We start from the raw sequence: 57,671 nt of genomic DNA, 5'->3' as shown, positions 1-57,671 counted from the left end.
AGATCAGCACCTACACCTGGCCGACACGGAAGACTCCCATCGGCGTCGTACAGATCGCGCACGGACTCGCCGAGCACGGCAGCCGCTACGCGCGATTCGCCGAAGCTCTGAACGATGCGGGATTTCACGTCGTCGCCTCAGATCATCGCGGCCACGGTTCGTCGATCACCGACACACCTGGAGACCTGGGGTCGATGGGGTTCCCCGCACTGTGGGCGGACATCGAGCAGCTCGGCGAACACCTGCTGGAGATCTACCCGGACCTGCCACTGTTCTTGTTCGGGCATTCGATGGGTTCGTTTGCGGCGCAGCACGTTCTGGTCGAGCGATCCGACCTGTATGCGGGCGTGGTCCTGTCGGGATCGTCGGCGATCGATGTACTCGCAGCAGGCATGGCGGACGCCCCCGCCGGTGATCTGAGTGTGTTCAACAGCGCCTTCGAGCACCGCACCGGGTACGAGTGGCTGTCGCGCGACGAGGCGGAGGTGGACGCCTATGTCGCCGACGCGTTGTGCGGGTTCGACCTTCCCGCCGCCACCGTCCCGGCATTGTTCACCGAGGCCGACAAACTCGCCGACCCACACAAACTCGAAGAGGTTCGCTCCGAGCTGCCGCTGCTGATCGCGTCGGGTTCGGACGATCCGCTCGCCGGTGGTGGACAGCTCGTCGAGTTACTCGGGTCGCGCTACCGCGAAGCAGGCTCGAGCGACGTCACCGTCACGATCTACGACGGCGCCCGCCACGAGATCCTGAACGAGACGAACCGCGACGACGTCACCGCCGACATCGTCCGCTGGCTGACCGACAGGGCGACCGGCTAACGGCGTCGTAGATTCACGGGCTGCCCGTCCTCGGGGAAGGGCAGCGACGTGAAATTCAGTGGCGCAGTGTAACTCGGGTCCACGCTCCACTCGAACCGCCTCAACAGGTGGAACATGATGGTCTTGATCTCCGCACCCGCGAAGTACATGCCGATGCACTTGTGGACCCCGCCGCCGAACGGTTCCCACGCGTAGCGGTGCACCTTGTCCTCGCGCCGCTCCGTGGAGAACCGTTCCGGGTCGAACTTCTCCGGATCCGGCCAGTACTGCGCCATGTGGTGCGTGAAATGCGGCGCCACGGACGCGTACGTGCCAGCGGGGATGTACTTGCCCTGCACCACGGTGTCTTTCACTGCGCGGCGCGCGACGACGGGCGTCGGCGACACGAGCCGCAGACACTCCTTCATGACCAGATCGATGTCGACCAGTTCATCCAACTGCTGCAACGTCGGCGAATTCGTTTGAAGCGCAAGCGCCTCCGCGCGACAGCGTTCGCGCCACTCCGGATGCTGGCCGAGATACTGCATCATCGTCGACAGCGTGATGGTCGACGTGTCGTGTGCGGCCATGAGCAGGAAGATCATGTGGTCGATGACTTCGTCGTCGGTGAAGCGTTGCCCGGTATCGGATTCGATGTGGCACAACACCGAGAAGAGGTCGTCGGTCTCGTTGTCGCGTCGCGCCGGAAGGTAGCGCCGGAAGAACTGTTCGAGCACCTTGCGCCCGTCGAGACCTCGCTTCCACCTGGTGCCGGGAACCCGATATCGGACGATCGACGTCGCAGCCTGAACGCAGGCGACGAAACTCGCGTTGATCGTGGCGATTTCGGCTTCCGTGCTACCTTCGGCACCGCCCATGAAGATGCTCGTCGCGACATCCAGTGTCAACGCCTTGAGCGCAGGATAGACACGGAAGTCGGTGCCCGGCTCCCAGTGGTCCAACCCTTCGGCGACGACCGGGTTCAACGCGTCGACCGACTTCGCAATACGCTGCCGGGTGAACGCCTGTTGCATGATGCGCCGATGGCGCAGATGTTCGTCATCGTCGAGCAACATGAGCCCGCCGTGAAAGAACGGCCCGATCAGCAACGACCACCCGTCGCTGTTGACGAATGCCTTGTCCTTGTTCTGAAGAACTTCCTGGCACGCGTCGGGCCCGAGAACCGTGATCCACCGCTGGCCCGCCATGGTCAACCACGACACGTCGCCGTATTTCTCCCAGCGACTTCCGAACAACTTGAGTGGATCCCTCATGTATTCGAGGGTGTGTCCGACGATGGGCATCCCGCCGTCGCCGCGCACGGCGTCGAGCAGCGAGTCGGCGGGTGGGGCAGCGAGCATTCGAGCCATGGCGAACCTCCCGTAATCTGACAGGACGTCATGTCAGATGGATGTAGTCTGCGTCACATCTGCTGCATCTGTCAACATCGACACATGACCCCGACGACGCGTCGCTACGCCGGAATGAGCGCCGACGACCGCGCAACCGAACGTAGGTCCCGACTGCTCGACGCCGGGTTGGACGTCTTCGCCGACGCAGGCGCGAAGGGTGCGACGATGACCGCGATCTGCGCGCGGGCCAAACTCACCGAGCGATACTTCTACGAAAGCTTCAGCAGCAAGGACGAATTGCTGCGCCAGGTGGTCGACATGGTGTCCGACGAGATCCGAGTCGCCGCACTTGCCGCGCTCCATTCGTCCGACGGCACCGTCGAAGCCCGAGTGCGGCAGGCAATCACCGCATTCGTGACCGTGTTGACCGACGACCCGCGCAAGGGACGAGTCGCCATGATCGAGTCTCTCGCCGTCGACTCGTTGCGCCGATATCGTCGAGAATCGTTGCGCGACTTCGCCCGCCTGGTAGCAGACCAAGCTCACGAACTGTACGGCAGCGACGCATGGCCCGAGCCACGGTCGGAGATCAACGGCCTGCTGTTCACCGGCGGTCTCGCCGAACTGATCATCGCGTGGTTGAACGACGAGATCGACGTGACGCCGCAGCAGATCGTCGAGTCCGCGACCTACCAGTTCATCTCCACATCACACCGACCACGGTAGCTACAGTGGATTCGGTGGCCCACGCACACCGCTCCAGGCAATCGACACCCCCGGACAAGACATGTGCGTCGTGCGGCCGCCGAATCGAATGGCGCAAGAAGTGGGAGCGACACTGGGATGACATCAAGTACTGCAGCGACGCGTGCAGGCGGCGCAAGGTGACGTCCTCGGATCACGACCTCGAGAACAAGATCAGAGAGTTGCTCGACGCCCGGTCCCGCGATGCGACCATCTGTCCGTCCGAGGTCGCCCGGGCGATGTCCGACGACAACTGGCGCGACCTGATGGAGCCGGTACGTCGCGCCGCCCGCCGGATGGTCGACGCAGGCGAGGTCGAGATCACGCAGAAAGGTTCGGTCGTCGACCCGTCGACAGCCAAGGGTCCCATCAGAATTCGCTGGGCGGCTACGCCGCCCGTGCGCGAATAGTTGGCCCAGGTTGCAACTATCCGCGCACGGGTGCGGAGCGCAATCAGCGCACGAGCCCCGCAGCGGTCCCGGCGTCGATGATCAGCGACGACACCAGTCCGGATTTCAGCACGGCTCGGACGGCCGCGACCTTCGCTTCACCCGCCGCAATGGCAATGACGTGCTCGATGCCGCGCAGGCCGTCCTCCGACACGCCCATCCGCCGGTCGTCCAACCCGTGCACGCGGTTTCCTTCCGCGTCGAGCAGTAGCGCACAGGACTCGGCCACCACGCCTTTCGCCGTCCAGTCCCTCGCCTCCGACGGCGTCAGCAAGTCGTACACCTGCGACAAACCCGGCCCCCACGCGCCGATGGAGACAACGGCTTTCGTCACCGAGGCATGGTGGCGCAGCGTCTCCTGAATTCCCCGACTGCTGCTCAGCGCAGCGCACGTGCGTGCGTCGGACACGACGAGCGGCGCGTACATCGACCACGCCTGCCCTCCCCCGAGTTCGGTGATTCGACGCACCAGTTCGGCGGATGTCGCACCGACGGCACCCGCCATGCCCGTCAACTGCACGACGTCGCATTCGGCGATGGCGTCGAGATGCGTCGTCATCCGGGACAACGTTCGACCACAGTCGACGCCGAGTACGTCTGCGGGCGTGACGATTTCGCTCAGCAGCTCAGCGGTGACGCGACCCACCGCGTCCCACAGCTCGTCCTGACCGTCACTGGCGGTGCGGACCGCGAACGCCATCCGCAATCCGAACTCGTCCTTCAGTGCGCGCGAAAGTTCTATGTCGATCGATTCCGGGGCGTGCACGGTGATCTCGACCATTCCCGACGCGACGGCGTCCTCGAGAATGCGAGCCACCTTGAAGCGGGAAAGACCGAACTCGTCCGCAATCTGAACCCGTGTGCGCCCGTCGACGTAGTACCGACGCGCAATCAATCCTCGCTGGACGAGTTCCTCCGGCCCCACTCTGCGGACCTCGGACTCCTGCGGCATCCCCCCACCTTTCGCTGTCACTGACACCATCATCATCACATGCGCTCATCTGAGCAAGCTGATTGACACATGAGCACGGACAAAGCATGATCCTGTTCACTATGCATGTGAGCAGTGAGGTACGACATATGAGCAAGCTCGACGACGCCGAACTTCGGCGTCTCGCGCACACCGTGTTGGTCCGGGAGGCCGTCGGCCTGGCCAACCTCGCGGATACCGTCGAGCCCAGCGTCGTTCGCGTCGCCCGCGCCGTGGTCGAGACGTCCGGCAAGGTCATCACCACCGGTTCGGGAACGTCGGGAATCATGGCCGAGCGCCTGGCCCATTTGCTGTCCGTCTGCGGCGCACCCGCCCTCTACCTCCCCGCCATGGATGCACTGCACGGCGGAATGGGCGCGATCGAGACGTCCGATCTCGTGCTCGCCATCTCCAAGACAGGGCGCTCGTCCGAGCTCACTCGGCTGGTGACCCGCCTCGTCGAGCGCGGGGTTCGTGTCGTCGCCGTCACCGAGTCCGTCGAATCCCCCTTCGCGTCCGCGGCCACCGACATCGCGGAACTCCCTGCAACCCAGCCCGATTCCGACCCGGGAAACATGATCGCCATGGCGAGCACGCTCGCAGTCGGCGCATGGGGAGACGCGGTCGGCGTCGTCGCCATGTCGTTGAGCGGCCACACGATGCACGACGTCGTGAACTCGCACCCGGCAGGCGGCGTCGGAACTCGCGACGACGTCATGTCCGCGTCGAACGAACCGGTGGTCGGACTGTGACGCGACAGGTCGTCGTCGGTGTCGACTCGTCGACACAATCGTGCAAGGCCGAGGTACGCGACGCCGAGTCGGGCGAATTGCTCGCCTCCGGGTCGGCGCCTCATACTCCCGCGTTCCCACCGTGCAGCGAGCAGGATCCGCGTTCGTGGTGGGAGGCGCTGGTGGTCGCCGTCCGGGCTGCGCTCGCCGCTGCCGGCGACGTGCAGGTGACCGCGCTGTCCGTCGCGGCACAGTGCCACGGCCTGGTGATGCTCGACGCCGAAGGTGAGCCGCTGCGTCCCGCGAAACTGTGGAACGACACCACCGGCGCGGAGCAGCTCGCAAAGCTCGTCGAGGCAATCGGTGGCCCGAAGTGGGTGCGCCGCATCGGTTCCCTTCCGACCGCTGCATTCACCATCGCGAAACTCGCGTGGGTCGCCGAACACGAACCCGCGACGCTGGACGCCACGCGTCGAATCCTGTTGCCGCACGACTACTTGACCTTCCGGCTCACCGGTCGCGCCGTCACCGATCGATCCGACGCGTCCGGCACCGGCTACTTCGACGCGACGACGTCGACCTGGCTGCCCGAATTCCTCGATGCGGCCGCGGGTCCACGCGACTGGCTGCCGATGCTCCCGACCGTCCTCGGAGGCGCCGAGCCCGCCGGGGCACTGACCGATTCCGCGGCCACCGAGCTCGGTCTCACCCGTTCCGTGCTCGTCGGAGCAGGTGCGGGCGATCAGCATGCCGCATACCTCGGACTCGGTCTGAGCGACGGCGACCAGTACATCGGTCTCGGTACGTCCGGCGTGTTCGCCACGTCGACGCGCACACCGGTGTTCGACGAGGCAGGCATCGTCAACGGCGTCGCTGACACCACCGGCGGGTACTTGCCGCTCGTCTGCACGCTCAATGCAGCCCGAGTGGGTGATACCGCCGCCCGGATCCTGGGAACCGACCACGCCGGGCTCGCCGCTCTCGCCCTCGCCGCCGAACCCACCGTCGGCCCGACGCTCGTGCCGTTCCTCGACGGCGAGCGGACGCCGAACCGTCCCTACGCACGGGGCCTGCTCTCGGACCTCACGTCGGCGACGACGCGGGAGGAAATGGCGCGCTCATTCCTCGAAGGTCCGCTGCTGTCTCTTCTGGCCGGTCGAGATGCGTTGCGCTCGTTCGGGATCGACTGCGACGGCCCGCTCACGGTCGTCGGCGGTGGCGCCCGGTCACCGGCCACGCTGCAGCTGCTCGCCGACCTCTCCGGCGACACCGTCACCGTTCCCGACGCCGACGAGGCGACGGCACGTGGTGCATGCGTGCAGGCAGCAGCCGTAGCAGCGGGCGTCGACGAGGCGGGGATGGTCGAACTCGCACGGCGATGGACCCCACCCGCACGGACGACCGTCTCGCCGCGGGAGACCACCCGGAACATCGCCGAAGTCCGCGCACGCTGGGCGGCAGCAACTGCCGTCGACGCACTGGACCGGCCGGACAACGCATGACGATCACGCTGGCCCCCTGGCACGTCGGATACGAAAAGCACCTGGTCGGTAGCGTGTACGCCGCAGCGCCAGGACTCCGGACGCAGGCCGCCGAGGCACTCGTGGCGGCAGGGATCGCGGTGCACGTCGACGTCATGGCGCCCGACGAAGGTCTCCCCGTCGGCGTCACGCTGGACGAACTGGACGAGCTCGCTGCCATCGTGCCGCGCGACATGCTCGGAGTTCACCTCGTCGGAAGCGTAGACGGAGTCCGCGCCATGCTCCCTCGTATCCCCGACGTGGGCGATCTGTACGTGCCGCTGGGCACCCCCGGTATCGGCTCGTCGCGAGTGTGGGCGGCGGTCTGGGACGAGGTCGATGAGGCGAGCGCATCGACGGTCGATCTGACCGGGTACGACGGTGTGCTGCTCATGCTTCTCGAACCCGGAACATCGGGAGTTGCCGACCCCGATCGCCTCTCGATCGCCACAGCCCTCGCACGTCGGATCGACGTCACGCTCGACGGCGGAGTGACCGAACATCTGATGCCTGCATGCCTGAGTACCGGTGCGTCGACCGCCGTCGTCGGCCGCGCCCTCATCCTCGATTCCCCTCTGCCGGAAGGACACTCATGACCACCGCAACACCGACACCGCCCGCATCGTCGATGCGCGCGAGTGTGATGACGGGCGTGCGGACGCTCGAGATCGAAGATCGCCCCGTTCCGACGCCCGCACCGAACGAGGTGCTCGTCGAGGTCGCGGCAGTGGGCGTCTGTGGTTCGGACGTTCACTACTATCGCGAAGGTCGCATCGGCGACTTCGTGGTTCACGACCCGATGGTTCTCGGTCACGAGCTGTCCGGACGGATCGCTGCCGTCGGCGAGGGTGTCGACGAGAGCCGCATCGGTCAGCGCGTCGCCGTCGAACCGCAACACCCGTGCCGTCGCTGCGCGCAGTGCATGGCCGGGCGTTACAACCTGTGCCCCGACATGAAGTTCTACGCGACGCCTCCTGTCGACGGCGCCTTCTGCCGCTACGTCACGATCGACGCGGACTTCGCTCACCCGGTTCCGGATTCGCTGTCCGACGAGGCGGCAGCACTGCTCGAGCCACTGTCGGTCGCCGTCACCACGATGCGCAAGGCCGGGATCGCTCCCGGATCGTCCATCCTGATCGCAGGGGCCGGCCCCATCGGCATCATCACCGCACAGGCCGCACGCGCCTTCGGTGCTGCACGAATCGTCGTCTCCGACCCTGTCGCCTCGCGGCGCGAGCGCGCCCTGACCTTCGGCGCCACCGAAGTGATCGATCCGACGGTCGACGACGTCGCCGCGCTCGATCCCCAGGTCGACGCATTCGTCGACGCCAGCGGTGCCGTCCCGGCCGTGCAGAGCGGCATCCGTGCCGTCGGACCTGCCGGGCGCGTCGTTCTGGTCGGAATGGGCGCCGACGACTACCCCCTTCCCGTCAGTCACATCCAGAACCTCGAGATCACGGTCACCGGCGTGTTTCGCTACACCGACACCTGGCCCGCTGCAATCCATCTCGCGTCGTCCGGACTGGTCGATCTCGACCGGCTCGTCACCGGACGCTACGACCTCGAGCACGTCGCCGACGCGCTCGAAAGCGACACCGACCCTGCCAGCCTCAAGTCGATAGTGGTGCCTGCATGAGCAACAATCCCTTTGATCTGACCGGACGTACCGCGATCGTCACCGGCGGCAACCAAGGACTCGGACGCGCGTTCGCGTTCGGTCTCGCCGCGGCGGGCGCCAAGGTCGCCATCGCCGGACGCAGCGCGGAACGCAACGAGAAGGTCGTCGCCGAGGCCGCAGCCGAAGGCCACGAGTTCGCGGCCATCACAGCCGACATCACCCGGCACGCCGACGTCGAGCGGATGACCGCCGAGGCGATCGACACGCTCGGTCACGTCGACATCCTCGTCAACAACGCCGGAACCTGCTACCACAACGACTCGTGGGACGTCACCGAAACCGAATGGGACAACGTCTTCGACCTCAACGTCAAAGCGTTGTGGGAGTGCAGCATTGCCGTCGGCGCCCACATGCGCGAGCGGAAGAGCGGGTCGATCGTCAACATCGGTTCCATGTCGGGCATCATCGTCAACCGCCCGCAGATGCAGCCGGCGTACAACGCGTCGAAGGCCGCCGTACACCATCTCACCAAATCCCTTGCCGCCGAATGGGGCCCGCTCGGTATCCGCGTCAACGCCGTGGCCCCCGGCTACTGCAAGACCGAGATGGCTCCGGTGGACCGTCCCGATCTCAAGCGCTACTGGATCGACGACGCACCCATGCAGCGATACGCGATGCCCGAGGAAATCGCCCCGAGTGTCGTGTTCTTGGCGAGTGACGCAGCGAGTTTCATCACCGGTTCGGTTCTCGTCGCGGACGGAGGATACACAGCATGGTGAGCACCGAGGTGTCCACCGTCCGGCGCATCCTCGTCGAAGGCATCGACAGCGTCAGCGTCGAGACGGTCGCGACTCCGGAAGCGGCGACCGGAGAAGTCCGCGTGCGCAGCACCGTCGTCGGCATCTGCGGATCCGATGTCCACGCCGCACACGGTCGGCATCCGTTCATCGACCTTCCGTTTCGGCCCGGCCATGAGGTCGTCGGCGTCGTCGACGCAATCGGCGACGGTGTCGACGCATCCCTCGTGGGCACACGCGTCGTCGTCGAACCCAATCTCGCGTGCGGGCACTGCACTCAGTGCCTCGCCGGGCGTTACAACATCTGCGCCGAACTCGCGGTGTTCGGGTGCCAGACACCCGGCGGCCTGACCGACGCGTTCACGATCGCTGCCGACCGCGTGATCCCTCTCGACGACGCACTCGACGACCGTCACGCGGCCCTCATCGAGCCCCTCGCCACCCCCGTTCACGCTGTACGACGGGCCGCGACACTCGTCGACGGACTCGACGGCAAACGCGTCGCAGTGTTGGGCGCGGGGCCCATCGGATTGTTCGTGCTGCTCGCAGCACGTCGTGCAGGTGCGACCGTCGTCGTCGCAGATCTTCTGGAGTCGAAACGCGCTCGGGCGCAACGGCTCGGCGCCGTCGGCAGTTTCGATCCGACCGCTTCGGACGCCGTCGCCACCGCGAAAGAAGCCCTCGGCGGGCCTGCCGACGTCGTCATCGACTGCGTCTCGCGGGAATCGTCGGTCGCTCAGGCAGTCGACCTCGTGGACAAGGGCGGCGTCGTCCTGATCGTCGGCGTTGCTGCCGGCGCGACGGCGGTACCCCTCGACCTCGTTCAGGACCGCGAGATCATCGTCGCCGGGTGTCTGATGTACGTCCGCGAGGACGTGCGGGAGGCCATCGACATGCTGACCGAAGGCCTCGTCCCGATCGACGAGTTCGTGACCGGCGAGTTCCCGCTCGATCGCGCCGCCGACGCGTTCACGGCGTCGACCGATCCCGAACACGTGAAGGTACTCATCACCGTCGGAGGACGACCGTGACACGGCTGCTCGAATGTCGAGAGGTGACGAAGAGTTTCGGTGGAGTGCCTGTCCTGAAGGGTATTTCACTCGAGCTGGAGCCCGGCACCGTCACCGCTCTGGCGGGTGAGAACGGCGCAGGCAAGTCCACTCTGATGAAGATCGCGACCGGTCAGATCCGCGCCGACACGGGGACCGTCATGATCGGTGAGCACACCTTGTCCGCCGGCGACCCGAGGGATGCCGTGCGGCACGGTGTCGCCATCGTGCCGCAGGAACTGGCGTCGATCGACGACATGACGGTGTACGAGAACATGTTCGTCGGCCGCGAGAAGCGCCGCGGCTTCTTCTTGGACCGCCGTGCGATGATCGACGAGGCAGCGAAAGCGCTTGCGGTGTTCGACGTCTCGATCTCGCCGAACGCACGGATGGGTAGTCTGCCCGTCGGCCTGCGCCAGATCATCGAGATCGTCAAGGCCGCGCGGACCGGCGCCCAGGTCGTCATGCTCGACGAGCCGACTTCTGCGATCTCCGAGCGCGAGGTCGAGGGTCTCTACAAGGTCATGAAGCAACTGCGTGATCGCGGTGTCGCCATGGTCTACACGACGCACAAGATGGCCGAGATCCGTGCCATCGCAGACCGAGTCGTCGTGCTGCGCGACGGAAAGCTCATCACCGACGAGAAGCTCACCGACATCACCGACGACGAGATCGTCACCGCGATGATCGGACGTGAACTCGAAACCCTGTTTCCCGACGTCGTGTCCGGCACGGGTGACGTCGTCCTCGAGGTCGAGAACCTGCACGTGTCAGGCGCTTCGGCTCCGGTGAACTTGACGGTGCGGCGCGGCGAGATCGTCGGTCTGGCCGGGCTCGTCGGCGCCGGTCGCACTGAACTGCTCGAAGCACTGTTCGGTATGCGCGCGGTGACGTCGGGAACGGTCAAGGTGGACGGTCGCACGGTCCCGAAAGGCAAGCCCGCTGCGGCCATCACCGCAGGCATGGCGATGGTTCCCGAGGATCGCAAGATCAACGGCGTCGTCCTGTCGATGAGTGTGTTGGACAACGGATCACTGCCCAGACTGTCGAGCTTCAGCATCGCCGGCTGGCTGCGAAACAGGACTCGCACCAAGACGGTCTCCGACGCCATGGAGTCGGTGCGGCTGCGCAGTCGAGGAATGGGACAGTCCGTCGGTACACTTTCCGGTGGAAATCAGCAGAAAGTCGTGCTGGCGCGGTGGTTGACCGGTACCGTCAACGTGCTGCTACTCGACGAGCCCACTCGTGGCGTCGATGTCGGGGCCCGCTCCGAGATCTACCGCATCATCACCGAATTCGCCAGCCGCGGAATGGCTGTCGTGATGGCGTCGTCGGACATGCCGGAGATCGTGGGACTGTCGCACCGCGCGTTCGTCATGCGTGACGGTGCGTTCGTCGGCGAACTCGATCGGGACGCACTCGATCACCCCGAAGTTCAAGACTCGGTCTTCCGCATGGCGACCGCCCTGGACACACGTAGCGAAAACCCTGCGGCCCTTGACCGGTCGCCACTCGAGGAGGCACAACAGTGACAACACCCGTCGCTGAACCGGACGCCAAGACGTCCGTCTCGGCAACGACCGGAGAACCGGTGCGCCGATTCTCCGGCGCGTGGGCCGGAGCTCTGGCATTGCGTTATTCCATGGTCATCGTCATGCTGCTGGTGATCGGCTACTTCTCCTACCGCAGTGCTCGTTTCGGCACCGTCGACAACCTGCAGACCATCCTCGTGGCGGCCGCACCGTTCGCGTTGATCGCTCTCGGGCAGACACTCGTCATTCTCACCGGTGGCATCGACCTGTCGGTCGGCAGCGTCATCGCAGTCTCGGCCATGGCGTCCGCGGCCGTGGCCAAGGCCAACCCGGGCCAGATCTGGATGACGGTACTCGTGGCCGTGGCCGTCGGACTCGTCGCCGGTTCGATCAACGGTTATCTCGTTTCTCGCATCAATGTGCCCCCGTTCATCGCAACACTCGGTATGCTCACGGCCGGTTCGGGTTTCGCGTACGTGATCGGCGGTGGCGCTCCGATCAACGGCCTTCCGTCCGAGTTCGGACAGATCGCCAACACCAAGATCTTCGGAATTCAGATTCCGGTGCTCGTGATGATCATCGGAATCCTCGTGCTGGCCGTCGTCATGAAGAGAACTGCGTACGGCATGCGGGTCTACGCCGTCGGTGGCAACCGCACGGCGGCCGAGATCGCCGGCATCAACGCCAAGAACGTCCTGTTCAGCGTCTACGCGCTGTCAGGCGTGCTCGCGGGATTGTCGGGTGTCATGCTTGCCTCTCGCGTCATCTCGGGCCCGCCGAATCTCGGCCAGGGATACGAACTCGACGCGATCGCCGCGGTCGTCATCGGCGGCGCGAGCCTCATGGGCGGACGCGGAACCATCTGGGGCACCGCGCTCGGCCTGTTCATGATCCAAACGCTCAACAACGGTCTCGACCTTCTCGTCGTCCCCGCCTACTGGCAGGACGTCATCAAGGGCGTGCTCATCGTCGCCGCGGTGTCGGTCGACGTCTGGTCGTCGAAACGAAGAACCTGACCGATCTTTTCCGAACCCTCGCACAACCCTTCACCGATCTGGAGATGACAATGAAGTTTGCTTCCAAAGTGCTGACCGTGGCCGCCGCCGGCGCGCTCACTGTCGGCCTCACCGCCTGCGGCGCAGGTGATACCAGCGCTCAGGACGGCAAGACTCGTATCGGCGTCACCGTCTACGACATGAGCTCGTTCATCACCGCGGGCAAGGAAGGTATGGACACCTACGCCGCGGCGAACGACATCGAGTTGCTGTGGAACTCCGCCAACAACGACGTCTCGACGCAGGCAAGTCAGGTGGACTCGCTCATCAACCAGGGCGTCGACGCGATCATCGTCGTGCCTGCCCAGGCTGATTCGCTTGCCCCGCAGGTCCAGTCCGCCAAGGACAAGGGAATTCCGGTCATCGCAGTCAACGCAGCACTCGAGACCGATCAGATCTCCGGCAACGTCCAACCCGACGACGTCGCCGCAGGTGCACAGGAAATGCAGATGATGGCCGACAGGCTCGGCGGACGCGGCAACATCGTCATCCTGCAGGGGCCACTCGGCGGGTCCGGTGAGATCAACCGCGGCGCAGGCATCGACCAGGTTCTCGCGAAGTACCCGGACATCAAGGTTCTGGCCAAGGACACCGCGAACTGGAAGCGTGACGAAGCCGTCAACAAGACGAAGAACTGGCTCTCCAGCTTCGGTGACCAGATCGACGGCGTCGTCTCGCAGAACGACGACATGGGCCTCGGCGCGCTGCAGGCACTGAAGGAAGCCGGACGCACCGACGTTCCGATCGTCGGCATCGACGGCATCGAGGACGGTCTGAACGCCGTCAAGAGCGGCGAGTTCATCGGCACGTCCCTCCAGAACGGCACCGTCGAACTGTCCGCCGGTCTCGCCGTCGCGAACCGCATCGCCAAGGGCGAAGAGGGCGACACCGCGCCGGTGTACGTCATGCCTGCCATCACCCAGGACAACGTCGACGTGGCCATCGAGCACGTCGTCACCGAGCGTCAGGCCTTCCTCGACGGTCTGGTCGAACTGACGAACAAGAACCTCGAGACCGGCGACATCGCCTACGAGGGAATTCCCGGTCAGTAGCTCGACCGAAGTCGATTTCACTTCGAGGCGGGGCGGTGCCCCTCCATGCCCGCCCCGCCTCGAACACCACTGCTCGAACGAAAGGTGTGCCCTGACATGACGTCCCTCCCCGCGCCCGTCGACTTCTCGTTCGACGGCATGGTGGCCGTGGTATCCGGAGGTGCGTCGGGTATCGGCGCTGCCATCGGTGCAGCCTATGTGGCACAGGGCGCCACCGTGGTACTGCTCGATCGCGACGGCGACGCGGCCGCCAGGGCTGCGTCGGACATCGGCGCCCGCAGTGTTTCCTGCGACGTGGCCGACCGCGAATCGGTCCGTTCCGCAGTCGACTCGGTGATCGCCGATTTCGGACACGTCGACGTTCTGGTCAATTCGGCAGGCGTGGCGCGTCTGGCACCTGCCGAAGACCTGTCCGACGACTTCTGGAACCTCACCATCGACGTCAATCTCACCGGCACGTTCCTGATGTGCCAGGAGTTCGGGCGCGCCATGCTCGAACGCGGCTCGGGCCGCATCGTCAACATCGCCTCGCAGGCGGCCACCGTCGCCATCGAGGAACACGCCGCCTACTGCGCCTCGAAGTTCGGTGTACTGGGATTGACGAAAGTCCTTGCCGCAGAATGGGCGGGCCGCGGCGTCACCGTCAACACCATCTCCCCCACCGTCGTCATGACGCCCCTGGGTCGTGAAGCCTGGTCCAACCCCAAGGGCGACGCTCTGCGCGCCCGCATACCGGTGGGCCGCTTCGCGGAAACCCACGACGTCACGTCGGTTGCCGTCTTCCTCGTCTCCCCCGGCGCAGCCATGATCAACGGCGCCGACATCCTCGTCGACGGCGGTTACACGATCTTGTAGTGCGGCTGCGCCACCCGTGCGTGGATGGTTGGCCCAGGTTGCAACTATCCCCGCACGGGTGCGGAGCGCAACTCCCGTTTCAGAAGTTTGCCGCTCTGGTTACGCGGGAGCTCGTCGACGAACGTGACGGTCTTGGGCACCTTGAACGGTGCGATCAAGCCCTTCACGTGGTCGACGATCTCCTGCGCGGTCACGCCGTCCGCGCCGTCCTTCAGCACCACCACCGCGGTGACGGCCTCGATCCATCTCTCGTCGGGCGTACCGATGACGGCGACCTCCGCGACAGCGGGATGCGTGTAGACGGCGTCCTCCACCTCACGTGAGGCGACCAGAATGCCGCCGGTGTTGATCACGTCCTTGATCCGGTCGACGACGGTGATGAACCCTTCGGCATCCCGCGTCACGAGATCACCGGAGTGAAACCACCCGTCCTGGAACGCTTCTGCCGTCGCCTCGGGCTTGTCCCAGTAGCCGTCGCACAGTTGCGGTGAGCGGTAGAGAATCTCACCGGGCTCGCCGTCGGGAACGTCGTCGCCGCTCGCGTCGACGACACGTGTCTCGACGAAGAACACCGCACGACCGCACGAGGCAGGACGCTCCTCGTGCTCCTCGGGTTGCAATACCGTTGCGAGCGGACCGATTTCGGACTGTCCGAAGCAGTTGTAGAATCCCAGGTCCGGATACCGCTCCCGTAGACGGTTCAGTACGGTCACCGGCATGATCGACGCGCCGTACTGGGCCTTGGTCAGCGACGACAGGTCACGCGTCTGCAGATCCGGATGATTCGCGAGCGGCACCCACACCGTCGGCGCGAGGAACAGCGAACCGATTCTGTCCTCCTCGATGCGCCGCAGGATCTCCGGCACATCGGGACGCCTCATCAGATGCACTGTCGCACCGACCGACAGGTACGGCATCGTGAACACGTGCATGCCGGCCGAGTGGTACATCGGCATCGCGATCAGCGGATTGTCTTCCTTGGTGAAACCGAGCGCGATCACCGACGAGACGTACTCCGCGATCAATGCGCCGTGAGACATCATGGCGCCCTTCGGTTTCGACGTCGTTCCCGACGTGTAGAGCAGCTGCGCCAGGTCACTCGACTCAGCGGCGGACTCGAGTTCGTCGATGCTCTCGGAACCGTCGAGCAGGTCCGGAAGAGCCAGCACGTGATCGACCGGCAAGTCGGCGCGGACGGAGTCGAGCGTGGCCGCGAGTTCCGGGTCGACCAGTACCGCGCGCGAACCGGACTGCCCGACAAGATATTTCAGCTCGTCCCCGACGAGTGCGTAGTTGACCGGAACGTGCACCAGCCCTGCCCGCGCGCACGCGAGGAACCCGACGACGTACGCATCGGAATTCACACCGTACGCGGCGACGCGGTCGCCCGTGACCAACCCCAGCGCAAGCAGGCGTCGCGCGGCCCGGCTGACCGCGTCGTCGAGCTCGCGATACGTGTGGCTGCGGCCCTCGAACGTGATGGCGGTGCGCTCGGGGGATCGGGCGGCCGACCGGCGCAGTACGCCGTCGATGGTGTTGGTTCGGGTGCTCATGAGCGGAGATTATCGTGCGGCTGTGCCACCCGTGCGCGAACAGTCGGTCCAGGATGCAACTATCCGCGCACGGTTGGCGAAGCCGCCCGAACGAACGTCCGCATTGGTTACCATCGCGGGATGCGCTCCTCCGTGCCCGAAGCCGCCTCGTCGTGGCAGGACACACTGTCCCCCGAGCATCTGCGTCGCATACTCGGGGTCCTCGACGTGTGCCGCACTTCCCCGGGTGGCACGCAGTTCAAGGAAAGTCTGGTCGACGCCATCGCGACGATCTTCGACGTCCGCGACGTCACGTTCTTCTTCGGATCGACCTATCCGACGCTGTTCGCCGACCCCGCGCCCCTGCTCACCGGTGCCGCCGAGCCGCTGCTCGTCGAATACCAGGAGCGATGGCGCGACAAGGACGTCTTCGCGCTCCCGCAAGCCCGACGCACGCTGACCGACGACGGGTTCGCGACGCTGGACGATCTCGCTCGTCTCCCGGTTCCGCAGCGGTCCTACGTCGAGGACTATCTGGCACCGCACGGGATGGGCACGGCGTCGGCGATCCACCTTCGCTTCGCCGACGGCGAGGCCCTCGTCGGAATGTTCGACCGCGAGCGCTACTGGGATCTCGGCGATCTCACCGCGATCCGATTGCTCGCCGCCCACCTGCGCGTGGCCAGTCGATCCATCGTCATCGGTGACGACGTCGACGCAGAGGACCCGCTCGCGGGGTTGACTCCCCGACAGGTCGAGGTGGCCGAACTGATCAGTGACGGCTTGACCAACGCGCAGATCGCCGCCGAACTGACACTGACCGAAATGACTGTCAAGAAATACGTCAGCCGCATCTTCGAGACCACCGGACTACGCAACCGCGCAGCTCTCACGGCCTCGCTGGTGCGCAGAAACGGGTCGGCTGCCCGTTAGGTTGTCCACTTTCGAGGACTGTCAGCGAGTGTGGCGTGGGTCATACAGTCGCTGGGACCCCATCCCCTCGTCACAGTTGGAGAACCGATGACGCGCCTGAAGTTCGGTACGTTCCTCGCCCCGATCCACACGCCCGGACAGAACCCGACGCTTCTGCTCCAGCGCGATCTCGAGCTCGTCGAATACATCGAGAAGCTCGGCTACGAGGAAGCGTGGTTCGGCGAGCATCACTCTGCGGGCGCCGAGATCTACGCATCCCCCGAGATCATGATCGCCGCCGCAGGCGAACGCACGAGTCGTATCAAGTTGGGCACCGGTGTCACGTCGGTCAGCTACCACAATCCACTCTGGGCGGCCGAGCGCATGGTGATGCTCGACCACCTCACCCACGGCCGCGTCCTGTTCGGCCTCGGTCCAGGATCGCTGCCGACCGACGCCGCGATGCTCGGCCTGTCGCAGATCGACACCCGCGAGCTGTTGGCGGAGAACGCCGACATCATCATGCGACTGCTGCGCGGCGAAACCGTCAGCGCGAAGACCCGCACGCACGAGTTGTTCGACGCGAAGATCCAGATGGCCCCGTACTCGGATCCGCTGTTCGACGTCGTCGTCGCCGCCATCGCGTCGCCGACCGGCGCTCGCCTCGCCGGCAAGCTCGGCATCGGCCTGCTGTCCATCGCCGCCACCCTGACCGCCGACGGCTTCAGTGCACTGCAACACCATTGGGGCATGCTCGAGGAATTCGCCGAGCAGGCGGGACGGTCCGACGAAGTGGATCGTTCGACGTGGCGCCTCGTCGGCCCGTTCCACATCGCCGAGACCGTCGAGCAGGCATACGAGGATGTCGAGCACGGGATCGAGTACTGGTTCAACTACCTGCAGCACGTCGCCGCGTTCCCGCAGATGGACGTCCGCGGTGAGAACAAGAAAGAGATGATCGACTTCATCAACACGTCGGGCATCGGCGTCATCGGTACCGCGGAGCAGGCACGCGCACAGGTGCAACGACTCGTCGACCAGTCCGGCGGCTTCGGCACGCTGCTGCTGCAGGGCCACGACTGGGCGAACCCGCAGGCCACCAAGCGTTCTTACGAACTGTTCGCACAGGACGTCATGCCGTACTTCCAGGGCCAGGCGCAGCCGATGCTCGATGCGGCAGCCCATGCCGAATCGGTCCGCGAGGGCCAGGCCGACGAGCATCGCAAGGCCGTCGACCACATGACGAAGAAGTACAACGCCGAGTTGGGGAGGGCCTGATCATGGCAACCGTCTCGGTACGACAGGAGTTCGCCCAGAGCCCGTCCGCGCTGTGGGCCGTCGTCGGCGATCCGGCGGCTGCCGCGTCGTGGATCCCGTCGGTCGGCTCGGCCACGATGGAGGGCGACGTCCGGCACGGTGTGTTCACCGACGGAAACCCGGTGCGGGAACGCATCGTGGCCCACGACGACGAGAACCGCACGTACACGTACGAATACGTCGACGGGCCGCTGCCGCTGGCCGAGTGCGTGTCGACGATTCGCGTCGACGCCGCGGGCTCCGGATCGGTCGTCTCGTGGGACGCGGAATTCACCGCGTCGGGTGACGACCCGGCCGCGTTGGAGAAAGATCTCGAGATCGGCATCGGCGACATCTACCGCGCCGCACTCGACGAAGCCGGGCGGCTGGCCCAGTCGTGACGGCCGGTCTTGCTTCACTGTTCGACAAGGTCACCGTCATGCACTCGACCAGCGAATGGGCCGACGTGCATCGTGACCTCGTCGACGTTCTGGGTCCGGCCGTCTTCTCCGACGGCCGGGCCTGGGCCAGTTTCGGCGCGATCAGCCTGTCCGACGAATCCGGGCCTGCGTGGTCCCTTCTCGCGAAGACGACCGATCTCGAGGCCGTCGCCCGGGCCGCGCAAGACCTCGGGTGGGACGTCGGCACACCGGTTCGAGGTAGCCACGAATCGCGCCTCCCTCTGCGCTCCCCCGCCGGGCTGACCGTCGTCGCCTACGCACCGGAAGGAAAGACCTCATGACCGCACCAGCGCACGACCCCACGCACTTTCGCACGGTGTTGGGCCAGTTCTGCACCGGGGTCGTCGTCGTGACCTCGGTCGACGACGCCGGAAGCCCGCTCGGCATGGCCGTCGGGTCGTTCACCTCCGTCTCGCTGGACCCGCCGCTGGTGGCGTTCTTCGTCGCGCACACATCGACGACGTTCCCGAAAATCGCTGCCAGCGGACGGTTCTGCGCGAACATCCTGTCCCACGATCAGCTCGACCTCTGCCGGGCGTTCTCCAAGTCCGGCGGGGACAAGTTCGCGGGAATCGGTTGGCATCCGACCGATTCCGGCGCCCCGGTGTTGGACGGAGCTCACGGCTGGATCGACTGCGCCATCGACAGCGTGCAGCGGCTCGGCGACCACGACCTGGTCGTCGGGCGAGTCGAGCAGCTCGACACCGACGGCGCCGACGAGTCTCCTCTCGTGTTCTACCGCGCCGGGTTCCACGCACTGCAGCGCTAGAGCTTCAGCCCTTCGCCCGCCGGTCGGTGCGCAACGAGGTCGAGAGCGAACCGGACGTACGCAGCCGCGATCTCCTCTGGCTGCTCGTCGCCCTGCGGGTTGTACCACTGCGCGACGGACACGCACATCGTGACGACGGCACGCGCGGCCTCGTGCGGGCGGTTCGTTCCGAACAGGCCGAGGTCGACGCCGGACTGCACCTCGACGTCGACCATTCGCTGCAGCGCAACGCGTTTCGTGGCGATGGCGGCGTAGCTGTCGTCTTCGAGGCTGCGCATCTCACTCGATCCGACGAACCCCATCTCCTTGCGGTAGCTGTGGTAGAGCGTCAAGCTCTCGACGAGGCGTGAGAACCGCTCGACGTGATCGTCGGGATCGCACTCGTCGCGGGCGGCGGTCGCGCGTCGCAGCAGATCGGTCATCGTGAGCTCGAACAGGGCGACCAGCATGGCCTGTTTGCTCGGGTAGTAGTGGTAGAGCGCGGACACGCTCGATTCCGCTTCCTCGGCGATGTCGCGAATCGAGCACCCGTGGTAGCCCTTGCGAACGATGCAGGCCAGCGCGGCCCGCAGGACGAGATCCATCGGGACGTCGTCGAACTCGCGCCAGTTGCCGGTGGTCGATTCGTCCTCGTCGGGTCGCCTCGACGAGACGCTCGCCGAACCCGTCGCGAACAGGTCGGCGGGCGAGACACCGAGCGCGGTGGCGATCTCGTGCAATCGATCGACACTCATCGTGGTCCTGCCCTTCTCGAGGGCGGTGATGGTCGCCGGGCTCAGTTCGAGACGTCGCGCCAGTTCGCGAAGGGACACACCCGTCGCCATCCGGGTCTCGCGTACGCGCGCCCCGATGTGTACCCCGGGACTGTCTGCCATGGACACCATCTGTTCAGCGTAACGGAACGTGATTGTTCGGCACGGTCGAACGACTCGGACAGGCGTCAGGGCATCAGGGCTTCAGTGCATCGAGATTCGTCCGTAGCAACAGCACGTTGTAGTCCGACCACCGAGATGCCGTGAAGTACAGGTCTTTTCCGTTGGTCGTCGGGTGAATGTAGGGCGCGTAGATGCCACCAGAGGTGTTACGGGCGTCGAGCAGCGTGGTCGGCGCGGTCCACGGACCCTCGGGCTTCTCAGCGGTCCGGGCGACGATCGTGCGGTTCGCCTCGTTGCCGTACAGCATGATGTACCGCTGCAGGTAGTCGTTCCAGGCCACCGACAACTCGCTGACGGGTTCTTCGACGACCGAGACCGAATCGGCGACATCCGTCGACCACGGTCGTGCAGGATCCGCCGTCGAATATTCGTACTTGCCGAGATCGAGGATGTCCTGTGGCAGGACCCGAGACAGGAAGGCGGCGCCGAATCGTCCGTTGGGCGTACCGAATTGGTAGATGTAGCCGTCCTGCCCGCGTGTGTACGCGTTCATCTGGAACTTGCCGTTGCTCTCCTCGACCTGATCGACGCCGGGGATCGTGACACCTGCATTCACACGGATCGTCGACGGCGCCGTCGCCCAGGTCTGGCCGTTGTCGTTCGAGACGGCGATGGCAGAGAAGTTCGTGACCCACCGCCCGGGCGCTCCCCATTCACGCACCGACATGTAGTTCATGTACTGGACGCCGTCGATCGAGATGGCCGCGGTCGGGATCGTCGTGTCCTCGACCTTCGGCAGTCCGAGGCTCGGAATGACTTGACTGGCGAAGTTCGGGGCGAGTGGCTGCACGACCGCGCCCGAGTCGACGTCACCTGGAACAGCCGGGCCGACGGTGATGCCGTCGGACAGGTTGTCGTCGTTCGACCTCAGCAGAACGTTGCTGCGCCACTGCTGACCGGTGACCGAGCAGTTACCGAAGGTGTCACCGAACGCCATCAGCGTCTGACCTGCACCGTTGTCCCAGCTGATGCCGAGGTCGGTGCCTGAGATGCCGAGGGTCTCGTACGTATTGTTCGGACCCTGCGGTCCGGTGACCCACGCGATCGACTGCGTGGCGCCGGTATCGATGCGTGGCAACGGGCCCTGCGGGCCTCGTGGATCTCTGCCGTCGCCACTTCCCGACGAGCCGAACAGCGGCGACGACCCCGGGCCGCCCAATCCCCCGCACGGATCCGCCGACGCGACAGGGCTGGCGACGACGGCGAGCCCGCTCGTCATCAGAGTGAGGGCCGCACCGAGTGCGATCTGTCGACGTCGTGTGCGCATACGAATCCTCACGGGGTCGTGTTACTCGTGTGACTGATGGGGTGAGTGTTACTGAATTCGACTGTTTGCGCAAGAATTCGACGTCGACAAACCCCGTTGCAGCAGAATGACATTGGTGTAATTCACGCGCGAACGCGGCGGTCCGACGGGCGGTGGGGACGCTACTGCGGCGGTTTCTGCGGAATGGCACCCGTGAAGAACAGGGCGGTCACCGCCAGAAGCGCGGTGAGCGACAGGGCCATGCGCAGAGCTTCGAGACGCGCATCCGCATTCAGCTGCACGATGTCGTTCGCTCTGGCCTCGTCGATCTGTGCATCCTCGGCGGCAGCACGCAGCTGTGTATCGGACAGAAACGGCACACCCGACGACAGTTCAATCGATGCCTGCTCCTTCACCGCGGCGGGGACATCCGAATTGCCCTGTATGCCAGTGACTATCGACGCGCTCAGCGTGGCGATCAAGACCGAACCGATCAGAGCCGTTCCGAGGGATGCCCCGAGATTGGTGGCCGTGTTCTGGAGTCCACCGACCTCTGCGCTCTGCGAATCCGGCACAGCGGACACCGTCACCGCACCGAGTTGCGACGCGAGCGCGCCCAGTCCGACACCCATCAGCAGCATCGGTAGTGCAACGATCCCCGCGTTGGCCCCCGGATCCAATCCAGCGACCAGGATCAGAATTCCGACGATCATCGACGCCCAGCCCGCTCGTACGACACGTCGGGGATTCGCGCGTGGCCACATCCGCGGAATGCCTGCCGCCGAGACGAGGAGCGCCACCGACAGCGGCAGCAGTCGAAGTCCGGTCTGCAGTGCACTGAGTTCGAGGACGACGGACAGAAACAACGGGACGGTGAAGAAGACACCGGCCTGAACGGTGAATTGTGAGAAGAACATGGTCAGCCCGCCGGTGAGCTGGCGGTTTCGCAGCAGTTGCGGGTCGACGAGCGGCTGCGCATCCGTGGCCGCGAGGTGAGTTTGCCAGCGCAGGAAGACGTACAGCAGCACTGTTCCGGCGAGTATCAGCCAGATCACCGGAGACAATCCCAGAATCACCGGACCGCCCGTCTGCGCACGCACCCAACCCCATTCGCCGGAACGCAGGACACCGAACACGATGGACCCGAGACTGACGATCGACAGCAGTGAGCCGACGACGTCGAGCCGGGCAGGCTCGGGTGGGACATCCTTGACCCGGCGCAGAACCGCCAGAATGACCACAACGAGAACGACTTCGCCGAAGAACACGTACCGCCAGGAGGCGAACGTCGTCACGGCACCGCCGATCAGGGGGCCCGCGGCGACCGCCATTGCCCCGGCCGCTGCCACGAGACCGTAGGCGCCTGCACGTCGCTCGGGCGGGAAGTTGGCCGCGACCAGCGCCACGATGGCCGGCATGATCAACGCAGCACCGATGCCTTCGAGCAGTGACCACCCGAGCAAGAGGACGGGAAGATTCGGCGCGAGACCCGTCGTGAACGAGCCCGCACCGTAGACGATCAGTCCGATGCCAAAGGCCCGTCTGCGCCCGATGATCGTGCCGATCTTTCCGCCGGTGATCATCAGCGTCGCCATCACCAGCGTGTACAACGTGATCGCAGTCTGAATACCGGTGATGGAGGTGTCGAGGTCGGACGCGACCGACGCCATCGACACGTTCATCACCGAGCTGTCCAACGTCATCAGAAATTGACCTGCGGCCAGTACCGCAAGCACCAACGACGAACCGGACTTCACCCGCGCGGGCATCCTCCGATGATGCGCCGGGAGCAGCCGCGTACGAATCACCCGGGGAGGGTGACTGTCACCGCTGTACCGCGGCTCCCGACCCGGCGCGGGCCGTGAAGATACTCGGAGCCGGGTAGTCCCGAGCTGCGATGTCCGACGCGATTTTCTCGGCGATCGCATCTTTCTCGGCGGCCTTGACGAGAGCGATGACGCACCCGCCGAATCCGCCGCCGGTCATGCGGGCACCGAGCGCACCGTGCCGGACTGCCGAGTCCGCGATGAGATCGATGTGCGGTGTGGTGATCTCGAAGTCGTCGCGCATCGACGCATGCGACTGATTCATCAGGTCGCCGACGCGTCGGAATCCGCCGGCCGTCAATGCTATTCCGCAGTCGAGGACGCGTTCGTTCTCGGTCAGGACGTGCCGTGCTCGGCGACGGTCGGTCGGGTCTTCTATTCGGTTCAGGACATCCTGACCCTGCACTTCTCGGAGCGAATCCGCCCCGAGAACATGCGCCGCCCGTGTGCAGGAATCCCGACGCGCCGCGTATTCCCCTGTCGAATGCTGATGTGCTGCATGGGAATCGACGACCAACAACGCCAGACCGTGACTGGCCGGGTCGAAGTCGACGGGCGTGACGTCGGCCGCCTCGAAGTCGACGAGGAGCGCGCGGTCGGCTTCGCCGTGGAGCGACGCCAGCTGGTCCATGAGGCCGGTCGGGGCGCCGACGAAGTCGTTCTCGGCACGCTGCGCGATTCGCGCGACATCGAGAAGGTCGAGTTCGACGCCGGTCGCTTCGTTCATGGCCAACAGCACCGCACATTCGAGCGCTGCGGACGACGACAGTCCCGCGCCGATCGGCACAGTGCTGCTGATCGACATCGTTCCACCGACGACGCGGTGGCCTGCCGCGGCCAGAGCCCAGACGACACCCGCCGGGTACGCGGACCAACCGTCGACGTCGCCGGGTTGCACGGTGACGTCGAAGGCGTGCTTCCCTGCCTCCCTGTCTGTTTCGAGCGTGATCGTCGTGGAGTCGTCCGGCTCGAAGCGGACGGTCGTACGCTGCTCGAGCGCAATGGGCATTGCGAAGCCGAGGTTGTAGTCGGTGTGTTCACCGATCAGATTGATGCGGCCGGGTGCCTGCGCGACGATCACTTACGCCAACTCCTTCAGACGATCGGCCATCTGCTCGGGTGTCACGTCGGTGATGAACGCGTCCATCGCCGACTCCGACCCCGCCAGGAACTTCAGTTTCGTGGCGGACCGACGTACCGACATCAATTCGATGTGGAAGTACCCGTCCTGCTGACCGCAATCCGGTCGATACTGATGTAGCGCCGAAATGTACGGCAGCGGTGTGGGATACATTCGGTCGAACCGACCGAGCACGTCGAGGTACACGTCGGTGAGCCCGTCGAGCTCCGCTTCGGTGAGGTCAGTGAGGTTGTGCACGTGGCGATTCGGATAGATGTGCACCTCGACCGGCCAACGCGCCGAGAACGGAACGAACGCCGTGAACTGCTCGTTCGACGCGATCACTCGGACACCGTCCCGAATCTCTCTCGCCAGGATGTTCTCGAAAAGGTTTGCGCCGTGGTTGTTCTCGGCGAAAACGCGAGCCTGACGCAGCATCGACGTGGTCCTCGGCGTCAGATACGGGTAGCCGTAGATCTGCCCGTGCGGGTGGGACAGCGTGACGCCGATTTCCTCTCCCCTGTTCTCGAAGCAGAAGACCTGCTCGATCCCCGGCATCGCCAACAGCGTTTCGGTGCGGTCCCGCCAGACGTCGACGACGAGCCGTGCGTGCTGATGACTCAGTTCGAAGAACGACGTCGTGTGGTTGCTGGAGAAACAGATGACCTCGCAGCGGCCGACGCCGGGACCCGAATCGCGTTCCGGGTCCAGCGGTTCGGCGGCAGGTCCTGCGTGCGACAGGCTGGGGAAACGGTTCTCGAACACGACGACGTCGTAGTCCGCGGCCGGCACCTCACTTGAATCGCCGCGCGGGGACGGACACAGCGGGCACTGATCGGCCGGAGGCTTGTAGGTGCGGTCCTGACGCAACGCGGCGATCGCGATCCAATCACCGGTCTGACGGTCACGACGAACCTCGGACTGCGCGATGGTGGGGCGCGGCGACAGTGGCCTCACATCCGGCACAGGACGAACGTCGTTGCCGGGCAACGAAAAGAAGAGTATGTCGCGGCCGTCCGCCAGCGCCGCCTGTGTGATCTTCATGCATTCTCCGTCTCGGCTACGACAATGGTGTCGACATGTTTCGCGAGTGCCCTGCGGTCGGCGGAAGCGAGTCCGTCGTCCACGACGAGCGTGTGGACGTCCGACATCCGTCCGAACACGTTGGTTCCGACCTCGCGGTACTTGGTGTTGTCGGCGAGTACGAACAGCCGCCGGCCCGTGGCGATGAGACGCCGATTCGTCTCTGCCTCAGCGATATTCGGCGTAGTCAGTCCCGATTCGACGTCGAATCCGTGCACACCGAGGAAGACCGCGTCGACACGGAAGGAATCGAGCGCCGCGTTGGCGACCGGACCCACCAGCGCATCGGACGGCGTACGCGACCCTCCCGTCAGGTAGACGATGGGGTCGGGTTCCGACGGGTGTCCGGTCAGCTCCTGAAAGATCGGGATCGAATTGGTGACGACGGTGATCGAACTGCGTCCGCGCAGTAGCCTGGCCAGCTCGAGCGTCGTGGTTCCTGCGCTGACCGCGATAGTCATGCCGTCCTCGACCGCGCCGAGAGCTGCTCGACCGATCGCCACCTTCTCGGCGTGCTGACGTGCGGCCTTCGCCGTCGACGGTGGTTCGACGCCTCGGTTGTCGCGGGCGATCGCGCCACCGTGCACCTTGCGCAGAACCTCCCGCTCGTCGAGAACGTCGAGGTCACGCCGGATGGTCATCTCGGACACGTCGAGACTGTCCGCGAGGTCGACGACCTTGACGGCACCCTCCGCGCGAAGCGCCGACATGATTCGTTCATGCCGCTCTGCTGCGAGCATCCGCTTCTACCTCCGAGTCCCTGGTGAAATCGAACATTACCAAACATCGAGCCGGCAAATAACGGTCGAATCTGTACGTAAATGTTTGGCTCTGTTACTTTATGTTCACATTGCTCACGACCGTGAGCCAGCTCACTCAACCAGGGAGGTTGACGCGTGACGTCGAACCTTGCGGCAGAAGGCGCGTTGTCGTTCAACACGAACGCGCTGGACTACGTCCTCATCGCCGTATATTTCGTATTCGTCCTCGGAATCGGATACGTAGCCCGCCGACAACTGTCGACGAGCCTCGACTTCTTCCTCTCCGGCCGTCGGCTACCCGCATGGGTCACCGGCATCGCATTCGTGTCCGCGAATCTCGGAGCCGTGGAGATCATGGGCATGTCCGCCAACGGCGCCCAGCTCGGTCTTGCCACGATGCACTACTACTGGATCGGAGCGATCCCGGCGATGCTGTTCCTCGGCATCGTCATGATGCCGTTCTACTACGGCTCGAAGGTGCGCAGCGTTCCTGAGTTCATGCGCAAGCGGTTCGATTCCAAAGCGCACCTGGTCAATGCGATCAGCTTCGCCGTCGCGCAGATCCTCATCGCGGGTGTCAACCTGTTCCTGCTCGCGACCGTCGTGAGAACCCTTCTGGGATGGTCGCTCTGGGTGTCGCTGGTCGTCGCCGCGGCAATCGTGTTGACGTACACCGTCCTCGGCGGCCTGTCCGCCGCCATCTACAACGAAGTGCTGCAGTTCTTCGTCATCCTCGCTGCGCTCGTGCCGCTGACGGTCATCGGGCTCATCAAGGTCGGCGGCTGGTCCGGGCTGAAGGAAAAGGTCGTCCCGACGGTCACCGACGGCAGTGTCACCGCGTCGACGGGTGAACAGCTCTCGTCGTGGCCCGGGCAGGCGTTGAGCGGTTTCGATTCCCCGATCCTGTCCATCGTCGGCATCGTGTTCGGACTCGGATTCGTGCTGTCGTTCGGCTACTGGACGACGAACTTCGTCGAGGTGCAGCGCGCCATGGCGTCCGATTCGATGTCCGCAGCCCGGCGAGCCCCGATCATCGGCGCGATCCCGAAGATGTTGGTGCCGTTCGTCGTCGTGGTCCCCGGCATGATCGCGGCCGCGGCCATCGGCGACATGATCAACCTGAAGCAGAACGGCACCGGCGACATCACCTACAACGACGCCATGCTGTTGATGATGCGCGACATCCTGCCCAACGGTTTGCTGGGCGTCGCCGTCGCCGGTCTGATGGCCGCGTTCATGGCAGGTATGGCCGCGAACATCTCGGCGTTCAACACCGTGTTCAGCTACGACCTCTGGCAGCAGTACATCGTCAAGGATCGCGAGGACGGCTACTACATCACGGTCGGACGCGTCGCGACCGTCGTCGCAACGATTCTCGCGATCTTCACCGCGTTGATCGCGTCGGGATACTCCAACCTGATGGACTATCTGCAGACGTTGTTCGGATTCTTCAACGCACCGCTCTTCGCCACGTTCATCCTCGGTATGTTCTGGAAGAAGATGACGCCCGCGGCCGGGTGGATCGGGCTCGTGTCCGGAACGGCGTCAGCGGTATTCGTGTTCGTCCTGTCCGAGGTCGGGGTGATCAACCTGCCCGGTCAGGGCATGCCGTTCGTGGCCGCATCCGCTGCGTTCGTCGTCGACATCGTCGTCAGTATCGGTGTCAGCATGGTGACCCGACCGAAACCGGCGAAGGAACTGGTCGGCTTCGTGTACTCCGAGACTCCTCGCGAGATGTTCGCCGACCCCGAAGATGCCACCAACCCGTGGTTCAAGCGGCCGGTTCCGTTGGCAGGCTTCGCGTTGGGCCTCGTCGTCGTTCTCAACATCGTCTTCCACTGATAGGGCACTGACATGACCTCACCAGATTCGAAGCCCAGCGCGATCGCGCGATTGTTCGACATCCGTTCCGTCATCGGCGCGCTTCTCGGCATCTACGGAATTCTGCTGACGCTGGCGGGCCTGTTCCCGTCGGTGTTCGGCAACGAGACCCATTCCTCGCCGTCGAACAACGTGGTCGACATGAGCGTCGGAACGAGCGCCAACCTGTGGGTCGGGCTCGTCATGCTCGCTCTCGCGCTGACATTCGGTGGATGGGCACTCGCGCGGCCTGCGGTCGTCGGGGACAAATAGGCGCCTTCGGCGCACGTGCACGAAAATACATACCCCTCTATGTATTTTCGTGCACGTGGGGTTTACAGCCCGATGGTTACACCACCTGAGAACACCGAGTCGTGCAGTTCGATCTCGGCAGGAACTGTGCCCGCAGGAACGTCGAAGACGACCGTCGCCTCGATCGAGTTGCCCGGGTTGATCTGCTCGAACGCGATCCCCTGATCGAGCACGATGGTCGCCATGTCGTCGACGGAGTACTGACGCCCCTGGCCGTCGAGCAGCTTCTGCGCCGACGTCGTGAAACTCTGCGCCTGATCACCGATGTTGCGGACCGACATCGTCACGAGCACGTACTCGCCCTGCGCGGTCTCGGTCAGAAAATCCTGTCCGACGCTGGGTACTCCGGGCTGAGCGCCGGTGACGACGAACTCGAATTTGCCGTCGCGCACCGGGGTTCCGAGGCCGACGACCGGTTCCGTCGCCTCGGGGGCCGGGGCTCCGGGACTCGACGTGCTGGTGTCTCCTGATCCGCTGTTGACCGCGGTGACCACGATGACGAGAACGATCAGCGCGAGAATTCCGGTCAGGATCTTATGCCGGAAGAACCAGTTGCGCTTCGGTTCGGTGGCGACGGGCTGCGGTGTGGTCATGATGTAATCCCTTCGTTCGTGAGCGATGGGACAAGAACACCGCAGCGGGCCTGGTCACCACTTCGGCAGAACGGACGAACCGTCTCATCCTTTCGGTCGGGGTTCGAACCGAACGACCGGTGCGTTCGTGTCGGCGGGCGACCGTATCGTTTCCGGTCATGAGCACGAGCACTCCCAGCAGGTGGCGTCGCCGCGTGTGGACGACCGCAGCCGTGAGCCTGAGCGTGATCTGCTCGATGTTCACGGTCATGTTCGCCTCGACCGCCGAGAACGTCCCGCCGGTGAACTACGTCGTCGGTTTCCTGTTGAACCTGGTTGCCGCAGTCGCCCTGGTGTGGCGGCACGACAAGCCGTTCGTCGTACTGGGTCTCGCCGTTGCCGGCCCGCTGTTCTTCGAGACCGATGCGACCGCCGCGCTCATCGCGTTGTATGCCGTCGCACGATTCGCGACGGGCCGCAGACTGGCGCTGTCCGCGGGCGTCGTGCTCGTCGCCTGTGGCGTCTCCCTGACCTACGACGCGTACCGTCGGCGTGACTATTCGGTGCTGACGGTCGGCACCCAGACAGTCGAGGACGGGCCTGTCCCGGACTGGAACGTCCCGCTGTGGATCGCCTGGCTCGTCGCGCTGGCGCTTGTCGGTGCGGTCACGGGTCTTGCTGTTCTACGCCGCACCCAGTCGGATCTCGATGCTGCCGTTCACACTCGCGACCGGTATGCCAAGCAATCCGACGCGCTGCGTGAGGAAGCAATTCTCGTCGCCGAACGCACTCGAATCGCGCGCGACATGCACGACACGTTGGCGGCCGGCCTCAGTCGAATCTCGTTGTTCGCGGGCGGATTGCAAGTCAACAGCACCGAAGGACCCGAGAAAGTCCCCAACACCGCGTCGTTGATCAGGCAGACCGCCCACGACGCGCTCGACGACCTGAGGCGCATCATCGGCGTGCTCCGCGGCACAGGCGACTACGCGGGCGGACGGCGAAGCATCGAAGGGGTGTCGGATCTCGTGCACAGCGTCCGCGACGCCGGCACCCATGTCACCTACTCGCTCGACCTGTCGCCCGGAGACCTGGGAGCGTCCACCAGTCAGGTGGCCTATCGCGTCGCGCAGGAGTCGCTGACCAACGCCCAGAAGCATGCACAGGGCGCACCGATTCATGTTGGCGTGCGCGGCAACAGCGACGTCGGACTCCGCATCGTAGTCCGTAATCACCTCACCGGTGCACCGGCGTTCGCGCACGGATCGGGCACCGGTCTGACGGGGTTGAGCGAGCAGGTTCGTCAGATCGGCGGCACCTTCGAAGCACAAGTCGTCCCCGGCGAATTCGTCGTCCAGGCCTGGCTTCCCTGGCACACGTGAACTTCTGTCGGTGGCGCGTCGTAAGCTTCGCGCACCATGACAGCACCGGGTATCATCACAGTTCTCGTCGTCGACGACGATCGGTTCGTGCGCGCAGGAGTTCGTGACATCTTCGCTGCCACGGGCGACATCGAGGTGACTGCCGACGTCGACGACGGTGACCGAGTCATGCAGGCCGTGAGTACATTCCGTCCGCACGTGGTGCTGATGGATCTGAAGATGAAGCGCGTCGGCGGACTGGAGGCCACCCGTCGGCTCATGACGCTGCAGAACCCGCCTGCCGTCATCGCGATGACGGCACTGGACGTCGACGACGTCGTCGTGCAGGCGGTCGCGGCAGGCGCGCACAGCTTCGTCAGCAAGGACGAAGCGCCCGAAACCTTTCATCTCGCTGTACGCGGGGTCGCCACGGGCAACACGGTCTTCAGCAAGGACTCGCTGAGACGAATCGTGGCGTCACAGGCCCCGGCGCCGCAGGCGGTACCTACCGCACTGAACTCGCTCACCGAGCGTGAGCGAGAAGTGCTGTGCATCATGGCTTCCGGTGCCACCACGTCGGCCATCTCGAAGAAGTTGTTCCTCAGCGAGACGACGGTGAAGACACACATCAACGGCATCTTCACCAAGTTGGGTGTCTCCAACCGGGTGGAGGCAGCACTCGATGCTTTCCGCGCCGGATGGGTGACGTGAGCAGCCCGTCAGATCGGCAGCAGCGATTCCAGAAGTGCGAACTGTTCCCGGTCCACCCACGACGGGTTGGATTGCTGCGGTGAGCGAAACACCTCGAGACCGTCGAGACCAGGAACGTTCCTGATCGTCGATGCGAGAACGGGCTCGGCGAAGAGTTCGATGTCGGTGGCAATCTTCCACCGAGGCCCGGGAACCGCGCTGCCGGTCACGACGCCCGCGCCCCAGAATCCGCGTCGAGGATGTGCACTCACCCAGAACAGCACTCGCTGACCGGCACTCATCAGCCGCGTCCGATAGTTCGAGGCGACACACCAGTTCTCGTGGGCTCTGCCGGCGGCGACCATCGGCCCGAGGTCCGTCGTGTTCGGGTTGCACTTGATCACCCAGGCGCCCAATGACTCGGGCGTCACCGTTCGTGTCGTCACCGTTGCCAGCGTAGGACGCTACCGTGGGCAGCATGATCTGGTACGTCTCCTACGGCTCGAACCTGCTGGCAGAGCGGTTTCGGACCTATCTGACCGGGTCAGCCGCCGACGGCGAGCTCGGCTTCCATCCTCCTGCTCCCTCACCGACGCCGCCCGCGGACGACCGCTGGCTGTGGATCGACCACGCCCTGTATTTCGCCGGGGTGTCTCAGCGGTGGACGGGTTCGGCCGCATTCGTGTCCACCGAGCGCGGCGACGTGCGGTCTGTTGCCCACGGATACCTCGTCGAGCACGACCAGTTCGCGCACTTACTCGCCGTCGAGAACGTCGTCGACGACATCGACGTGGTCGAGCCCACCGAGGTCGAGGTCGGAACCGTCGGACTTCTCGACATCGACCGGCGCGGCCAGGCTTTTCGAGGTAAATACGACGCCGTCCTCCGCCTTCCCGACATCGACGGCATCCCGGCGGTGACCGTCACCAGTTCGACGGTCCGTGAACGCGGAACACCCGCCGACCGCTACGTGCAGACGATCGGACGAGGGGTCGCCGCGTCCCCGTTCGATGTCGATCCCGACACCTATGTCGCCGACGCGATCGCCCGGTCGTCGACGATCACCCTTCCCGAGAAACCGGACGAAAGCCGTCTTCCCAGGTGATCGAGTTTGAAAGTGCGATCGACCGTCAATCCTCGGTCGGAGCGCGGCAGGCCCGCGCCTGAAAAGAAGGTACGTCGACCGAAAGGCATCCGATGAGCATCAACGACGACGACATCACCACGAGCGGCTCGGGCGGCGAAGGACCTGCCGACGGCGGCTCGAACCCGAACGGCCACGACGGCGGCGCCGACGGCACGGCAGGACCCGGCGAAGGCCCCGCTGACGGCGGCTCGAACCCCAGCGGCCACGACGGCGGCGCCGACGGCACGGCAGGACCCGGCGAAGGCCCCGCTGACGGCGGCTCGAACCCCAGCGGCCACGACGGCGGTGCGGACGGCACGGCTTGAGCCACATAACTGACGACCAGCGCGGATCGGGCAACCGGTCCGCGCTGGGCCGTTTGATCTGCGTCCACGAACGAGTTTTCGCCGACGACTACTGGGGCCGACAGCCCCTTCTGTCGCGCGCCTCCGAGCTTCCCGGATCGTTCGACGACCTGATGACGCCTGCGGCGGTCGACGAGCTCGTCTCGCATCGCGGTGTCCGCACCCCGTTCGCGCGCATGGCCAAGGACGGGTCGCTGCTGGACAAGTCGCAGTTCACGTCGTCCGGCGGATTCGGCGCCGAGATGACCGATCAACTGGACTCTGCCGCCATCCTGTCCGCGTTCGCCGACGGGCACACACTGGTCCTGCAGGGTTTGCACCGCCTGTGGCCGCCGCTGATCGACTTCGTCCGCGATCTGGTCGACGACGTCGGGCACCCGACGCAGGTCAACTCGTACATCACGCCTGCGTCGTCGAAGGGATTCTCTCCGCATTACGACGTGCACGACGTCTTCGTGCTGCAGATCAGCGGCGAGAAGCGCTGGATCCTGCACCCTCCCGTGTACCCGCATCCACTGTCGAATCAGCCGTGGTCGGACCGTACGTCGGCGGTGGAGGAGCGTGCACGCGACACTCCCGCGATGGACACCGTGCTTCGGCCCGGGGACGTCCTGTACCTCCCTCGTGGTTGGATTCACTCCGCGGAAGCATTGGGCGACACGACGATTCACTTGACCATCGGGGTTGCGTCACTCAATCGATACGACGTCGCGCACCAGTTGTTCGGCGCGCTCCAGGACGAGGCCGCTCTGCGTGCGCCACTCCCCGCAGGCATCGATCCGACCGACACCGACGCCGTGCTCCCCCATGTGGATCGAGTCATCGACGACGTCGCACACGTGCTGCAGCAGCTCAGGACCGACGAGTCTGCGCGTCGGCGCATCGCCGAACGACTCGGCCGGCGCTTCTCCGACATCACACGACCCGAGCCGGTGAATCCGCTGCGCACCGTCGACTTCATGAACGACCTGCGCGCGGAGAGCGTCGTGGTGTGGAGGCAGGGACTCGACCCGTCGATCACGCAGGGCGGCGGCAAGATTCACCTTGGACTTCGCGGTAAGACCGTGTCCCTTCCCGATGAATGCGCCGACGCGATATACCAGCTGCGGTCTCGAAAGCCCTGCCGCGTAGGCGAACTCGTCGGCCTCGACTTCGGCAGCGCGATCGTCGTCGCCCGACGCCTCCTTCGGGAAGGCGTACTGGTACCGGCGTCGTGACGTGCAGTGAGGCCGCGCGGTCGCGTGGGGATTCGCTGGCGGGAACCGCGTCCGCGGGTCGGCGCTGGTTTTTGCTCGAAATCGACGGCGCGTGGGGACATTCGGCGTTCGTGAATTCCGACCGTGTTCTCGCACCCGCGCTCGGTTTCGAAATCGCGCGGCACGTGGAGGCCGCCGGTATGCGCAGCCTGGCGATTCGACGCCCTGGCCGTCACCGCGGTGAGGGTCGGTGGCGCTGGGCCGTCGTCGATGCCCGCGTCGGCACGGAAAGCATTCGCTGGGGTGAGGTCGAGCGTCCCGAGGACGTTCTGGAACTCGACGTCGACGATCCTGCCGGGACGCTGTCGACCGACCCCATCGTCGCGGTATGCACTCACGGCCGTCACGACCAATGCTGCGCGGTGCGCGGGCGCCGAGTTCTGCCTGCACTCATGACCGCGCACAGCGAGATCACCTGGGAATGCTCACACCTCGGCGGCGACCGGTTCGCCGGCACGATGGTGGTCTTTCCCGAAGGCTTGTATTACGGGAACGTCGACGACGCGGATGCGGAGCAGATCGTCGGTCTACACGGCGAGGGAATGGTGGATCCCCGCTTTTTCCGCGGACGCTGCTCGCTGTCGGCCGTCGTACAGGCGGCGCAACACCACGCACGAGTTGCGCTGTCCGACAACCGAATCGACACCCTTCATCCGGTTTCCGAACGACAGGACGGGTCGTCGTGGACCGTCGTTCTCGATCACTACGGCCGGCATGTCGAAGTGCGGCTCGAGCAGGGGCTGTCCGACCCCATCACCACGACGTGCAGAGCCACGCAGGCAGGCCCGGTTCGTAGGTTCGACGTCATCTCCATGTCACCGGTTGGGTAGCGTGCGCCGAGTGGATCAATCGATGACTGGCCGACGCGTCTCGCTCTCCGCCGCCTCAGGACTCGCGGCCGCCATGGGCGTCGGCAGGTTCGTGTTCACACCGATTCTGCCGATCATGGTCGACTCGGCCGGCGTCAGCCCGAGCAGCGGCGCGGTCATCGCCACCGCGAACTACGCGGGCTACCTCCTGGGCGCAGTCGTGCTGTCGATTCGGCCGGGCGTCAACACCACCGCGGCGTTCAGAGCGTGGGCAGTCGTGCTCGTCGTCAGCGAGCTCGCCATGGCTGCCGTGGACAGCACCGCATTGTTCTCGTTCCTCCGCTTGCTCGCCGGTATGGCCAGTGCGGCAATTTTTCTCGGATGCGCCAGCACCGTCGCACATCATGCCAAGGCGTCGCCCGGTGTGACGTTCGGCGGGGTCGGCACCGGCATCGCGGCGTCGGGAATTCTCACACTCGTTGCAGCGCCGCACCTTTCGTGGCAAGGACTGTGGCTCTGCTCGGCATTGTTGACGGCGATTCTGATTGCGCCCGCGCTCGCCCTCCGCATCCACGCCGAATCCCGTTCGGGCGGTGGCGAAAACCCGTTGTCGACGCGTGATCGCACCATCTGGCGGGTCCTGCTGGCCACGTACTTCCTCGAAGGCCTCGGTTACATCATCGTCGGCACATTCCTCGTTGCAGCGGTCGGCGGTCACGGAAATTCGTCGGTCGGCCCTGCCGTCTGGATCGTGGTCGGCCTGGCCGCGGTGCCCGCAACCGTCCTGTGGCACGCCGTCGCTCGTCGCATCACGACGAAACGCGCACTGGTGGCTGCATTCTCGTTGCAGACGATCTCCGCGCTGCTCCCAGCGCTGACCTCGAACTCCGCCGTCGCCGTCGTCTCGGCCGTCCTGTTCGGCGGCACGTTCATGGGCATCACGCTGCTGACTCTCACGACCGCCGCCCGCCTGCCCATCGGCCGCACGGCCGCCGCCCTGACCACGGTCTACGGTGTCGGCCAAGTCCTCGGGCCGCTGGTCGTCGCACGGGCAATCGGAGACTCGTACACCGTCGCGTTCATCGTCGCCGCGGTCGTTCTCGCTCTCGGCACGATCGGCGCCGCTGCGGTCGCACGACTGCAGACCGATGTCCGTGCCGAGGTGTAACTTGCGGTCATGACTACCTCGTGGCAAGACCCGAAAGCAGTCGACCTCATGCTCGACGACCTCGAGACGTGGGCAGTGGTCGGTCTGTCCGGCGATCCGAGCAAAACCGCGTACTCCATTGCCGAATTGTTGCAGCAACGCGGCAAACGAATCGTTCCGATTCACCCCGACGCACCGACCGTGCTCGGCGAACAGGGCTTCGCGACGCTGGCCGACGTCCCCTTCCCGATCGATGTCGTCGACGTGTTCCGACGATCCGAGGCGGCAGGCCGGTTCGCCGACGAGGCGGTAGCGGTGGGCGCTAAGGGCGTGTGGTTTCAGCTCGGCGTCGTCGACGAGGCAGCGTTCGAACGCACGACCGCCGCTGGGGTTGCAATGGTTATGGACACCTGCCCGGCCATCGAATGGCGGCGTAGACCGTAGCCTGAACCACACGAAAAGGACATCTCCGAAAGGCTTCTCATGGCGATCGACAACACCCGCAGACCGTCCGATTCCGGTGCGTCCGGCGTCAACCTCGGCAAGGTGACGCTGTCCAAGGCTGCGCCCACGGTCAGCCTGGCCAAGAAGGGTGAGTCCCAGGGCACCATGCGCGTGAACCTGAACTGGTCGAGCGGGGCGCCGGCGCAACCGAAGAAGCAGGGCTTCTTCGCCAAGCTCGCCGCGGCCGCGAGCGCACCGAGCGCAGTCGATCTCGACCTGGGTTGTCTGTACGAGCTGGCCGACGGGTCGAAAGGCGTCGTTCAGGCCCTCGGCAACAGCTTCGGCTCGGTCCAGGGTCACCCGTTCATCGCTCTCGACGGCGACGACCGATCCGGCAACGTCGCGGGTGGCGAGAACATGCACGTCAACCTGGCGAACCCCGCCCGCTTCAAACGAATACTGATCTTCGCGATGATCTACGAGGGCGCTCCTAACTGGGCTGCCGTCGACGGTGTCGTCACGTTGTTCCCCACCAGCGGACCGCAGGTCGAAGTGCGACTGGATTCAGCCAGCAATGCCGCCCGCATCTGCGCGATCGCACTTCTGCAGAACTCGGGCCAGGGTTTCACCGTCACCCGCGAGGTCAAGTACATCGACGGCGGCCAGGCCGAGCTCGACAAGGCATACGGGTGGGGAATGCGCTGGACGGCGGGGCGTAAATAGAGGTCCGCCCACACCCGGTTGCGTGATCGCGTTCACCGAAGGTCACTATGGATGTACAGAGGATCGATTACGTGAACTAAGCAACAGGGTGGGTGCACATGAGCGACGCGGCAGCAATCGGAGACGGCATCTACCGCATTCCGGTGCCCATCACCGACAACCCCCTCGGCCACACACTCGTCTACGCGATGGAGTCACCGAACGGCTTGATCCTCGTCGACGCCGGATGGGACGACGACAACGCCTGGCACGGCCTTACTTCGGGCCTCGAGGCCATCGGACACTCGGTGACCGACGTGGAAGGCGTCGTCCTGACGCATTTCCACCCCGACCACATCGGGCTGTGCGGCCGGGTGCGCGAGGCGTCGGGCGCGTGGATCGCGATGCACGAGGCGGACCATGCCCAGTTCAAGGGCATGGTCGAACCACGCGACAACGACTGGCTCGAGGCCGAGAAGCAGAACATGATCGCGGCGGGCGCGTCGACGGCTGACCTCGCCGCGTGGCAGAACGTCGCACCCGAGCCGCCGACGGGTCCCGAATCCGCGCCCGATCGAGTACTGGTGGACGGCGAAGCGATCGCACTCGCCGGCCGTGAGCTGCGTGCCGTCTACACCCCCGGCCATACCCCGGGACATGTCTGTTTTCACCTTCCCGCGTCCGATGTCATGTTCACCGGCGATCATGTTCTGCAGAAGACCACCCCACACGTCGGGAACTTCGTGTACCCACTCGAGGAACGCGACGCGTTGGCCGAATTCATGGACTCGCTACGACGGGTGCAGACGATGAACATCACTCGCGGCCTCGGCGCTCACGGACTTGCGATCGACGATGTCGCCGGTCGTGCAGGCGAATTGATCGAACATCACGAGGAACGACTCGACCATCTGTACGACGCGTTCGGCGACGATCGAATCTCCGTCTGGCAGGTCGCCGAACGGATGCAGTGGTACAAGCCGTGGGCCGACATCTCACCGATGGGCAAGGTGATGGCGCTGTCCGAGGCGGCCGCACACCTGCGACACCTGGTGGCGCGCAACCTCGTTCGTCAGGTGCCGGAGACATCGCCTTCGTTGTTCGCGAGGGTCTGATCGACCGGGGTCATCTCCAGTCGGACACCCATCAGGCGCACTTGTCGAGTGTGATCGAAGCGGTCGACGAGGGCGGCGGCGGCGGCGGAGATAACCGCCGGGTCGAACGTCGGTTCTCTCAATGCGGCTGTGGTGGTGTGAGTTTCGAACGGCACGTATCGGACTTTCAGCGTGACACGTACGGCCATGCGGTCGGCTGCCATGATGTCCTCGCGTACTCGCAGAGCCAGCGTCCGCACCTCCTCGGTGACGGCTGACCAGTCGTCGAGATCCTGCTGAAACGTCGTCTCGCGACTGTGCGACCGCGGAATCCACGGTTCCGCGGACACCGGTGACAGGTCGACGCCCCGGCCTTTGGTGCCGATCCACGGCCCCGTCTTCGGACCGAAGGCCGCAGCGAGCACACCGTCGTCGGCCGCTGCCAGCTCCGCGACCGTCGTGATGCCGAGTGTCGCGAGTTTTTTCGCGGTTTTCTTACCTATCCCCCAGAGCGCGTCCGTGCCGCGTTCCCCCATGACTTCGAACCAGTTGTCCTGCGTCAGGGTGTAGATGCCTTGCGGTTTCCCGAAGTCCGTGGCGATCTTCGCCCGGAGCTTGTTGTCGCCGATGCCTACCGAGCAGTGCAGAGCCGCCGCCTCGAAGACCTCATCGTGTACTCGTCGTGCGAACGCGATCGGATCATCGGTCTCGACGCCGAGAAACGCCTCGTCCCAACCCATCACCTCGACGACCACGCCCAGCCCTCGCAGCGTCTCCATCACCACGTTCGACGCGGCCGTGTACGCCTCACCGTCGACCGGAAGAAAAATTGCGTCCGGCAACTTCTTCGCAGCCACACGTAGCGGCATCCCGGAGCCGACGCCGAACGCACGGGCCTCGTACGACGCCGTCGACACCACGCCGCGTTCCGTCGGATCTCCTCTGCCGCCTACGACGACCGGTTTACCCGCGAGCTCCGGATTGCGTAATACCTCGACCGCGGCTATGAACTGATCCAGATCGACATGCAGCACCCACCGTCGGCGCGGGGTGGCGGTCATGAGGACATTCTGCGTCATCGGGGCGATCAGTTCGAGCGAACCGGGTTGGCCGGATGTCCGACGTCCGATCATCCAGTCGAATGAATTCCTCCGGCCCCTACGTCGGATCAGGCAGTTCGAACCGACGTCGTCGAAGATCGCCGCGTGCAGCACTGCGGGGGTCATGCCAAGATGTCCGGGATGTTCGAATTCGGTTCGCTCAACCCCAACGTGGTGGTGCTATGTCCCGTCAGTCCGACAACGGGGACAGCACGACGAGGATTCATATGAAACATCACGACGAGATGCCGTGGTACACCCAGCATTCGCACAATAGGGTGGTCCAATTCCTGGGTGTCGACGCCGCGACATTCACTTCGCAGCTCGACCCGCTGCCTGCCGACGCACCCGCGATCGTTCAGCTTCCGATCGACGAGGCGCAGCCACAGAACCGGCTCGTGAAGTCGATACTCGACCTCCTGGAAAGCGCAGCGCGTCAACTATTCCCTGTGTGGCTGCCGGGCGCCGAGGACTTCGACGGCCCCAACCGTCTCGACGTGCTGGCTGCACGACGTCTTGCGAACGACCTGTCCGAGTCGGCCGGTCACTTCGGCCCGTACGTTGCAGCGCTGGCCGAATCCGCATTGCGCGATCACGTGATCACGCGGACGTTCATTGCCGAAACCAGGGCAGAGGGTGTTCGGCGGTTGCTCGCGTCGGCGTACGAGCGCGACGCGGTCGCTCTGATCCTCGACGTCGATCCACGCGTGCTCGAAGCAGCGCCGAACCAATTCGTCGGCGCGTGCGAATGGCTCGCGCATCACGGAGGGTTCGCCGTCTGGGTAGTCGGTGCGCCGAATCCCGTATCCGACCGCGTCCGCAGCGTCGCCGTTCCGCTGGACAAGGTGCGCCTGCACACCAGGACGGACGCCGAGGACACCGGACCCGTCCGAATTCCTGCACTGGCCGGTCGACCGCATCCTGGCAGCGCGGCCGAGAAGAAGCTCGAACGCGCTCTTGCGCTCTGCGTCTGGGCCACCGGCCGAGAGTGGAATCAACCCTTTCAACCGTCCAGCCTCCACGAACGCATCGTCGTCGACTTGCGTTGGCCCGCCGAGAAATGTGTCGTCGAAGTCGATGGTCCGGAGCACCGCCACGCCGCCAAATTCGCGCGGGACCATCAGCGGGACGTCGTTCTTCAACTTCACGGCTACTCCGTGCTGCGGTTCACCAACGAACAAGTGCTGGACGACGTCATCGCTGTAGTCTCCGCAATCGAGAGCTTCATCGAGAAGAGGCGGCGAGCGATGCTCCCGCGTAGTGCACATATCGAAGGGAAACCCAGTGGCCAGTGACGAATTGACCGGCACAGAGCGATTGATCCTGCTCGTGTTGATGGCCCAAGCCGAGGAAACGTCGAACACGCGGCTGAAGGAACTGGGTCCCGAACTCAAGAAGGACCACAGGGACAGACTGAACCGACTTCGCTTGATCGAGACCGACACCAGCAAGAAGCCGATGGTTCACACACTGACCGACAAGGGCTGGGCCGAGTGTGCACGCGAACTGAAGAGCGGCCCTCCTCCCCGCGCGACCCCGCAGGCAAGGGGTCTCTATACGGTGCTCGCCGGGCTGCAGCGCTACCTGGACAAAGAGGATCTGCGGCTGTCGCACGTCTTCCGCGTCGAAACGCCTAGCGACGAGACGCCGTCCGTCCCAGCATCGGACACGCCTGTTCGGCCCGTCGCGGTGACACCAGCGGCTGAAGTCGACATCGAGGCGGGCGTTCGCAAGGCCTATTCGAACCTCGCCTCGCGTGAGGGCGCATGGGTGACGCTCGCTGACATCCGTTCCGAGCTCGCACATATTCCGAGAGCCAAGCTGGATCGAGAACTCGGCGAGATGAAGAGGTCGGCCGACGTAACTTTCATCGCTCAGGAAAATCAGAAAGAACTCACCGATTCTGTGCGAGGCGCCGCCATTACCATCGCCGGACGACCAGTACACCTGATAGCAATCGAGGGATGATGAAGGATCTCGAACGGAAAGCCCTGAGATCGATTCGACTCAACTGGGCTCCCACTCCGGACGACGTCTGGAAGTCGCAGTCGGAGTTGCACGCTCACTCGCTGCACGACTCTGCGTTGAACTTCATCATGGAAGCTTTCGACGATGCTGACGCCAGCCCCGACGCCAGCCCGATCGGTGTCGCCCTGCGCGGTACCGCAGGCTCGGGAAAGACCCACCTACTCGGTCAGGTACGCGAACGGGTGCAGGCAAGCGGCGGCTACTTCTTCCTGATCGGTCTACTCGATTCGACGACCTTCTGGCAGACCACTCTCGTCGGCATGCTGGATGATCTGACACGCCCCGCCCCTGAACAGGACACACAACTCAAGCTGTTTCTCTGGCGTCTGGCCTCGACTGCACGCGTCTCGCGAGCAGAACGCCGGGCAATCATCGGCGAAGACAAACTGACACCGGAAACGCTCGACAGGTTCGTCGCTGCGGTCCATACCGTGCACACACGTCTGATCAACCAGAGTCAGTCAACTCTACGAGCTCTGGTCCTCTACGCCGCGACCGAACTGAACGTCCTGGACATCGGCAACGCATTCCTGCAGTCGATCGAGGAGGTGGCAGTCGGAAGTCGGGAGAAGTGGGGAATTCAGCAGAGTGTGCTCACTCCCCAACAGGTAGTGCGCGATATTTCGAGGTTGCTCGCGGCAACGGGTCCTGCGGTACTGGCGGTGGATCAGATCGATACCCTTCTGGCGCAGTCACGATCTTCGACGGATGCGCAGGGTACCGCTGACATGTCGGACGACCTCGTGCTGGAGCAGGTCGCGCACGGGTTGATGGCGCTCCGCGAAAATCTCGGACGCACAGCCTCGGTCGTCGCGTGTCTGCCCTCCGTTTGGGAATTGATCCAGTCGCGCGCGACCGCTAGCGTTGCGGACCGCTTTCGAGTCACGCAGACGATCACAGGCCTCGACAAAGGCTCGATTGCAGAAGAGATCCTGGAGAAGCGGTTCACGCCGAAATACACAGCAGCCGGATTCGAGCCTCCGTACCCGACGTGGCCCGTGTCGCGCGCTGCCTTCGCGACCGCTGAGGGGATCACTCCTCGGCAACTGATGATCAACGTAGACAAACACATTCGGCGTTGCCTGGAGACCGGCGAGGTCGTCGAGATGACGAATTTGGTTGGCGACCAGGTAACGCTGCCGCCACCCGATGACAACGAATCGGAACTGAAACTACTCGACGAACGCTACGAGGAGTTTCGCAAGTCCGCGGTCACCAATCTGCCCACGAGCCCGAAGTTCGAGGACAAACTCGTACCACCGCTTCTGCACGCAGGCCTGACGTCCTGGATCAAGGAACTAGGGGACATCGGCGACGCGTTCAGTCTCGACAATCTCCCGAGCGCCAAGCCTGCGCTGCACGCCCGACTTCGGCAGAAGTTGGATCCCGCGACAGAAGACGAGCAGCATTGGGCATTCCGTGCGATCGCGTCGGAGAACGCTGTGGCAGTGCTGAACAGACTGCGTGCAGCGTGCACCACGGCGGGACTGCACACGGGAATCTCACGCCGGCGCCTGTTCATCGTGCGCAACGCCGCATGGTCGTCGGGCCCCAAAACGGCGCAGGCAGTCAACGACTTCGAGCAAGCGGGCGGTCGAACCCTGTCGATCTCCGAAGAGGATCTCGCGTCACTGTCGGCCCTGAAAGACATGGTCGACGAGGCGTCACCCTTACTCGACTCGTGGTTGGCCACCCGTCGCCCCGCGCACGACATCAAGGTCCTCGTCGACGCGATCGACGACTCCCCGGCGACCGGCTCCGGCCTGTTCCCTATCGATGACACCGGCTCGACGGACGAAAATGGCGGCGAGGCGTCGCCGGAGGCGGAGACACCAGTGGAGATCGACCCGCGCATGGTCCCGTTGGGCGCGAAGCTGGACCGGAACGGGCATCTTGGAATCGACCTCGAAGCCCTACGCAAACACACCGCGATCTTCGCCGGATCCGGTTCGGGCAAAACAGTTCTCATCAGGCGGTTGGTCGAGGAATGCGCACTTCGCGGCGTGTCCGCAATCGTGTTGGATCCCAACAACGACCTTGCACGTCTCGGTATCGCGTGGCCGACGCCTCCCCCTCACTGGGACAGTGCCGAGGTCAGCCGGGCCGCCGAATACCATCGGAACACAGAGGTGATCGTGTGGACGCCTCGTCGTTCCGCTGGACGTCCGATCAGCTTCCAACCTCTGCCGGACTTCGCAAGCGTGAAGGACTTCCCGGACGAGTTCGCGGAGGCACTGGACTCAGCCGTCGCAACACTCGCGCCGCGGGCACTTGTTTCCGGCAAGACATCGAAGGCGATGCAGGCGAAAGCTGTTCTGAAGCAAGCGTTGGAACATTTCGGCCAGAACTCGGGCAGCAACCTTGTGCAGTTCATCGATCTTCTCTCCGAATTACCCGATTACATAAGCGATCTGGAGAACTCGGAGAAGATCGCTGCAGATATTGCACAGAATCTGCGGGCGTCGATGGTCAACGACCCGATGTTCGGCGGCGAAGGTACGCCCATGGATCCAGGCCTGCTGCTGACTCCGTCGCCCGACAAGCGTGCGCGCATCTCGGTGATCAGCATGGTCGGCCTCCCGTCCGACGAGCAGCGTCAGAGCTTCGTGAACCAGTTACAGATGGCACTCTTCGCGTGGATCAAGAAGAACCCCGCCGGTGAGAAGCCGCTGGGCGGTCTGTTCGTGATGGACGAGGCGCAGACCCTGGCTCCATCCGGGGCTTTGACGGCATGCACGCAAAGCACTTTGGCACTTGCCTCGCAGGCCCGAAAGTACGGACTGGGGTTGGTCTTCGCCACACAAGCCCCCAAGGGCCTGAACAACCGGATTCCGGGTAACGCCGCCACCCAGTTCTTCGGATTCTTGAACAGTCCGGTGCAGATCGATGCCGCACAGGAAATGGCACGCGCGAAGGGCAGTTCGGCGACCGATATCGGAAGGCTCAAGACGGGACAGTTCTACGCCGCGGTCGAGGGCGAAGGATTCAACAAGATTCAAGCCCCACTTTGCCTGAGCTACCACCCCAAGAGTCCGCTGACCACCGAGGAAGTCATCGATCTGGCCCACAAGCCGATACCCGGACGCTGAATGCACGGGTGGTGATCGGCGCGCGAACATCCGACCACCGGTCACCACCTGTGCCACACTCGAACGCATGGACTCGCATCCACTCGAGATCACGGTCGTCGGGCGAGGTCAGGCGACGTTCACGCCGGAACGTTGCACGGTATCGCTCGTCGTCAGGACCGACGGCCGTTCCGCCGAGGCAGCGGCCGAGCCGGCCCACCGGCTGGTGAAAGACCTGACAGGACTGATCGACCCGCTGTTCAACGAGACGTCGGGTCCCATCGACACATGGGCGCTCGATCAAGTGCGCCATTCGCGCAGGCGCCCGTTCAACCAGGACGGCGAGCAGCTTCCCTACGTCTATCAGGCAGTCGCAACGATCGAAGTGCAGTTCAGTCAGATCGACGTCATCGATGCGTTCGTCTACGCAGTATCGGCGCTCGACGGCGTCGACGTCGGTCGTTTCGACTGGGCTCTGACCGAACAGAGCGCGTTGGAGAAGACCCGCTTCGTCCGCACCCTCGCGGTGCAGGATGCCGTCGAGAAGGCGGAAGTGTATGCGCAGAGCGTCGGGCGCACCGCCATCACCGCACTGGCGATCGCCGATCCTGGACTTCTCGGTGTAGCGGCCGCCACCCACTCCGACTACGCACTTGCGTCGCGCGCTTATGTGGGCGGGGCGGACGACGGGTTCGAGTTGAAGCCGCAGGACATCGTCATTCACGCCGAGGTACACGCCCGCTTCTCCGCGAGCTGAGGCCTGCGCGACGGCTCTGCGCCGTTGCGCCGTCGCATGCGTTCGACGCACGGCCGCCCACGACCATGACGGAACGGTGGCCGTCACGACACCCTTCGACTCGAGCTGATTCTGACTCTGGACCGGTACCGAACGCATCCGTACCTTCGTCACAATGTCGGGAAACACGCTGTATCGCAGACTGATCCGCACACTCGCCGCGGTCAGCGCTTTGTTGATGTCTGTATCACTGGCCACAAGCTGTGCGGGCTCGTCCGAACCGGAGAAGACGCCCGACGGCCGAACCGTCCTGCGGTATCAGGGATCGACCGGACAGGTCACGTTTCCCGAACTCGCCGAGAACCTCGGTTATTTCGACCGGATAGCGCTCAACTGGGTAGGTGACACCACCAGCGGACCGCAGGACATCCAGTCCGCCGCGACAGGTGACACCGAGTTCGGCGGCGCGTTCAACGGTGCAATCGTCAAACTCGCGGCCGCGAATTCTCCTATCCAATCGGTACTTTCGTATTACGGTGCCGACAAGGAGACGTTCAACGGATTCTATGTTCTCGACGGCAGCCCGATCCGGACGGCACGAGATCTCATCGGCAAGAAAGTCGCGATGAACACACTCGGCGCGCACGCTGAGTTCGTCATCAGAGAATGGCTGGCACAGCAGGGACTGTCGAAAGACGAGATAGCACAGGTCGAATTGACTGTCGTGCCGCCGGTGAACACCGAACAAGCACTACGGCAAGGCCAGATCGACGTCGGAACCCTCGGATCGGTCTTCCGACAGACCGCCGTCCAACGAGGTGGTTTGCGCGAACTCTTCACCGACGAATCCCTGTACGGAACCTTCTCGTACGGAACCTACGTTCTGAGGAAGGATTTCATCGCCAAGAACAAGGACGACGTCGCTGACTTCGTCCAAGGTGTCGCCCGCGCGATCCGATGGACACAGACCGTCCCGCGCGACGAGGTGATTGCATGCTACAAGGCCATCATCACCGATCGGGGACGCAACGAAAACCCCGATCTGGTCGATTACTGGCGCAGCTCGAGTGTCGCGCCGGGCGGCGTGATCGCCGACAAGGAGTTCCAGATCTGGATCGACTGGCTGAAGCGCAACGAGGACCTCGGCGACGACATCCAACCGTCCGATATCTACACCAACGAATTCAATCCGTATTCGAACGGCACCTACCCACCGAACAGCGACTCCGACGGTCGGGCGTTGCAGGAGGCGAAATGAGCATTCCGAAACTGACTTTGGACGGCGTCACCAAGCAATTCGACGCTCGTGGCGAACACGACAAGTTCACGGCAATCGACGACATCACTCTCGACGTCGCGCCAGGCGAATTCCTCGTTCTGGTCGGGCCGAGCGGTTGCGGCAAATCGACCTTGCTGGACCTTCTCGGCGGCCTCAGCGATCCGACGCGTGGACAGATTCTGCTCGACGGCAATCCGATCCACGGGCCCGGCCTCGATCGCGGCATCGTCTTCCAACAGTACGCGCTACTCCCCTGGCGTACCGCGAGACACAACATCGAATTCGGTCTGGAAGCAAAGGGACTACCGAAGAACGAGCGCCGCGCCGTCGCGCAGCGTTACCTCGAACTCGTGGGTCTCGACGCCTTTGCCGACCGCTATCCACACGAGTTGTCCGGCGGCATGAAGCAACGCGTCGCAATCGCACGCAGCCTCGCGTTCGATCCCGAAGTCCTCCTGATGGACGAGCCGTTCGCCGCGCTCGACGCCCAGACGCGCGAATCGCTGCAGGACGAACTGCTCCGCATATGGAAGGCAACCGGCAAAACGATCGTCTTCATCACGCATGGCATCGACGAGGCAATCTACCTGGGCCAACGCGTCGCCGTTCTGACGTCACGGCCAGGCCGAATCAAAACCGTCGTCGACGTCGCCATCGACCGTACGGTCGACGACGTCCGTTCCGACGCGCAGTTCCGATCGTTGCGCCACCACATCTGGACGCTGCTTCACGGTGAAGTCGAGCGTGCACAGTCCGTCGAACTCGAGGTGTCCCATGGTTGATCTCAAGCCCACGCCGACGAAAGTCGTTCGTACAGAGCCGATTGCCGCAGAGTCGGCTGTGCCGTCATTGCATCGACAGGGCGCGTCGGTGGTGTGGCGCATCGTCAAGCCGTTGATCGCCATCGCGGCCTTTCTGGCCCTGTGGGAGCTCGCACCCCGATTCGGCCTCGTCGACGAGGTCTTTCTTCCGCCCTTCTCGGTCGTCGCCGAAGCGTTCGTCGAACTCGTCGTCAACGGGCAACTGTGGGAACATCTGTCCGCCAGTTTGTCTCGTGCGCTGACAGGTTTCGCCATTGCCATCCTCGTGGCCGTTCCTCTCGGCGTCGCGATCGCGTGGTACAAACCCGTGGCCGAGTTCCTCGGCCCGATCCTCGAACTGTTCAGAAACACAGCGGCGCTGGCTCTCTTGCCGGTGTTCATTCTGATCCTGGGTATCGGTGAGACTTCGAAGATCTCACTCGTTCTGTACGCCAGCACATTCCCGATTCTGCTCAACACCATCTCGGGTGTGCGCACCGTCGACCCGTTGCTCATCAAATCGGCTCGGTCGCTGGGTTTCTCACCGCTGAGGCTGTTCCAGAAGGTCGTGTTGCCCGCAGCGGTACCGACGATCTTCACCGGGGTCCGGATGGCAGCCGCGTCGTCGATCCTCGTTCTGATCGCCGCCGAGATGGTCGGCGCAAAAGCGGGTCTGGGGTACCTGATCACAGCGTCGCAGCTGAACTTCCAGATCCCGAACATGTATGCCGGCATCCTCGCGATCTCACTCGTCGGACTGACGTTCAACGGTCTCATCGTCGCCGTCGAGCGGCGCATCTCGCGCTGGCGCCCGACTCACTGAAAGGGAAGTCATGACCGAACGAAAACAGCTTCACCTCAATGCATTTCTGATGGGTGTCGGGCATCACGAAGCCGCGTGGCGCCACCCTCGTACCGACGCACACAAGGTGCTCGACGTCGAACATTTCCAAGACCTCGCGCGGTTGGCCGAGCGCGGTAAGCTCGATTCGGTGTTCTTCGCCGACAACCTCGCTACTGGGCCTCGGGTGAAGAACAACGCACCGGCGATCTTCGAGCCGATCACGTTGCTGACGGCGATGGCCACCGTGACGAGTCATGTCGGACTGATCGCGACGGCATCGACCGGTTACAACGAACCTTTCACTCTCGCTCGCAAGTTCACGTCGCTCGACCACATCAGTGGCGGACGCGCCGGTTGGAACATCGTCACCTCGGGAGGCGTCGACGAAGCAGCCAACTTCGGCTACGACGAAGTCCCCGATCACGCGGGGCGTTATGATCGCGCAGCCGAATTCGTAGACGTGGCAACGGCACTGTGGAACAGTTGGGAACCGGATGCGTTGGTGCTCGACGAGGAAACCGGCACCTTCGCCGACGCCGACAAGGTCCGGACGATCGACCACGTCGGCGATCGATTCGCAGTCCGTGGCCCGCTGAATTCCCCTCGGTCCGTTCAGGGTCGACCTCTGCTGGTGCAGGCCGGCTCGTCGGAGAGCGGAAAGAACTTCGCTGCGCGGTATGCCGAAGCCGTCTTCACGGCACAACGGACGCTGGTCGAAGGTCAGCAGTTCTACAGTGACCTTAAAGCCCGATTGGCCTCGTACGGCCGCGGGGCCGACGACCTGAAGGTGCTCCCCGGCATCGTCCCGTACCTCGCGTCGACGGAGGCCGAAGCACGTGCGCTCGAGGCCGAGTTCACCGATCTCATATCGCCGGAATACTCTCTGCGACAGCTGTCGTGGATGCTCGGTACCGATCTCAGCGCCCATTCCCTCGACGAACCGCTGCCGACGCTGCCCCCGATCGAGAACATCCGCGGCAACAAGAGCCGCTACCAACTCGTGAAGAACCTGGCCGAATCAGGGAACCTCACCGTCCGTCAGTTGATCGGGCTTCTGGGTGGCGGACGCGGCCACCGCACGTTCACAGGAACACCGGAGCAGCTGGCCGACGAGTTGGAACTGTGGTTCGACGGCGGAGCGGCGGACGGATTCAACATCATGCCACCGTTCCTGCCCGGCGGCCTCGAGCTCTTCGTCGACCACGTCGTGCCGATTCTGCAGCGCAGGGGGCTGTTCCGCACCGATTACACCGAAAAGACACTCCGAGGTCATTACGGTCTCACTCCGCTCGCGTCTCCGACGTCCGTCTGAAAGGGATTACATGTCAACCACGTTCGCGATACCGACCACCGAGCAGGTCCAGGTCGTCAAACTCGGACAACACATCGGAGCCCGAATCGACGGTGTCGCCCTCGGGGCCGACCTCGACGCGTCGACCATCGATCTCGTTCAGCACGCTCTCGCCGAGCACAAGGTCGTCTTCTTTCGCGGCCAGCATCACCTCGACGACGAATCGCAACACGCATTCGCCGAACTTCTCGGTACGCCCACCACCCCGCACCCGACGGTCACGTCCCGCGGCGTCAAGACGCTCGCCATCGACTCGGAGTACGGCAAAGCCAACAGCTGGCACTCGGACGTCACCTTCGTCGATCGCATCCCGAAAGCGTCGATTCTGCGTGCGGTCTCACTCCCGGACTATGGCGGGACGACGACGTGGGCCTCCACGACGGCTGCCTACAACGCCCTTCCGGATTCGCTGAAGGCGCTCGCCGAGAACCTGTGGGCAGTGCACAGCAACGTGTACGACTACGCCGCAACATCGGCCTCACGGATCGCCGACGAGAAGACCACCGAGTACCGCAAGGAGTTCCAGTCGACGTACTACGAGACGGAGCACCCCGTCGTACGGGTCCATCCCGTCACCGGCGAGAAGACGCTCCTGCTCGGGCATTTCGTCAAGAACTTCGTCGGGCTGGGCACCGCGGAGTCACGAGCGATCTTCGACGTTCTTCAGGCGCGTATCACCGAACTGGAGCACACCACGCGGTGGTCGTGGCAGCTCGGCGACGTGGCGATCTGGGACAACCGCGCAACGCAGCACTATGCCGTCGCGGACTACGACGACCAGTACCGACGCCTGGAACGGATCACGCTGGCCGGAGATGTTCCTGTCAGCGTCCGTGGAGAACGCAGCCGTGTGATCGAAGGGGACGCGTCGCATTACTCGATCATCGAGGACTGAAACAGCGGGTCCCTCGACCCGAATCTGTCGGTGGGTAGTTCTATCTTCTGCGGCCATGACGATCCCAGCGATGGACGACCTCGACTTCGACGCTCTCGAAGTTCGCTTCGGCAGCGCAGTATTTGCACGCGGAACCCAGTACTTCGACGAAGGCCGAGTCGGGTACGTCGAATGGAACGAAGCGGCTTCGACGCTGACAGCATCGGTGCGTGGCAATCGCGTGACGCCGTACGCGACGTCGATATCGGTGGGCATCGAAGCGGGTCGCATGTGCAGCGTCGACTACGGTCGGTGCAACTGCCCCGTCGTCTTCAACTGCAAGCACATCGTCGCGACGCTCCTTCAAGCACGCGCCGACGGTCGAACGACCGCGAAAGCCACGCACGGACTTCCGATGGTCGGCCACTGGTCGCAGGCGCTGGCCCCGATTCGTCGCGTCGGAGAAGAACGTCGGCAACGCGGATTCGGGCTCCAATTGGGAGTACGGCCGTCGAGCGGGCGATCCGATGCAGTCGGATTGTTCGCTCGGCCGGTTCGTTTCGACAGTCGCGGAGCGTGGTTCACCAGAGGTGTCTCGTGGTCGTCACTGTCCGCGACCTCCGACCATCGGCTCGAACGACAGAGCGAGATTCTGCGAGAGTTGCACGCGCTGTCCAGAGTCCGTGCGCACGTCGTGATCCGGCATTTCTACGAGGCTCACGACGCGTCACTCGTCGATCTGTCCGAGGTACCGGGCCGCATGTTGTGGAGTCTGCTCGACGAGGCACGCGATGCCGGTGTCACGTTGGTCCATACCCGGCGCGAACTCGGGGAGATTCCCTGGCCGGGGACCGCGGCGTTCGTCGTCGACATCACGGGCGACGACATCGGCACCCTCACACTCCAGGGACGCGTCACCGTCGACGACGAGACCATTCCGTCCGAGAGACGACGGTTCGTCGGTTCCGACAACGCGGGGATCGTCTATTGGGATGCTGGATCCGATTACACCACCCACGGCTTTCGCCTGGCTGCTCTCACCCAGTCCGTTCCTGCGGCACTGAGGCGAGTGTCGAATTCGTCTCTGCCCCTGACCATTCCGGTAGCCGACCGCACCGACTTCGCGGTGAACTACCTTCCAGCGCTCGAACGCGACAGTACGATCGTTTCCTCGGACGCGTCGTACACCCCACCGGTATTTGCCGGTCCAGACCTGCACATCACTGTCACCCACATCGGCGGTAGCCGGCTGACCATCAGCGCACTGTGGCGTTACTACCTGGACGACCGCGAGTTCGACTATGCCGCCGACGTACTCGGCGCCGGCGACGGCCTTCGAGACGCGGCATCGGAAATTGCATTGCTACGGTCCGTGCTCGATCTGATCGGTAGGAACGATTCGAGTCCGGGTTCGTTCACGCCGTTCACCGTCGCAGACACCGAGGCCGCGCTCTTCGTGGTCGACGTCCTGCCGCAGCTCGATGGCTACGACAACGTGCACGTGTCGACGATCGGTGACGTTCCCGACTTCGAGGACGTGAGCGACGACGTCGGAGTGGCCGTGTCGACCGAAGCGCTGACCAACGACAACGATTGGTTCGACCTCGGAGTCGTCGTCACCGTCGACGGGACCGATATCGCGTTCGCGAGTGTCCTCACCGCGATCACGCGCGGCGCCACACACATGCTCTTGGACGACGGCCGATTCTTTTCCCTCGCCCGGCCATCGCTCGAGAAGCTGCGTCGGCTCGTCCAGGAGGCGCGTGACCTGCAAGACGATCCCGAAGGGCCATTGCGGATCAGCCGATATCAAGCATCGCTGTGGGAGGAGCTCGCCGAAATCGGTGAGGTGACGCGTCAGGCCGACGCGTGGCGCCGGCAAGTCGCCGCTCTGCTACAGCTCGACTCGGTCCCGCCTCGAGACCCGCCCCCAGGTCTCGACGCCGTCCTTCGTCCCTATCAGGTCGACGGCTACTCCTGGCTGTCGTTTCTGTGGACCCACGGTCTCGGGGGCATCCTCGCCGACGACATGGGACTCGGAAAGACGGTGCAGACACTTGCCATGATCGTCGACGCCAAGGAGAAGGGTGCGTTGACGGCACCGCTGGTCATCGTGGCGCCGACAAGCGTCGTACACAACTGGGCACGGGAAGCAGCAAAGTTCGCGCCCTGCCTCACCGTGGCGACGGTCGCAGAGACTCGAGCACGACGACGATTCTACGTCGCCGAGATCGCGGCAAGCGTCGATGTCGTAGTCACGTCGTATACGGTGTTTCGACTCGATTTCGACGACTTCGACGCTGTCGCTTGGTCCGGACTCGTCCTCGACGAGGCGCAGTACGTGAAGAACCACAAGGGCAAGACCTACCACTGCGCACGACGGCTCTCGGCGAACTTCAAACTCGCCATCACCGGAACTCCTATGGAAAACAACCTCATGGAGCTGTGGGCGCTGTTGTCGATCACCGCACCCGGATTGTTCCCGTCACCGAACCGCTTCATCGAGCACTGCCGAACACCGATCGAGAGGAGCGGCAACGTCGACGTTCTGAACACTCTCAGGCGGCGTATCAAGCCTCTCGTCCTCAGACGGACGAAAGAAATTGTCGCTCAGGACCTTCCGCCGAAGCAGGAACAGATCATCGACGTCGACCTTCATCCCCGCCATCGCAAGGTGTACGAGACACGACTCGCCAGGGAGCGGCAGAAGATACTCGGTTTGCTCGACGACTTCGAGCGTAACCGCGTCATCATTCTGCGTTCGCTGACCATTCTGCGGCAGTTGAGCCTCGACGCATCCCTCGTCGACGACACGCATGCCGACATCCCCAGCGCCAAGATCGACGAGTTGGTCACCCAGCTGCGCGACGTCGTCGACGGCGGTCACCGCGCGCTCGTCTTCAGCCAGTTCACCCGTTTCCTCGGGCGTATCCGAGAAAGGTTGGAGGATGAAGGAATCGAACTGGTCTACCTCGACGGAACGACCCGCAACAGGGCCGACGTCGTCGAACGCTTCACATCAGGAGACGCTCCAGTCTTCCTGATCAGTCTCAAGGCCGGTGGGGTCGGATTGACGCTCACCGAGGCCGACTACTGCTTCATCATGGATCCGTGGTGGAACCCCGCCACCGAGGCGCAAGCAGTGGACCGAGCTCACCGAATCGGCCAGACCCGAACGGTATTCGTCAATCGATACGTCGCGCGAAACACGATCGAAGAAAAGGTCATGGATCTGAAGGAGCGGAAAGCGAAGCTCTCCGCCAGCGTCCTGGACGACGGCGGCGCGTTCTCCGGGAGTCTCAGCGCGGACGATATCCGCGGGCTGTTCGAGTGAATCAGCTTGCGCATGGATGGTCCGTGGCAGCGGGTAGACGGGGTGGGTGGTTCATTCATGCTGTTAGCCGGCGGGGTGTTCGCGTGAATGGCGCATTCATACGATCTGTCAGCGTGGATGGTTCATTGATGCCGTTCGCCGGCAGGTTTTGTGTTTGGGTGTGGAATGCAGAACACCCCGCAACCGTGGGTTGCGGGGTGTTCTGTGATGTTGTGCACGGCGGTGTCCTACTCTCCCACACCCTGTCGGGTGCAGTACCATCGGCGCTGGAGGGCTTAGCTTCCGGGTTCGGAATGGGACCGGGATGCACGGCGGTGTCCTACTCTCCCACACCCTGTCGGGTGCAGTACCATCGGCGCTGGAGGGCTTAGCTTCCGGGTTCGGAATGGGACCGGGCGTTTCCCCTCCGCTATGGCCGCCGTAACTCTGTGAAACAGTCACACACGGAACACAACAGGGAACTCGACWGTGTCGAGGGTGTTGGTTCATTCAGTTATCGTGKTGAAACGTGTGTTGTTTCAGATATTGCACAGTGGACGCGTAGCTTCTTTGTGGTAAGTCCTCGGCCTATTAGTACCAGTCACCTGCATCGGTTACCCGACTTCCAGTTCTGGCCTATCAACCCGGTGGTCTGCCGGGGGCCTTACCCCCCCAAAGGGGGTGAGAAACCTCATCTTGGAACAGGCTTCCCGCTTAGATGCTTTCAGCGGTTATCCCTTCCGAACGTAGCTAACCAGCGGTGCTCCTGGTGGAACAACTGGCACACCAGAGGTTCGTCCGTCCCGGTCCTCTCGTACTAGGGACAGCCTTCCTCAAGTTTCTGACGCGCGCGGCGGATAGAGACCGAACTGTCTCACGACGTTCTAAACCCAGCTCGCGTGCCGCTTTAATGGGCGAACAGCCCAACCCTTGGGACCTACTCCAGCCCCAGGATGCGACGAGCCGACATCGAGGTGCCAAACCATCCCGTCGATATGGACTCTTGGGGAAGATCAGCCTGTTATCCCCGGGGTACCTTTTATCCGTTGAGCGACACCGCTTCCACATGCCGGTGCCGGATCACTAGTCCCGACTTTCGTCCCTGCTCGACCTGTCAGTCTCACAGTCAAGCTCCCTTGTGCACTTGCACTCGACACCTGATTGCCAACCAGGCTGAGGGAACCTTTGGGCGCCTCCGTTACATTTTGGGAGGCAACCGCCCCAGTTAAACTACCCACCAGGCACTGTCCCTGAACCAGATCATGGTCCGAGGTTGAGGTATCCAATACGATCAGAGTGGTATTTCAACAACGACTCCACAGTAACTGGCGTCACCGCTTCACAGTCTCCCACCTATCCTACACAAACCGAACCGAACACCAATACCAAGCTATAGTGAAGGTCCCGGGGTCTTTTCGTCCTGCCGCGCGTAACGAGCATCTTTACTCGTAATGCAATTTCGCCGAGTCTATGGTTGAGACAGCTGAGAAGTCGTTACGCCATTCGTGCAGGTCGGAACTTACCCGACAAGGAATTTCGCTACCTTAGGATGGTTATAGTTACCACCGCCGTTTACTGGGGCTTAAATTCTCAGCTTCACCACCACRAGGGCAGTTAACCGGTCCTCTTAACCTTCCAGCACCGGGCAGGCGTCAGTCCGTATACATCGTCTTACGACTTCGCACGGACCTGTGTTTTTAGTAAACAGTCGCTTCTCACTGGTCTCTGCGACCCCACCCAGCTCACGGAGCAAGTCCGATCACCGRGCGTGGTCCCCCTTCTCCCGAAGTTACGGGGGCATTTTGCCGAGTTCCTTAACCATAGTTATCTCGATCGCCTCAGTATTCTCTACCTGACCACCTGTGTCGGTTTGGGGTACGGGCCGTGTGAAAGCTCGCTAGAGGCTTTTCTCGGCAGCATAGGATCACTGAATTCGCCTCAATCGGCTACGCATCACCTCTCAGGCTATRTGAACGGCGGATTTGCCTACCGTTCGCCCTACAGGCTTACACCAGTATTACCACTGACTGGCTCAGCTACCTTCCTGCGTCACCCCATCGCTTGGCTACTACCAGATCAGGTCCCACGCATCCACCCAACGCATCACTCTCGAAAGAGATCCGTCATCGGGATTCAGGGCGGTTAGTATCACTGATTCACCAGGGGCGCGTTCACACGGGTACGGGAATATCAACCCGTTGTCCATCGGCTACGCCTGTCGGCCTCGTCTTAGGTCCCGACTCACCCTGGGCGGATTAACCTGGCCCAGGAACCCTTGGTCATTCGGCGGACGAGTTTCTCACTCGTCTTTCGCTACTCATGCCTGCATTCTCACTCGCACAGCCTCCACACCTAGGTCACCCCGGCGCTTCCACGGCTGCACGACGCTCCCCTACCCACCCACACACCTGGCACCATCCCCGTGGGAACAGTGCGGGCTATTGTGTGAGTGCCGCAGCTTCGGTGGTGTACTTGAGCCCCGCTACATTGTCGGCGCAGGATCACTTGACCAGTGAGCTATTACGCACTCTTTCAAGGGTGGCTGCTTCTAAGCCAACCTCCTGGTTGTCTTCGCGACCCCACATCCTTTTCCACTTAGTACACGCTTAGGGACCTTAGCTGGCGATCTGGGCTGTTTCCCTCTCGACTACGAACCTTATCGCCCGCAGTCTCACTGCCACGCTCTCACTCATCGGCATTCGGAGTTTGGCTGATTTCGGTAAGCCGGTAAGCCCCCTAGACCATCCAGTAGCTCTACCTCCGACGAGAAACACGTGACGCTGCACCTAAATGCATTTCGGGGAGAACCAGCTATCACGGAGTTTGATTGGCCTTTCACCCCTACCCACAACTCATCCCCTCAGTTTTCAACCTAAGTGGGTTCGGTCCTCCACGACGTCTTACCGTCGCTTCAACCTGGCCATGGGTAGATCACTCCGCTTCGGGTCTAGAACACGCCACTACACACGGAGTTTGATTGGCCTTTCACCCCTACCCACAACTCATCCCCTCAGTTTTCAACCTAAGTGGGTTCGGTCCTCCACGACGTCTTACCGTCGCTTCAACCTGGCCATGGGTAGATCACTCCGCTTCGGGTCTAGAACACGCCACTACACACCCGAAGGTGATACGCCCTATTCGGACTCGCTTTCGCTACGGCTACCCCACACGGGTTAACCTCGCGACATGCCACTAACTCGCAGGCTCATTCTTCAAAAGGCACGCCATCACCCACAACAGTAAACTGTTCGCAGGCTCTGACGGATTGTAAGCGCACGGTTTCAGGTACTATTTCACTCCCCTCCCGGGGTACTTTTCACCTTTCCCTCACGGTACTAGTCCGCTATCGGTCACCAGGGAGTATTCAGGCTTATCGGGTGGTCCCGACAGATTCACATTCGCAGGCTCTGACGGATTGTAAGCGCACGGTTTCAGGTACTATTTCACTCCCCTCCCGGGGTACTTTTCACCTTTCCCTCACGGTACTAGTCCGCTATCGGTCACCAGGGAGTATTCAGGCTTATCGGGTGGTCCCGACAGATTCACAGCAGATTTCACGGGCCCGCTGCTACTTGGGCATCCACACTCGACAGTCACAATGTTTTCGTCTACGGGACTCTCACCCTCTACGACAGGCCGTTCCAGACCACTTCGACTAACACCATGATTTWTCACTGTCGGACAGTCCGGCAGAACCATCACATGCAAACCCCACAACCCTCCATACGCAACCCCTGCCGGGTATCACACGCACAAAGTTTGGCCTCCTCCGCTTTCGCTCGCCACTACTCACGGAATCACAATTGTTTTCTCTTCCTGTGGGTACTGAGATGTTTCACTTCCCCACGTTCCCTCCACACACCCTATATATTCAGGTGCAGGTAACACGACATCACTCGTGCTGGGTTTCCCCATTCGGACACCCTCGGATCACAGCTCGGTTGACAGCTCCCCGAGGCTTATCGCAGCCTCCTACGTCCTTCATCGGCTCCTGGTGCCAAGGCATCCACCGTACGCTCTAAATTACTTACAACAAAGATGCTCGCGTCCACTGTGCAATTCTCAAACAACACAC

52 protein-coding genes, 2 rRNA genes and 1 pseudogene (1 of these 55 running past the window's edge) are annotated in these 57,671 nt (G+C 63.7%); 41 read left to right on the top strand and 14 right to left on the bottom strand.

Annotated elements, in window-relative coordinates; genetic code table 11:
• On the top strand, nucleotides 1–821 hold the 3' portion of the coding sequence (locus A3K89_RS21105) for an alpha/beta fold hydrolase (protein WP_254303614.1). 43 nt of this gene lie to the left of the window's left edge; 821 of the gene's 864 nt are visible here — the last part of the coding sequence; its start codon lies beyond the left edge, outside the window; the stop codon is at nucleotides 819–821.
• Here the strand turns inward: A3K89_RS21105 and A3K89_RS21100 are convergent.
• Nucleotides 818–2,170: a cytochrome P450 gene (locus A3K89_RS21100; RefSeq protein WP_068430238.1), complete on the bottom strand. Its 1,353-nt coding sequence runs from the start codon at nucleotides 2,168–2,170 to the stop codon at nucleotides 818–820. The genes A3K89_RS21105 and A3K89_RS21100 overlap by 4 nt on opposite strands.
• An 84-nt stretch (nucleotides 2,171–2,254) precedes the next feature.
• Between A3K89_RS21100 and A3K89_RS21095 the strand changes: the two genes are divergently transcribed.
• The 3 genes and pseudogenes from A3K89_RS21095 to A3K89_RS21090 all read left to right on the top strand — a co-directional run bounded on the left by A3K89_RS21095 (nucleotide 2,255) and on the right by A3K89_RS21090 (nucleotide 3,306).
• The gene (locus A3K89_RS21095; RefSeq protein ID WP_174551486.1) at nucleotides 2,255–2,878 is read left to right on the top strand and encodes a TetR/AcrR family transcriptional regulator; all 624 of its coding nucleotides are present in this window, start codon (nucleotides 2,255–2,257) and stop codon (nucleotides 2,876–2,878) included.
• Nucleotides 2,788–3,021 (top strand): annotated as a pseudogene (locus A3K89_RS26625) (DUF2256 domain-containing protein); the annotation flags it as partial. The gene A3K89_RS21095 and the pseudogene A3K89_RS26625, both read left to right, overlap by 91 nt.
• A gap of 15 nt (nucleotides 3,022–3,036) precedes the next feature.
• Entirely contained in the window at nucleotides 3,037–3,306 is a 270-nt protein-coding gene (locus A3K89_RS21090) for a DUF3253 domain-containing protein (protein ID WP_254303627.1), read from the top strand.
• Between the two features lie 43 nt (nucleotides 3,307–3,349).
• On the opposite strand, the gene A3K89_RS21085 is transcribed toward A3K89_RS21090, so the two are convergent.
• Complete coding sequence (locus A3K89_RS21085; RefSeq protein WP_068430235.1) at nucleotides 3,350–4,297, bottom strand: sugar-binding transcriptional regulator; 948 nt, start codon at nucleotides 4,295–4,297, stop codon at nucleotides 3,350–3,352.
• Nucleotides 4,298–4,425: 128 nt separating this feature from the next.
• Here A3K89_RS21085 and A3K89_RS21080 point away from each other — a divergent pair, with 128 nt between their 5' ends.
• The 10 genes from A3K89_RS21080 to A3K89_RS21035 all read left to right on the top strand — a co-directional run bounded on the left by A3K89_RS21080 (nucleotide 4,426) and on the right by A3K89_RS21035 (nucleotide 14,524).
• Nucleotides 4,426–5,067 carry an SIS domain-containing protein gene (locus A3K89_RS21080; RefSeq protein WP_243636793.1) on the top strand — a complete coding sequence of 214 codons (642 nt, stop codon included), beginning with the start codon at nucleotides 4,426–4,428 and terminating at the stop codon, nucleotides 5,065–5,067.
• Nucleotides 5,064–6,548 carry a xylulokinase gene (gene xylB / locus A3K89_RS21075; protein ID WP_068430229.1) on the top strand — a complete coding sequence of 495 codons (1,485 nt, stop codon included), beginning with the start codon at nucleotides 5,064–5,066 and terminating at the stop codon, nucleotides 6,546–6,548. The genes A3K89_RS21080 and xylB overlap by 4 nt, the downstream gene beginning before the upstream one ends.
• Nucleotides 6,545–7,162 (top strand): hypothetical protein, encoded by a 618-nt coding sequence (locus tag A3K89_RS21070; RefSeq protein ID WP_068430226.1) that lies wholly within the window; start codon nucleotides 6,545–6,547, stop codon nucleotides 7,160–7,162. Before xylB ends, A3K89_RS21070 begins: the two co-directional genes overlap by 4 nt.
• Complete coding sequence (locus tag A3K89_RS21065; RefSeq protein WP_068430223.1) at nucleotides 7,159–8,202, top strand: NAD(P)-dependent alcohol dehydrogenase; 1,044 nt, start codon at nucleotides 7,159–7,161, stop codon at nucleotides 8,200–8,202. The genes A3K89_RS21070 and A3K89_RS21065 overlap by 4 nt, the downstream gene beginning before the upstream one ends.
• A complete protein-coding gene (locus A3K89_RS21060; protein ID WP_068430221.1) occupies nucleotides 8,199–8,963 on the top strand; it encodes an SDR family NAD(P)-dependent oxidoreductase in 765 nt (254 codons plus the stop codon). Before A3K89_RS21065 ends, A3K89_RS21060 begins: the two co-directional genes overlap by 4 nt.
• Nucleotides 8,957–10,012: a zinc-dependent alcohol dehydrogenase gene (locus A3K89_RS21055; protein WP_068430218.1), complete on the top strand. Its 1,056-nt coding sequence runs from the start codon at nucleotides 8,957–8,959 to the stop codon at nucleotides 10,010–10,012. The genes A3K89_RS21060 and A3K89_RS21055 overlap by 7 nt, the downstream gene beginning before the upstream one ends.
• Nucleotides 10,009–11,562 (top strand): sugar ABC transporter ATP-binding protein, encoded by a 1,554-nt coding sequence (locus A3K89_RS21050; protein WP_068430216.1) that lies wholly within the window; start codon nucleotides 10,009–10,011, stop codon nucleotides 11,560–11,562. Before A3K89_RS21055 ends, A3K89_RS21050 begins: the two co-directional genes overlap by 4 nt.
• Complete coding sequence (locus A3K89_RS21045; protein ID WP_068430212.1) at nucleotides 11,559–12,578, top strand: ABC transporter permease; 1,020 nt, start codon at nucleotides 11,559–11,561, stop codon at nucleotides 12,576–12,578. Before A3K89_RS21050 ends, A3K89_RS21045 begins: the two co-directional genes overlap by 4 nt.
• A 50-nt stretch (nucleotides 12,579–12,628) precedes the next feature.
• Complete coding sequence (locus A3K89_RS21040) at nucleotides 12,629–13,669, top strand: substrate-binding domain-containing protein (RefSeq protein ID WP_068430208.1); 1,041 nt, start codon at nucleotides 12,629–12,631, stop codon at nucleotides 13,667–13,669.
• 96 nt (nucleotides 13,670–13,765) lie between these two features.
• Nucleotides 13,766–14,524, top strand: coding sequence for a GolD/DthD family dehydrogenase (locus A3K89_RS21035; protein WP_068430205.1), 759 nt, complete (start codon nucleotides 13,766–13,768; stop codon nucleotides 14,522–14,524).
• 44 nt (nucleotides 14,525–14,568) lie between these two features.
• On the opposite strand, the gene A3K89_RS21030 is transcribed toward A3K89_RS21035, so the two are convergent.
• Complete coding sequence (locus A3K89_RS21030) at nucleotides 14,569–16,077, bottom strand: acyl-CoA synthetase (RefSeq protein ID WP_068430202.1); 1,509 nt, start codon at nucleotides 16,075–16,077, stop codon at nucleotides 14,569–14,571.
• A gap of 120 nt (nucleotides 16,078–16,197) precedes the next feature.
• Here A3K89_RS21030 and A3K89_RS21025 point away from each other — a divergent pair, with 120 nt between their 5' ends.
• The 5 genes from A3K89_RS21025 to A3K89_RS21005 all read left to right on the top strand — a co-directional run bounded on the left by A3K89_RS21025 (nucleotide 16,198) and on the right by A3K89_RS21005 (nucleotide 19,494).
• Nucleotides 16,198–16,989: a helix-turn-helix transcriptional regulator gene (locus A3K89_RS21025; protein WP_068430199.1), complete on the top strand. Its 792-nt coding sequence runs from the start codon at nucleotides 16,198–16,200 to the stop codon at nucleotides 16,987–16,989.
• Between the two features lie 87 nt (nucleotides 16,990–17,076).
• Nucleotides 17,077–18,246, top strand: coding sequence for an LLM class flavin-dependent oxidoreductase (locus tag A3K89_RS21020; RefSeq protein ID WP_068430196.1), 1,170 nt, complete (start codon nucleotides 17,077–17,079; stop codon nucleotides 18,244–18,246).
• A 2-nt stretch (nucleotides 18,247–18,248) separates the two neighbouring features.
• A complete protein-coding gene (locus A3K89_RS21015; protein WP_068430194.1) occupies nucleotides 18,249–18,665 on the top strand; it encodes an SRPBCC family protein in 417 nt (138 codons plus the stop codon).
• Between the two features lie 38 nt (nucleotides 18,666–18,703).
• Nucleotides 18,704–19,006: a hypothetical protein gene (locus tag A3K89_RS21010; protein WP_206031190.1), complete on the top strand. Its 303-nt coding sequence runs from the start codon at nucleotides 18,704–18,706 to the stop codon at nucleotides 19,004–19,006.
• Nucleotides 19,003–19,494, top strand: a complete 492-nt coding sequence (locus A3K89_RS21005) for a flavin reductase family protein (protein WP_068430190.1) — start codon at nucleotides 19,003–19,005, stop codon at nucleotides 19,492–19,494. Before A3K89_RS21010 ends, A3K89_RS21005 begins: the two co-directional genes overlap by 4 nt.
• On the opposite strand, the gene A3K89_RS21000 is transcribed toward A3K89_RS21005, so the two are convergent.
• The 6 genes from A3K89_RS21000 to A3K89_RS20975 all read right to left on the bottom strand — a co-directional run bounded on the left by A3K89_RS21000 (nucleotide 19,491) and on the right by A3K89_RS20975 (nucleotide 26,444).
• Nucleotides 19,491–20,378, bottom strand: coding sequence for a TetR family transcriptional regulator (locus tag A3K89_RS21000; RefSeq protein ID WP_068430188.1), 888 nt, complete (start codon nucleotides 20,376–20,378; stop codon nucleotides 19,491–19,493). The genes A3K89_RS21005 and A3K89_RS21000 overlap by 4 nt on opposite strands.
• A gap of 64 nt (nucleotides 20,379–20,442) precedes the next feature.
• The gene (locus A3K89_RS20995; RefSeq protein ID WP_068430186.1) at nucleotides 20,443–21,696 is read right to left on the bottom strand and encodes a DUF4185 domain-containing protein; all 1,254 of its coding nucleotides are present in this window, start codon (nucleotides 21,694–21,696) and stop codon (nucleotides 20,443–20,445) included.
• Nucleotides 21,697–21,857: 161 nt separating this feature from the next.
• The gene (locus tag A3K89_RS20990; protein ID WP_068430185.1) at nucleotides 21,858–23,444 is read right to left on the bottom strand and encodes an MFS transporter; all 1,587 of its coding nucleotides are present in this window, start codon (nucleotides 23,442–23,444) and stop codon (nucleotides 21,858–21,860) included.
• Nucleotides 23,445–23,499: 55 nt separating this feature from the next.
• On the bottom strand, nucleotides 23,500–24,582 hold the full coding sequence (locus tag A3K89_RS20985) for a galactokinase (RefSeq protein WP_068430183.1): 1,083 nt from the start codon (nucleotides 24,580–24,582) through the stop codon (nucleotides 23,500–23,502).
• On the bottom strand, nucleotides 24,583–25,665 hold the full coding sequence (gene galT / locus A3K89_RS20980) for a galactose-1-phosphate uridylyltransferase (RefSeq protein ID WP_068430180.1): 1,083 nt from the start codon (nucleotides 25,663–25,665) through the stop codon (nucleotides 24,583–24,585).
• Nucleotides 25,662–26,444, bottom strand: a complete 783-nt coding sequence (locus A3K89_RS20975) for a DeoR/GlpR family DNA-binding transcription regulator (RefSeq protein WP_068430178.1) — start codon at nucleotides 26,442–26,444, stop codon at nucleotides 25,662–25,664. The genes galT and A3K89_RS20975 overlap by 4 nt, the downstream gene beginning before the upstream one ends.
• A 156-nt stretch (nucleotides 26,445–26,600) precedes the next feature.
• Between A3K89_RS20975 and A3K89_RS20970 the strand changes: the two genes are divergently transcribed.
• Both A3K89_RS20970 and A3K89_RS20965 read left to right on the top strand, forming a co-directional pair.
• A complete protein-coding gene (locus A3K89_RS20970) occupies nucleotides 26,601–28,307 on the top strand; it encodes a sodium:solute symporter family protein (RefSeq protein WP_068430176.1) in 1,707 nt (568 codons plus the stop codon).
• A 12-nt stretch (nucleotides 28,308–28,319) separates the two neighbouring features.
• Nucleotides 28,320–28,598: a hypothetical protein gene (locus A3K89_RS20965; protein ID WP_068430175.1), complete on the top strand. Its 279-nt coding sequence runs from the start codon at nucleotides 28,320–28,322 to the stop codon at nucleotides 28,596–28,598.
• Between the two features lie 62 nt (nucleotides 28,599–28,660).
• Here A3K89_RS20965 and A3K89_RS20960 read toward each other — a convergent pair whose 3' ends face one another.
• Complete coding sequence (locus A3K89_RS20960; RefSeq protein WP_068430172.1) at nucleotides 28,661–29,230, bottom strand: DUF4352 domain-containing protein; 570 nt, start codon at nucleotides 29,228–29,230, stop codon at nucleotides 28,661–28,663.
• 158 nt (nucleotides 29,231–29,388) lie between these two features.
• Between A3K89_RS20960 and A3K89_RS20955 the strand changes: the two genes are divergently transcribed.
• Nucleotides 29,389–30,591, top strand: a complete 1,203-nt coding sequence (locus A3K89_RS20955) for a sensor histidine kinase (protein WP_068430559.1) — start codon at nucleotides 29,389–29,391, stop codon at nucleotides 30,589–30,591.
• 36 nt (nucleotides 30,592–30,627) lie between these two features.
• Nucleotides 30,628–31,281, top strand: a complete 654-nt coding sequence (locus A3K89_RS20950; protein ID WP_068430169.1) for a response regulator transcription factor — start codon at nucleotides 30,628–30,630, stop codon at nucleotides 31,279–31,281.
• Nucleotides 31,282–31,289: 8 nt separating this feature from the next.
• Here A3K89_RS20950 and A3K89_RS20945 read toward each other — a convergent pair whose 3' ends face one another.
• Nucleotides 31,290–31,706, bottom strand: coding sequence for an EVE domain-containing protein (locus A3K89_RS20945; protein WP_254303613.1), 417 nt, complete (start codon nucleotides 31,704–31,706; stop codon nucleotides 31,290–31,292).
• 32 nt (nucleotides 31,707–31,738) lie between these two features.
• Here A3K89_RS20945 and A3K89_RS20940 point away from each other — a divergent pair, with 32 nt between their 5' ends.
• The 8 genes from A3K89_RS20940 to A3K89_RS20905 all read left to right on the top strand — a co-directional run bounded on the left by A3K89_RS20940 (nucleotide 31,739) and on the right by A3K89_RS20905 (nucleotide 38,224).
• On the top strand, nucleotides 31,739–32,365 hold the full coding sequence (locus A3K89_RS20940) for a hypothetical protein (protein ID WP_157105399.1): 627 nt from the start codon (nucleotides 31,739–31,741) through the stop codon (nucleotides 32,363–32,365).
• A gap of 92 nt (nucleotides 32,366–32,457) precedes the next feature.
• A complete protein-coding gene (locus tag A3K89_RS20935) occupies nucleotides 32,458–32,712 on the top strand; it encodes a BatC protein (RefSeq protein ID WP_068430160.1) in 255 nt (84 codons plus the stop codon).
• Between the two features lie 5 nt (nucleotides 32,713–32,717).
• The gene (locus tag A3K89_RS20930) at nucleotides 32,718–33,968 is read left to right on the top strand and encodes a cupin domain-containing protein (protein WP_084423965.1); all 1,251 of its coding nucleotides are present in this window, start codon (nucleotides 32,718–32,720) and stop codon (nucleotides 33,966–33,968) included.
• Nucleotides 33,965–34,837: a sucrase ferredoxin gene (locus tag A3K89_RS20925; RefSeq protein ID WP_068430158.1), complete on the top strand. Its 873-nt coding sequence runs from the start codon at nucleotides 33,965–33,967 to the stop codon at nucleotides 34,835–34,837. The genes A3K89_RS20930 and A3K89_RS20925 overlap by 4 nt, the downstream gene beginning before the upstream one ends.
• 22 nt (nucleotides 34,838–34,859) lie before the next feature.
• The gene (locus A3K89_RS20920; protein ID WP_068430552.1) at nucleotides 34,860–35,984 is read left to right on the top strand and encodes a YbfB/YjiJ family MFS transporter; all 1,125 of its coding nucleotides are present in this window, start codon (nucleotides 34,860–34,862) and stop codon (nucleotides 35,982–35,984) included.
• Nucleotides 35,985–35,993: 9 nt separating this feature from the next.
• A complete protein-coding gene (locus tag A3K89_RS20915) occupies nucleotides 35,994–36,407 on the top strand; it encodes a CoA-binding protein (protein ID WP_068430156.1) in 414 nt (137 codons plus the stop codon).
• A 39-nt stretch (nucleotides 36,408–36,446) separates the two neighbouring features.
• Nucleotides 36,447–37,130: a TerD family protein gene (locus A3K89_RS20910; protein WP_068430154.1), complete on the top strand. Its 684-nt coding sequence runs from the start codon at nucleotides 36,447–36,449 to the stop codon at nucleotides 37,128–37,130.
• Between the two features lie 98 nt (nucleotides 37,131–37,228).
• Complete coding sequence (locus A3K89_RS20905; RefSeq protein ID WP_068430151.1) at nucleotides 37,229–38,224, top strand: MBL fold metallo-hydrolase; 996 nt, start codon at nucleotides 37,229–37,231, stop codon at nucleotides 38,222–38,224.
• Here A3K89_RS20905 and A3K89_RS20900 read toward each other — a convergent pair.
• Entirely contained in the window at nucleotides 38,182–39,264 is a 1,083-nt protein-coding gene (locus tag A3K89_RS20900; RefSeq protein ID WP_068430549.1) for a DNA polymerase IV, read from the bottom strand. The genes A3K89_RS20905 and A3K89_RS20900 overlap by 43 nt on opposite strands.
• Nucleotides 39,265–39,530: 266 nt before the next feature.
• On the opposite strand from A3K89_RS20900, the gene A3K89_RS20895 reads away from it, so the two are divergent.
• The 10 genes from A3K89_RS20895 to A3K89_RS20850 all read left to right on the top strand — a co-directional run bounded on the left by A3K89_RS20895 (nucleotide 39,531) and on the right by A3K89_RS20850 (nucleotide 53,617).
• Complete coding sequence (locus A3K89_RS20895; RefSeq protein WP_167674336.1) at nucleotides 39,531–40,598, top strand: endonuclease domain-containing protein; 1,068 nt, start codon at nucleotides 39,531–39,533, stop codon at nucleotides 40,596–40,598.
• Between the two features lie 133 nt (nucleotides 40,599–40,731).
• Nucleotides 40,732–41,271: a hypothetical protein gene (locus A3K89_RS20890; protein ID WP_254303612.1), complete on the top strand. Its 540-nt coding sequence runs from the start codon at nucleotides 40,732–40,734 to the stop codon at nucleotides 41,269–41,271.
• The gene (locus A3K89_RS20885) at nucleotides 41,271–44,420 is read left to right on the top strand and encodes a helicase HerA domain-containing protein (protein ID WP_068430543.1); all 3,150 of its coding nucleotides are present in this window, start codon (nucleotides 41,271–41,273) and stop codon (nucleotides 44,418–44,420) included. Before A3K89_RS20890 ends, A3K89_RS20885 begins: the two co-directional genes overlap by 1 nt.
• A 67-nt stretch (nucleotides 44,421–44,487) precedes the next feature.
• On the top strand, nucleotides 44,488–45,156 hold the full coding sequence (locus A3K89_RS20880) for an SIMPL domain-containing protein (protein WP_068430141.1): 669 nt from the start codon (nucleotides 44,488–44,490) through the stop codon (nucleotides 45,154–45,156).
• Between the two features lie 154 nt (nucleotides 45,157–45,310).
• Nucleotides 45,311–46,393: an ABC transporter substrate-binding protein gene (locus A3K89_RS20875; protein ID WP_068430140.1), complete on the top strand. Its 1,083-nt coding sequence runs from the start codon at nucleotides 45,311–45,313 to the stop codon at nucleotides 46,391–46,393.
• Entirely contained in the window at nucleotides 46,390–47,196 is an 807-nt protein-coding gene (locus A3K89_RS20870) for an ABC transporter ATP-binding protein (RefSeq protein WP_068430139.1), read from the top strand. The genes A3K89_RS20875 and A3K89_RS20870 overlap by 4 nt, the downstream gene beginning before the upstream one ends.
• The gene (locus tag A3K89_RS20865; protein ID WP_084423921.1) at nucleotides 47,189–48,037 is read left to right on the top strand and encodes an ABC transporter permease; all 849 of its coding nucleotides are present in this window, start codon (nucleotides 47,189–47,191) and stop codon (nucleotides 48,035–48,037) included. The genes A3K89_RS20870 and A3K89_RS20865 overlap by 8 nt, the downstream gene beginning before the upstream one ends.
• Before the next feature lie 10 nt (nucleotides 48,038–48,047).
• Nucleotides 48,048–49,370 carry an LLM class flavin-dependent oxidoreductase gene (locus A3K89_RS20860; RefSeq protein WP_068430138.1) on the top strand — a complete coding sequence of 441 codons (1,323 nt, stop codon included), beginning with the start codon at nucleotides 48,048–48,050 and terminating at the stop codon, nucleotides 49,368–49,370.
• A 10-nt stretch (nucleotides 49,371–49,380) separates the two neighbouring features.
• Nucleotides 49,381–50,304, top strand: coding sequence for a TauD/TfdA dioxygenase family protein (locus A3K89_RS20855; protein ID WP_068430136.1), 924 nt, complete (start codon nucleotides 49,381–49,383; stop codon nucleotides 50,302–50,304).
• Nucleotides 50,305–50,359: 55 nt separating this feature from the next.
• Nucleotides 50,360–53,617, top strand: coding sequence for a DEAD/DEAH box helicase (locus tag A3K89_RS20850; RefSeq protein ID WP_068430132.1), 3,258 nt, complete (start codon nucleotides 50,360–50,362; stop codon nucleotides 53,615–53,617).
• Nucleotides 53,618–53,923: 306 nt separating this feature from the next.
• Here the strand turns inward: A3K89_RS20850 and rrf are convergent.
• Nucleotides 53,924–54,040: ribosomal RNA gene (rrf, locus tag A3K89_RS20845) — 5S ribosomal RNA — on the bottom strand.
• Nucleotides 54,041–54,167: 127 nt separating this feature from the next.
• Nucleotides 54,168–57,629: ribosomal RNA gene (locus A3K89_RS20840) — 23S ribosomal RNA — on the bottom strand.
• Nucleotides 57,630–57,671 lie beyond the last annotated feature (42 nt).

This window comes from Rhodococcoides kyotonense, assembly GCF_001645385.1.
GTDB classification, from domain to species: Bacteria; Actinomycetota; Actinomycetes; order Mycobacteriales; family Mycobacteriaceae; genus Rhodococcoides; species Rhodococcoides kyotonensis_B.
Note: the sequence above shows the minus strand (reverse complement) of the source record. Positions and strands in the feature narration are given on the sequence as shown.

Coding starts and splice junctions, on each gene's coding strand:
- A3K89_RS21100 (WP_068430238.1), bottom strand. CDS start 2,170: ATGGCTCGAATGCTCGCTGCCCCACCCGCCGACTCGCTGCTCGACGCC.
- A3K89_RS21095 (WP_174551486.1), top strand. CDS start 2,255: ATGACCCCGACGACGCGTCGCTACGCCGGAATGAGCGCCGACGACCGC.
- A3K89_RS21085 (WP_068430235.1), bottom strand. CDS start 4,297: ATGCCGCAGGAGTCCGAGGTCCGCAGAGTGGGGCCGGAGGAACTCGTC.
- A3K89_RS21080 (WP_243636793.1), top strand. CDS start 4,426: ATGAGCAAGCTCGACGACGCCGAACTTCGGCGTCTCGCGCACACCGTG.
- A3K89_RS21070 (WP_068430226.1), top strand. CDS start 6,545: ATGACGATCACGCTGGCCCCCTGGCACGTCGGATACGAAAAGCACCTG.
- A3K89_RS21065 (WP_068430223.1), top strand. CDS start 7,159: ATGACCACCGCAACACCGACACCGCCCGCATCGTCGATGCGCGCGAGT.
- A3K89_RS21060 (WP_068430221.1), top strand. CDS start 8,199: ATGAGCAACAATCCCTTTGATCTGACCGGACGTACCGCGATCGTCACC.
- A3K89_RS21055 (WP_068430218.1), top strand. CDS start 8,957: ATGGTGAGCACCGAGGTGTCCACCGTCCGGCGCATCCTCGTCGAAGGC.
- A3K89_RS21040 (WP_068430208.1), top strand. CDS start 12,629: ATGAAGTTTGCTTCCAAAGTGCTGACCGTGGCCGCCGCCGGCGCGCTC.
- A3K89_RS21035 (WP_068430205.1), top strand. CDS start 13,766: ATGACGTCCCTCCCCGCGCCCGTCGACTTCTCGTTCGACGGCATGGTG.
- A3K89_RS21030 (WP_068430202.1), bottom strand. CDS start 16,077: ATGAGCACCCGAACCAACACCATCGACGGCGTACTGCGCCGGTCGGCC.
- A3K89_RS21025 (WP_068430199.1), top strand. CDS start 16,198: ATGCGCTCCTCCGTGCCCGAAGCCGCCTCGTCGTGGCAGGACACACTG.
- A3K89_RS21020 (WP_068430196.1), top strand. CDS start 17,077: ATGACGCGCCTGAAGTTCGGTACGTTCCTCGCCCCGATCCACACGCCC.
- A3K89_RS21015 (WP_068430194.1), top strand. CDS start 18,249: ATGGCAACCGTCTCGGTACGACAGGAGTTCGCCCAGAGCCCGTCCGCG.
- A3K89_RS21010 (WP_206031190.1), top strand. CDS start 18,704: ATGCACTCGACCAGCGAATGGGCCGACGTGCATCGTGACCTCGTCGAC.
- A3K89_RS21005 (WP_068430190.1), top strand. CDS start 19,003: ATGACCGCACCAGCGCACGACCCCACGCACTTTCGCACGGTGTTGGGC.
- A3K89_RS21000 (WP_068430188.1), bottom strand. CDS start 20,378: ATGGTGTCCATGGCAGACAGTCCCGGGGTACACATCGGGGCGCGCGTA.
- A3K89_RS20995 (WP_068430186.1), bottom strand. CDS start 21,696: ATGCGCACACGACGTCGACAGATCGCACTCGGTGCGGCCCTCACTCTG.
- A3K89_RS20990 (WP_068430185.1), bottom strand. CDS start 23,444: ATGCCCGCGCGGGTGAAGTCCGGTTCGTCGTTGGTGCTTGCGGTACTG.
- galT (WP_068430180.1), bottom strand. CDS start 25,665: ATGAAGATCACACAGGCGGCGCTGGCGGACGGCCGCGACATACTCTTC.
- A3K89_RS20975 (WP_068430178.1), bottom strand. CDS start 26,444: ATGCTCGCAGCAGAGCGGCATGAACGAATCATGTCGGCGCTTCGCGCG.
- A3K89_RS20965 (WP_068430175.1), top strand. CDS start 28,320: ATGACCTCACCAGATTCGAAGCCCAGCGCGATCGCGCGATTGTTCGAC.
- A3K89_RS20960 (WP_068430172.1), bottom strand. CDS start 29,230: ATGACCACACCGCAGCCCGTCGCCACCGAACCGAAGCGCAACTGGTTC.
- A3K89_RS20955 (WP_068430559.1), top strand. CDS start 29,389: ATGAGCACGAGCACTCCCAGCAGGTGGCGTCGCCGCGTGTGGACGACC.
- A3K89_RS20950 (WP_068430169.1), top strand. CDS start 30,628: ATGACAGCACCGGGTATCATCACAGTTCTCGTCGTCGACGACGATCGG.
- A3K89_RS20940 (WP_157105399.1), top strand. CDS start 31,739: ATGATCTGGTACGTCTCCTACGGCTCGAACCTGCTGGCAGAGCGGTTT.
- A3K89_RS20935 (WP_068430160.1), top strand. CDS start 32,458: ATGAGCATCAACGACGACGACATCACCACGAGCGGCTCGGGCGGCGAA.
- A3K89_RS20920 (WP_068430552.1), top strand. CDS start 34,860: ATGACTGGCCGACGCGTCTCGCTCTCCGCCGCCTCAGGACTCGCGGCC.
- A3K89_RS20915 (WP_068430156.1), top strand. CDS start 35,994: ATGACTACCTCGTGGCAAGACCCGAAAGCAGTCGACCTCATGCTCGAC.
- A3K89_RS20910 (WP_068430154.1), top strand. CDS start 36,447: ATGGCGATCGACAACACCCGCAGACCGTCCGATTCCGGTGCGTCCGGC.
- A3K89_RS20905 (WP_068430151.1), top strand. CDS start 37,229: ATGAGCGACGCGGCAGCAATCGGAGACGGCATCTACCGCATTCCGGTG.
- A3K89_RS20900 (WP_068430549.1), bottom strand. CDS start 39,264: ATGACCGCCACCCCGCGCCGACGGTGGGTGCTGCATGTCGATCTGGAT.
- A3K89_RS20895 (WP_167674336.1), top strand. CDS start 39,531: ATGAAACATCACGACGAGATGCCGTGGTACACCCAGCATTCGCACAAT.
- A3K89_RS20885 (WP_068430543.1), top strand. CDS start 41,271: ATGAAGGATCTCGAACGGAAAGCCCTGAGATCGATTCGACTCAACTGG.
- A3K89_RS20880 (WP_068430141.1), top strand. CDS start 44,488: ATGGACTCGCATCCACTCGAGATCACGGTCGTCGGGCGAGGTCAGGCG.
- A3K89_RS20875 (WP_068430140.1), top strand. CDS start 45,311: ATGTCGGGAAACACGCTGTATCGCAGACTGATCCGCACACTCGCCGCG.
- A3K89_RS20870 (WP_068430139.1), top strand. CDS start 46,390: ATGAGCATTCCGAAACTGACTTTGGACGGCGTCACCAAGCAATTCGAC.
- A3K89_RS20865 (WP_084423921.1), top strand. CDS start 47,189: ATGGTTGATCTCAAGCCCACGCCGACGAAAGTCGTTCGTACAGAGCCG.
- A3K89_RS20860 (WP_068430138.1), top strand. CDS start 48,048: ATGACCGAACGAAAACAGCTTCACCTCAATGCATTTCTGATGGGTGTC.
- A3K89_RS20855 (WP_068430136.1), top strand. CDS start 49,381: ATGTCAACCACGTTCGCGATACCGACCACCGAGCAGGTCCAGGTCGTC.
- A3K89_RS20850 (WP_068430132.1), top strand. CDS start 50,360: ATGACGATCCCAGCGATGGACGACCTCGACTTCGACGCTCTCGAAGTT.